Source organism: Arthrobacter sp. Bz4, from assembly GCF_003075455.1.
GTDB lineage: Bacteria > Actinomycetota > Actinomycetes > Actinomycetales > Micrococcaceae > Arthrobacter_D.
In genome coordinates this window covers 1-57,056 of sequence record NZ_QDAE01000009.1, presented here as the reverse complement: position 1 = coordinate 57,056, position 57,056 = coordinate 1, and the positions used below count along the sequence as shown (strand labels likewise).

Genomic DNA, 57,056 nt, shown 5'->3' with positions numbered 1-57,056 from the left:
ACCGTCCACCGGGCGCAACTGCTGGATGGTGTTCCGATCAAGCAGGGCCGCGCCAAATGTTCCAGCCGGGCGCTCGCTGCACCCGTCTACGACGCCCGTGACCCCATGCACCACGGTGACGAAGAGCGGAAACAAGACATCCACGAGGGCTGGAAAGCCGCGGGATTCCAGCCGGGGCCACTCGATAATGCGGTGGTGCTGCGCACCGGCCCCTTCACCGCGGTGGTGTTGTATCTGCTGGTGCGCAGAGAGTTGCTGGAGGGCGGACTCGTGGTCTGTGCCTTTGACGCCGAGGAAAATGAACTTTCCAGGGACGTTGTCACCCCCGCCGTCACCACTCTCCCCGCCCGCTGGACCGACGCTGCCGGACCCTGGGGTGCGGACACGTTCCTGCTCAGCCAGCAAGCCACGGCCATGACCCGGCTGGGGTACTTCCCCGTCGTCGTTGAGGTTAAGGGCGGCGTGAAGGCTGACCACCTTCAGATTGGGATGCCACCCGAGGATTCAATCAACGAGCGCCTCGACGCCCGCGGCTACTATCTGGCCGGCACCGAACTGACCCGGACCGCCGAGTTCCTGCGCTTCGACTGGGACCAGACCGAACGCGACTCCCGCCAGGCCGCGGTCGCCAATGTCCTCGGCGGCGACACGGACGACCACGCGCTGCTCCACCCCGACACCGTCTACCGCGCAACAGTCGGGTACTCCGTGCAGGCTCGACCCGTCCTTCCCGACGGGACCGATGGAACGGCCGTCGACGTCGCCAGTTCCCCGCAGCAGTTCTTCTTCAGAACCGACAACCTGCCACCCCGGCGACTCGACCCCTGGATCCTCGGCAGCACCCCGCAGGAGGGTGAGCAGCACTTTCCCACCGGGGAACCCATCAAGATCATTTTCGGCACCACCAACGTGGTCAGGATGTTCGCGGCCTACGGCAAACGGCTTCAGGTGCGGTTGCGGTCCTCAGCCTTCCGCCCCATCCAGGCGAAACCCGGCTTCGTCCACCCGTTGGTGTTGCGGCCCTGGACCGCAGCCGGAGGCAACAACCCGGAGCTCGTCGCGGCGGCGGTCCTATCACCCTGGGAGCAGGCGCTGGCTGGGGTACTGACCGGCAGTTGCATCCCCGTGGATGAGGAACGCGTCAGGCACTCGGTGGAAACCGTGGGAGTGGAACTTGAGAGCTACACCGACTACATCATGGATGTGGAAACCGCCGATTTGACGGCGCCCGACGGCGCGCAGGGTGAGGTGATCTGGCGCCGCTCCTTCAGCACCGGCGCCTACGCCTCGGTCGAAGAGTTCAGTGGGTCGTTCGCCGACGCCAAGATTGTGCACCGGTACGCTGCGCCGGCGGCGCTGCAGACCGTTGCCGCATCCTTCGCGGCGCGCCCTCCGGAAGGCGCCGAACTTGACCAGGCGCTCACTGCGGCGGGGCTGGAGCCAATGGGCGTGCCTAAATCCGGTCAGATTGTGGTGTTCTGGGAAACTGCGGCGCCGGGCTCGGTCCCCCAACCGGCAGCTGTCCTCATCGATGCGTCAGAGCCAATGTGGCGTAGTCGTGGGGTGGCAGTCGAAGAGGTGGATTCGGCGGTAGCCGGCAACCGCCGCTACAAGATGGTGCAGCGCAGGTGGCTGGAGCTCGCTGAGAGGCCCAGCGCTGGCGCAGTCGTGGACCGGATGGTGATGGGGCCGGGCGGCCAGCGTGCCCTGGTCTCCCTCAAACCAGGGTCCCGCGGCAAGCGCCTGACCCTGGTCCTGGCCCGTCTCGCGCAACCCGAGACGTATCTCGACGGCCCGGCGGCCGCAGATAGTGCGTTTACCGTCGCCGACCTCCAACTCACCTCCGCGCCGTGGGAAGAGACTGACTGATCATGAGCTACGTATTCAATTCCCGCCGGTTCCAGGCCGAGGGCGTCGCCATCAATTGGGCGGTTCACGCCCGCACCCTTGGCGGATTGAAAGAGTATTCACGCACCCTCAAGGTCAGGCCGGCGAACGTGCAGCTACGGTGGCTGACCAACCAGGAGATCGGCATACCCAGCCGGCCGTTCAGCGTCTGGCGCCGGCCGGCCATGCGCGCCGAACGCACCGACTTCACCTTCCGTGCGGTCGTCATCCCCTCGTTGGGCGGGCGTACCCTGGTGACCTGGCACGGGACCCGGCTGGTGACCGCCCACCTGTTCCTCAGCGGCGCTGCCGGCTACATCTACGCTTTTGCCGGCTGGCCCACCACCTCAGGCGCCGTGGCTGTCAGGCGTTTCGAGCCGGGGGCCGGAGCCGTCCAGATTGGTGCCGGGGCGATGGACGGCCTCCTGGTGGACCCCGGCATTGTGATCGAGTCGATTCTGGGCACCGACCTGGCCCAGTATGACGAGGGAATGGGGTGGGAGGAACTGGAGCATGTGGGTCTGCCCGTTGACAGTGCACGGTGGGCGGGGACCGCCTACGGCAGCCACCCGCAGGGCATGCTGGTGGACGCCTCTGGCCCTGCACCGGCACTCACCGACCCCGTCACGGCTGCCGGACAGCGGCTGGAACGCGGCGCGCCGTCGTCGGGCTGGGACCCGCACCTCACGGCAGGAATCACCGCGCCCGGCTGGCAGGAACCGGATTTTACGGCGGTCATCGATGACGCCAACGCCTCGCTGGTGCACCACCTGGCGGTCATCTCGAACTCCCACCCGCCGCAGGAGCACGCTGGGCGGACCATTGCCATCACCATGCCGCCACCGGCCAACTCCAGTGGCGGCTCGGCGCCCGGCAGTCCCACCACCTCGCTGGTCTCACCGTGGGGCATGACGCTGCTGGCGGCCGGAGCGGATCCCTATGCCGCGCTCACCCTCGGCATGGGCACAGCGTACGGGCCCGATGAGCTGCCCAAGGACGATCACGGCGAGCGCAGCGGCTACGACTACCTGGTCACAGCCACCTACGAGAAAGGTCTTGACGGGCAATCGGCAGAACGCACCTACGCGGCGGTGGTCCCGTCGCCGCAGCCCGGGATTGCACCGCTGGCGCCGGCCGGGGTTTTGGTGCGGACCATGGGCTATCTGCGCCCGATGGACAGGGACGCGCCGTGGCGGACGTCCCTCCGCACCGGGTGGGAGCGGCCGCTGGCAACCCCGTTGGCTCGTCCACGCAGCTTCGCTTTCGCCCGGGTGTCCCGCCCGGGGGACCTCGCGGCGTCGTCCTTGCTGCCCCCTCGGGTGGGCGGCGGCTGGCTGCCCGGCATCATCAATGACGCCCCGGTGGAGGGGGACCCGGCCCCGCACAGGATTTCGGCGGTCGACCGCGAAATTCCCATCCCGACCGATCCGGGAAGTATCTCTCCGAGCTACTCTGTCGCACATCAGGACCTCTACGGGCTGTGGAGCAAATGGCGCACCGCCGGAGTCACCGTTGATCAACCGGCCGTCGACGGCGTCAGGATTGTCAGTGCCGCCCTGACCGCGGTGGGCAGCCCGACGGCGGGGAGCCTCGTTGCCGCGCAACTGGAGGTCGAGTTCCTGTGGGACTGGTCCGCCAGGGGGCCGCTGGCCATCCGGTTTGCTGGCAGACTCTTCGCCGCACCGCTTCACGGTTCGCAACCCCCCGATACCTCGGTGCCAGGTGGGCTGCAGCGCAGCCTCGGTGGGGGAGGCGCGTTTGCCGACGTCGTCTTCGTTGGCGATGAAGGCTCCGGCGGGGGGATGACCCTGACGGGCCTGAATCTTGCGGGCGACGCGGTGGTGGAGATGGGCCCCGCGGGGCAGGGGGAGCGGGAACGGCGATACCGTCTGCGGATTCCCGGTTTCAGCCTGGACTTTGATGCATCGGGCCATATCGGGTTGGCGCTGTGGGCTATCGGGAGGGAACGGGTCCTGCCTCAACGGTGGGGCGCCTGGCCAGCGGATCCCAGCGTCGTGACGACCTCGGATCCACGCCCACCAGCAGTTGTCATGAACACCCTGCCAACGGTGGCCCTGGGTAGCCTCCCCGACGCAAACGGGGAATCTCATGCACGCCTGTCCTGGTCGTCCGCTGGGTCGGTGGCCGGCTACGCCATCTACGAATCCACCGAGACCAAGTTACTGCAGAACGCCGGGTTGCCACCGGCTGATCTGGAGGCCCCGCTGTCCCAACGGCTCGAGGCGATGAAGGACGTCTTCAACAACGATCCCTCCAGACGCGCCTTCACCCGCCGCAACGCCACCCTGGTCTCCGGGACATCCGCCGATGTAACGCTGCCCCGCGGTACCACCGACATTCACGCCTTTGTGATCATCGGAGTCAGCGCCGGCCAGGTCGAGGCGCCCTGGCCGTCCGGGCCTGACGCGGCTGACCAATGGTTTGCCTACGCGGTTCCGCGCCGGTCCCAGCCTGCCCCGCCGACCCTTGAGCTCCATGCGGTGGAGGATGCGGGTGTTTATAAGGCCCGGGTGCTGGTCGGTGCGCGCGACGGCGCAGCGGTGACCCGGGTGGAACTGCACCGGGTCCGGGTGGACGAGGCTGTCGCATCACTGGGCACCATGGGACCGCCCGTGGCAGCCGTGTCCGCAAGCACACCCGGGTGGACCATCGGTGCGGGCCCGGCGCCCGGCGGGATCCGGACCCTGGACGGGTTCGACGTTCCTGACGGTTCCTGGAAACGGCTCTGGTACCGGGCCACCGTCTGGAGCAGCGACGACCCCTCCCGCGGCATCCTCGGCGACCGCTCGGATGCGAGTTCAGCCGCCTGGGTGGTGGTACCCCCAGCAGGGCCCCCCGACCTCTCTGCGCTGACCGTCGCACCCGGTGCGGGCGGTCCCGGGGAGGTGCTGGTCAGGTGGACCAGCCGGGCCCCGGCCGTGCGCAGCCCGCTGGGCACCCACCGGATTTCCGTCGCCGCAACCGTCCCCCTCGGGGCCGCGTTAATCGACTCCTCCGAACAACTCGGGTTGGTGACCGAGGTGGAACCCACCACCGGATCGGGATTCTGGCGAATTGAAGCCCTCGCCGGAGCGCCGACCGGCTATCGGGCACTCCTCCGCCGGGCCGACCCCGGGGACATCATCGAGGTGAGGGTGATCATCACCGATCCGCTGGGCCGGACCAGCACCGAAACCGTGACAGTCCCACCCGGATCGCTGCTGCCGGCGCCGGAAATCAACGGACTCGCCCTCGCTCGTCGGCAGCCCCTGACCGGGGTGCTCGCTGAGTGGCAGAGCAGTACGCCTCCTGCGGCCACTCCTGCTGGCTCGTTCCGGTTGCGGGTGACCCTGCGGCCCCGTGCCAGTGGGCCTTTCCCGGGGCGGCCTTTCCCGGGGCGGCCACCCAGGCCGGTGGTCATTGACGGCAATCTTGAGGAGGTGCCGGTGGCGACCCCCGAGGCGGCCTCCACCCGGACCCAGGTGGGGCGGTATCCCTCACGGGCGGGGGAGTACTGGGTGTACAGCCCGGCGGCACCGGATCGGATCACCGTCCGGCTGACCGGCCCCGATGGCCGGAGTGCGGAGCAAAGCATCCAGCTCCGGTTACGGCCACCGTTTCGCCTTTAGGAAGAGGTAAACGCCGGGGCCCCACAGGTCTAGAATTAGCGCTATGAAGGTCGATAAGACGCCGCTGCCCGGCATTGGCATGCGCAAAGACATTGTGACGTCCTCGGGGCGCCGCATCGGAACTGTCACCCAGCGTGATGGTGAAACCGCCCTGATCATCTCCAGGCAGGACGACCCGGACGCCTGCCTGGTATCCATTCCACTGACGGCCGACGAAGCCGCAACCCTGGGTAACCTGCTCGGCGCCCACCAACTGGTGGCCCAGCTGACCGAAGAGCACCGGGATCTTCCCGGTGTGAACACCCGCCAGTTCCTGATTATCAGCGGGTCGCCGTTCGACGGCTACCGGCTCGGCGAAACCAGGATGCGAACCCGCACCGGTGCCTCAGTGGTGGCTGCCCTGCGCGAGGGCAGGGTCGAGCCATCGCCAGCACCCGATTTCACCCTGCACGCCGGAGACCTCCTCGTTGCCGTCGGGACCGCCGAAGGTCTGGACGCTGCCGCCGATATCCTCAGCGGCGGCTGAGGCTGGTTTGGAGGCCAGCAGCGCACTGACATTAATCGAACTGGGGGCGGTGTTCTTCTGCCTCGGTGTCCTTGGACGGCTTGCCGGTCGAATTGGTCTCTCTCCCATACCGCTCTACCTCCTGGGCGGGCTGTTTTTCGGCAACGGTGGATTGATCGAGCTGGAGGGGCTCAACGAATTCAGTGAGATCGCCAGTGAAATTGGTGTGATCCTGCTGCTGCTCATGCTGGGCCTCGAATACACGGCCAAAGAACTGGTGACCGGGCTTCGGCAGTCCTGGCTCTCCGGCGTCCTGGATATCGTCCTGAATTTCACGCCCGGAGCCGTGGTCGCCCTGCTGCTGGGCTGGGGCCCGGTGGGGGCGATGGTGATGGGTGGCGTGACCTACATTTCGTCGTCCGGCATTGTGGCGAAGGTGCTCACCGACCTGGGCCGGCTGGGTAACCGGGAAACCCCGGTGATCCTGTCACTGCTCGTGTTCGAAGACCTGGCGATGGCCGTGTACCTGCCCATTCTGACCACCGTCCTGGCCGGCGCGAGTTTCGCCGGTGGCATGCAGTCGGTGGGAATCTCCCTCGTCGTCGTAACCGTGGTGCTCATCATTGCCCTGCGGTTCGGGAACGTGGTCTCAGCGGTGGTGGACAGCAAGGATCGTGAGGTTTTCCTCCTGACCGTGCTCGGTGCGGCTCTTCTGGTGGCTGGCGTTGCCGCGGCAATGCAGGTGTCCGCCGCAGTCGGCGCGTTCCTGCTCGGCATCGCGATTTCGGGAGCGACAGCCACCAACGCCACCCGTCTGCTCGAACCCCTGCGGGACCTTTTTGCAGCAATCTTTTTCGTCGTGTTCGGTCTGAACACCGACCCTGCGACGATTCCTCCGGTGCTCGGCGTCGCGGTCCTCCTGGCCTTCATCACCGCCCTGACGAAGATCGGGACGGGGTGGTGGGCCGCACGGCGGCAGGGGGTAGGTCGGCTGGGCCGTGCGCGGGCCGGCGTGGCGCTGATTGCCCGCGGTGAGTTTTCGATTGTGATCGCCGGGCTGGCTGTCGCGTCGGGCGCGTGACCGGGGAACTGGCTGCCCTGGCCACCGCATATGTGCTGCTGACCGCGATTATCGGTCCGGTTGCGGCCCGCCTGGTCGAGCCGGCGATGGGCTTGCTGCAGCGCAAACCCCGTCCCGAGCCGCTTCCCGCGGGCTAGCGACCCCGACACGAGCCCTTCGTGCACTCCGGCACGGATACGGCTCAGTCGAGGATCTTGCCGACCGGTTCCCGCTTTTCAGCCTGGAACCGGTCCTCGGTCCGTCCCAGCGCCCAATAGCCCGACAGTGATACCTGGCTGCGGTTCAGGCCGTGCTCCACGAAGAAGACATCGCGGAGCTGCTTCATGGCCTCCCGCTCCCCATGTGCAAAAACCTGCACCCGGCCGGTGCGCCACCGTGCCTGCCGCACAGCCGCTGCCAGCAGGGCGCCCGCGGTGGTCCCGCGGCGGTACAACCAGACGAGGTCAACACCCGGAGGAGCGGTGAGGTCCTGGTGGTCGGCGTCGTCTTCCACCTCGATGAAGGCCAGCCCGACGGCGTCGGCCGGGAGTGTTTCCAGCGCCGCGGCCACAGCGGGCATGGCAGTTTCATCGGCGGCGAAGAGGTGCCAGTCGGCGGTGGTATCGGGAGCGTACCCGCCGCCGGGACCGGTCACCACCAGGGTGTCTCCCGGCTGGGCCGCGGCCGCCCACGGTCCGGCAAGCCCCTCGTCGCCATGCACCACGAAGTCGATGGCCAGACGCTGCGCGGCGTAGTCCACCCAGCGCAGAGTGTAGGTCCGGGTGGCGGGAAGGTCGGCGGGGTCGAGTGTCTCCCGGAGTGCCTGATGATCGTACGGGGGCACCAGACCGAGTTCGGGCCTGGCGAAATGGATCTTCACGTACCTGTCGGTGAACTCATTGCGCCCGAACGCGGTGAACCCCTCGCCCCCCGCCACCACCCGCACCATGGCTGGGGTCAACCACTCGGTGCTCTGGACAGTCAGAACAGTCTGCGGCTTGGGTTTGCGCACCGGGGCAACGCTCATGGGGTCGAACTCCTTTAGCTCGTAGGGAACCGGGTTCCGGGCCCGAAAACAGGTAGTTTGACCCTACCCCGACCCGTAAAAACGCCCGACCAGCTATGTACTAATTAACTGCATCCAAGGGGTGCATGATGGTTGACCTACGTGCAGAGGCACTTTAACGTTGGGGCGTGAGCGACGCCGACATCAACTTTTATTTCGACCCCGTCTGCCCCTTCGCCTGGATGACCAGTAAATGGGTCCGCCAGGTGATGGGTCAGCGGGACTACGCGGTTGAGTGGCGATTCATTTCGCTACGGTTGATCAACTCGCACCTCGACTATGCCTCGCACTTCCCGCCGGAATACGAGGCCGGGCACACAGCAGGGCTCCGGCTGCTCAGGGTGGCGGCACGTGCTCGCGTTGAGCAGGGGCCAGAGGCGGTGGGAGCCTTCTACGCCGCCTGCGGCAAGCACATTTTCGAGTCGGACCCGGTTCCCGACGACGGCGATCCGGCCGTGGACCGTCGTGGCACCCGTGCGTTCGCTGAACAGATCCTGGCCAGTGCCGGGCTGCCTGCCGACCTGGCTGCTGCGCTCGACGACGCAGGGTTCGACAGCCTGATCCAGTCCGAAGGTGATGAAGCGCTGGCCCTCACCGGCAAGGATGTGGGCACCCCGATCATCCACTTCAAGCCGCCCACGGGGGTGGCGTTTTTCGGCCCGGTCATCAGCCGTCTGCCCAGCGATGACGAGGCAGTCCAGCTGTGGGACCACGTCGTCGGGTTGGCTGGCTTCGCCGGGTTCGCAGAGCTGAAGCGCAGCCTCAGAGAGCGTCCACAACTCCCCGCACTGGGCGTTCCAGCTGGGGACACCGGTGTTCAGGAGGACTGGCACGGCGGTAGCCGCCGGACCAAAAAGTAGGTGGCCTAGGCCAGCGCGTCGCCCAGCGTATCCTGCACCGCGGTGAGCAAAGATCCGTTGTCCACCAGGACACGAACCGCCTCAATCTCCGGCGCCAGGTACCGGTCGGTGCCAGGTCCTTCGACCACCTGACGGACGGCCGCGCGCACCGCGTGCGGCCCGACTGCACTGCGCGAGGTGGCCAGACCGCCGTCGCGCATGTCCAGGGCACGCGCCGAGGTGAGGATCTCGATGGCCAGCACCCGCGTCAGCCCGTCCAGTGCGCGGCGGAGTTTGAGACCGGCTGACCAGCCCATCGACACGTGGTCTTCCTGCATCGCCGAGGAGGGGATGGAATCCACTGAGGCGGGGTTTGCGAGCCGCTTCAGTTCGGACACAATCCCGGCCTGCGTGTACTGGGCAATCATGTGGCCCGAGTCGACACCCGGATCATGCGCAAGGAACGGGTTCAGACCGTGGTTGCGGGCCTTGTCCAGGAAACGGTCGGTGCGGCGTTCGCTCATGGAAGCCACATCGGCGACGGCGATCGCCAGGAAATCGAGTGCGTACCCTACGGGGGCGCCATGGAAATTGCCGTTGGACTCCACCCGACCGTCAACGGTCACCACCGGGTTGTCGATGGCCGATCCCAGTTCGATGGCAGCCACCGATTCGACGTAGGCAAGCGTTGACCGCGCGGCGCCATGGACCTGCGGGGCGCAGCGCAGCGAATAGGCGTCCTGCACCCGGGTGCTGCGGTGTTCGCTGAGTTCACTGGCCGAATGCTGCTGGATCAGCGGCGACCCCGCCAGGAGCCGTCGGATGTTCGCGGCCGAGGATATCTGGCCCGGGTGGGGGCGGAGCGCGTGGATATCGGCGGCAAACACGCTGTCCGTTCCGAGGAGTCCCTCAACGCTCATGGCCGCGGCGAGATCGGCGGTTTTCAGGAGCCGGTGGAGGTCCGCCGAGGCCATGATCAGCATGCCGAGCATCCCGTCAGTGCCGTTGATCAGGGCGAGCCCTTCCTTTTCGCGTAGCTCCACCGGGGTGATCCCCGCGGCGGCCAACGCCTGCGCGGCGGGCAGCAGGACGCCGTCGTTGTCCCGCACGTCCCCCTCACCCATCAGGGCGAGCGCTATGTGCGAGAGCGGGGCCAGATCGCCGGAACAGCCCAGCGACCCGTACTCGCCAACCACCGGAGTGATTCCCGCGTTGAGGAGTGCGGCGTAAGTCCGGGCCACCAGCGGGCGGACCCCGGTGCGTCCGGTAGCCATCGTCGACAGCCGCCCGAGCATCAGGCCGCGCACCACCTCGCGGTCCACCTCGGCGCCGGAGGACGCGGCATGGCTGCGGATCAGGCTTCGCTGCAACTGGGTGCGCTGCGCCACCGGGATATGCGTGGTGGCCAGGGCGCCGAAACCGGTGGACACGCCGTAATGAGGAATGGGGTCGTTGACCAGCTCCTCGATCACCTGCCGGGACGCTTTCATCGCGAGGATGGACTCCTCAAGGATGCTGACCTTGGCGCCATGCCGCGCCACCGCGACGACGTCGTCCGGCCGAAGGGCGCCGACGCCCACGTTGACGGTCTGGGTACTGCCCACCTGGGACCCGCTTTCACAATAAGTCTTGCCAATGAATGAAAAGAGCGTTTCAATAAGTGAAATGCATTATGACCAGCAATGCAAGACCCAGCTTCAAAAGGAGGCACCAGATGGCCGACGCATCGACCCGCACCGTTGAACGCGCGTTACTCCTCCTCGGCACCGTGTGTGACCGGGGTGTGGTCAGCCTGGCCGACGCGGCCCGGGACGCCACGCTCTCAGCCTCCACAGCATTGCGACTGCTTCGCACCCTCGAGTCCACCGGCTTCGTCCGGAAGGACGACGACGGGTACCGGCCGGGGATGCGCATCGTCCAGCTCGGCGCCCAGGCGCTCAGCCACGAGTCCCTGGTCTCGCTGGCGGGGGCAGCCCTGGACCGGCTGGTCGGCGGGACGGGGGAGTCCGCCTACCTGAACGTCCCCGCCGATGACGGCCACGGCATCTACATTGCCGTGCGCGAAGGAACCCACTCGGTCCGACACACCAGCTGGGTGGGTCGTCGCATTCCCCTGACCGGGACCGCCGCCGGCAAGGTCCTCGCCGGGGAGGCTCCGTCATGCGGCTACGTCGTGGTCCGCAACGGTATTGAACCCGACGTCACCGCTGTCGCCGCCCCGGTGATGATCGGTGACCGGATCGCCGCCTCGCTCAGCGTGGTGGTTCCCAGTTACCGCATCAGCGAGCAACAGGCCGACACGCTCGGCGAACTGGTCGCAGCCGAAGCCCGCAGCATCCTCAACACGTCCACCGCCACCCCCGCTCCCGGCGGCACCCACCCGGGAGACACCGAAATTCAGGGAGAATCCGCATGAGCAAGTCGTTCACCCAGCACGACCCAACCCGTTCCATCCGCGCGCGCGGGGCACCACCCTCACCGCCAAGAGCTGGCAGACCGAGGCGCCCCTGCGCATGCTCATGAACAACCTGGACCCCGAAGTCGCCGAACGCCCCGAGGACCTGGTGGTCTACGGCGGCACCGGCCGTGCCGCACGCAGCTGGGAAGCCTACGACGCCATCGTCCGATCCCTCGAGGACCTCGAAGACGACGAGACACTCCTGGTGCAGTCCGGCAAGCCCGTCGGTATCTTCCGCACCAACACGTGGGCCCCACGCGTCCTGCTGGCCAACTCCAACCTGGTGGGGGACTGGGCCACCTGGCCCGAATTCCGGAAGCTCGAAGCCGAGGGCCTGATGATGTACGGACAGATGACCGCCGGATCGTGGATCTACATCGGTACCCAGGGCATCCTGCAGGGCACCTACGAGACCTTCGCCGCAGTCGCCCGCAAACTGGGCAAGTCCCCGACCGCCACCCTCGCCGGCACGCTGACCCTGACCGCCGGTTGCGGTGGCATGGGCGGCGCCCAGCCGCTCGCGGTCACCTTGAACGGCGGAGCGGTGCTGATTGTTGACGTCGACCGGGCCCGCCTTGAGCGCCGCGCCGCCAAACGCTACCTCGACGTCGTCGCCACCGACCTGGAAGACGGCCTGCGCCAAGTGCTGGCAGCCAAAGAGGAGAAACGCGCACTGTCGGTCGGGGTCGTCGGGAATGCCGCCGAAGTCTTCCCCGAACTGCTGCGCCGCCACCTGGCCGGGAAGCTCACCATCGACATTGTCACCGACCAGACGTCGGCGCACGATCCGCTGAGCTACCTGCCGGAGGGCATGTCAACCGAAGAGTGGGACCGGGAGGCGAAGGGCGATCCCGACGGGTTCACCAAAAAGGCGCAGACCTCAATGGCTCACCATGTCGAGGCGATGGTCGGCTTCCAGGACGCCGGCGCCGAAGTCTTCGATTACGGCAACTCCATCCGCGACGAGGCCCGCCAGGGCGGCTACGCGCGGGCCTTCGAGTTTCCCGGCTTTGTCCCCGCCTACATCCGGCCCTTGTTCTGCGAGGGAATGGGGCCGTTCCGCTGGGTGGCGCTCTCCGGCGATCCCACCGATATTGCCGTTTCCGATGCCGCGCTGAAGGAGCTGTTCCCCGGGAACGAGCACCTGCACCGCTGGCTCGACGCCGCCGGGGACCTGGTCGAGTTCGAAGGCCTGCCGGCACGGATCTGCTGGCTCGGCTACGGCGACCGCGCCAAAGCCGGGCTGCTGTTCAACCAGCTGGTCGCCGACGGCAGGGTATCCGCGCCCATCGTGATCGGGCGCGACCACCTCGACTCCGGGTCCGTGGCGTCCCCCTACCGGGAGACCGAGGCCATGGCCGACGGGTCCGACGCCGTCGCCGACTGGCCGCTCCTCAACGCGCTCCTGAACACGTCCTCGGGAGCCACCTGGGTCTCCATCCACCACGGCGGCGGGGTCGGCATCGGGCGTTCCATTCACGCCGGGCAGGTATCGGTGGCGGACGGTACCCCACTGGCTGCGGAGAAGCTGGAACGGCTGCTGACCAACGATCCCGGCATGGGCGTCATCCGCCACGTCGACGCCGGCTATCAGCGCGCGTCCGACGTCGCAGCGGAACGTGGGGTCCGTATCCCCATGGCAGACTGACAATCAACCGGCCCGGCACTTCTGCCCGCAGGCCCTGGAGAGGTTTTTATGACTACCGTAAGTGACATGCTCGGAGCCATTTCCGACGTCGGACGCGACTCCGTTCGGGGCGGGTATTCACGGCCGGTGTTCTCCATGGCCGAACTGGAGTTGCGCGAATGGTTCACCGCCGAAGCCACGAAACTCGGTCTTGAGGTCAGCACCGACCGCAATGGGATCCTGTGGGGCTGGTGGGACGCCGAATCGGGGGACCGCACCGGCGCGCTGGTCACCGGCAGCCATCTGGACTCGGTACCCGGGGGTGGAGCGTTCGACGGGCCACTCGGCGTCGCCGCAGCCCTCGCCGCCGTTGACGTACTAAAGGAACGCGGCGTCGAACCCCGGCGCGGCCTCGCCGTGACCGTTTTTCCCGAAGAGGAAGGCTCCCGGTTCGGCGTAGCGTGTCTGGGGTCGCGCCTGCTCACCGGTGCCATCGACGCCGACCGGGTGCGGAACCTCAAGGACCCGGCAGGCAACACTTTCGCCGACGTCAGCCGCGCCCATGGGCTGGACCCGAAACACCTCGGGCGCGATGAGGAAGCGCTGCGGACCATCGGCGACTTCATTGAACTCCATGTCGAACAGGGCAGGGCCTTGATCGACCTGGACTCCCCGGTTGGCGTCGGCTCGTCCATCCTCGGCCACGGGCGCTGGCGGCTCACCGTCCAGGGTCAGGGCAACCACGCCGGCACCACCCTGATGGCCGACCGCGCCGATCCGATGGTCGTCGCCGCGCAGATCGTGCTCGCTATCCGCCGGACCGCCGCCAGCCAGGACGACGCCCGTGCCACGGTCGGGCGCCTGCAGCCGGTGCCGGGCGGGACCAACGTCATCGCCTCCCGCGTCGACCTCTGGCTCGACGTCCGCCACCCCGACGACTCGGTGACCGCGGCGCTGGTGGAATCCATCCATGGCCAGGCTCAGAAGGCCGCAGCCTTCGAAGGCTGCTCGGTCACCCTCACCGAGGAATCCTTCAGCAGCACCGTCCACTTCGACGCGCCCCTGCAACGCCAGCTCCAGAACTCCCTCCGCCGCACCACCTCCGAGCACCAGGTGCCCGCCCTGCCGACCGGCGCGGGCCACGACGCCGGCGTCCTGGCCGGCTACGTACCCTCCGGCATGGTCTACATCCGAAACCCGACGGGCATCAGCCACTCGCCGGAAGAGTTCGTTGAGGACACCGATGCAAACCTTGCCGCCAGCGCGCTCGCCGACGTACTGGAGGACCTGCTGTGATCACCTTCTGGTGCGAGCAGGCCTGGGTCGCTGGCCGCGGAATCCAGCCGCGCGTCCGCATCGAGGCCGACGACGGCGGCACCATCACCGCGGTGACGGCCGGCGTCGACGCCGCGCCGGCGGACCGCCGCGACCTCGCCGGGGTGGTTTTCCCCGCCGCCGCCAACGCCCACTCGCATGCCTTCCACCGGCTGCTTCGGGGACGGACCCACGACGACGGCGGCGACTTCTGGGGCTGGCGGGAAGAAATGTACCGCGCGGCGCGGCAACTGACTCCCGCCAGCTATGAACGGCTCGCCACGGCAGTCTTCACCGAGATGGTGGTCACCGGCTGGACCAGCGTCGCCGAATTCCACTATGTTCACCACCAGCCGGGCGGTGAACCCTACGGGCCCAACGGCGGTGAGAAGCACGCCATGGAACTCGCCCTGTGCCGCGCGGCGGTCACCGCGGGAATCCGGCTGACCCTGCTGGACACCTGCTACCTCGCCGGGGGCATCGGAGCGCCACTGAACCCTGACCAGGAGCGGTTTGGCGACGCCGACGCCGACGCCTGGCTTCGCCGGTTCACCGACCTCCGCCGGAGCGTCGCCGAACAGTTCGAGCCAGCCTTCGTTACCGTCGGTGCTGCGCTGCACTCGGTTCGCGCGGTCCCCGAACAGGCACTCCGGACCCTCGCTGCAGGCCTTCCCGCCGATGTCCCCCTTCACATTCACCTGTCGGAACAACCGGCAGAAAATGCCGACTGCCTGAAGCATTACGGCACCACACCCACCGGACTGCTGCACCGGCACGGGCTGCTCACCGACCGACTCAGCGCGGTCCACGCCACCCATCTCACCCCCGAGGACATCACCCTGTTGGGAGCTGCGGGCACCACCGCAGTGATCTGCCCGACCACCGAGGCGGACCTCGCCGACGGCATCGGGCCAGCCCGCGCCCTTCGCGACGCCGGCGCCCGGATCGCCCTAGGCACTGACCAGCATGCGGTGATCGACCCGTGGCTGGAAATGCGGGCGCTCGAACACGGGGAACGGCTGGCCTCCGGGCACCGTGGACGGTTTGCCCCCGCCGACCTGCTGAACGCCGCAACCACCGGTGCGTCCCGCTCCATGGCTACCCCCGTGGCAGCCATCAGGGTAGGAAGTCCGTGCGACCTGGTCAGCATCGACCAAGCATCGCTGCGCACCGCCGGATCCGATCCCGCCCAGCTGCCGCTCACCGCCACGGCCGCCGACGTGACGGCCGTCGTCGTCGCCGGCCGGGTCATCGCCCTCGACGGGCAACACCTTGACCTTGGCGATCCGGCCGCCCTGCTGGCCGCCACCCTGAAGGGACACGGATGAGTACGCTGATCACCAACATCGGTGAACTGCTGACGCAGGACCGCGAGCAGGCCGTCCTGAAAGATGCTGCGGTGGTGTTTGAGGGGGAGCGGATCAGCTGGATCGGGGCCGCATCGGATGCGCCGGCCGCAGACGAAAGGGTCGACGCGGGCGGACGCGCCGGGCTCCCCGGCTGGGTGGACAGCCACACGCACCTCGTCTTCGCGGGAGACCGCACCGCCGAGTTCGAGGCCCGGATGGCGGGTGAAGTCTATGCGGCGGGCGGGATTGCCGTCACCACCAATGCCACCCGGGCAGCCTCGGACTACGACCTCACCCGGCTCCTGCTCGGTCGGGTCGCCGAAGCAAATGCGGGCGGCACCACTTACCTGGAGACCAAGACCGGGTACGGGCTCGACGTCGGCCACGAAGCCCGCAGCGCCCGCATCGCAGCCGGCGTCGTCGACGAGGTGACATACCTGGGTGCGCATCTGGTCCCGGCCGGGGTCGATCCGGAGGACTATGTCCGCCTGGTCTGCGGGCCGATGCTCGACGCCGTCCGCCCCTTTGTGACCTGGGCCGACGTGTTCTGCGAACGGGGCGCCTTCACCGCCGAGCAATCCCGGGAAATCCTTCGCACCTGCCGGGACAGCGGCCTGGGACTTCGCGTCCACGGAAACCAGCTGGGCCACGGCGAGGGAGTGCAACTCGCCGTCGAGTTCGGTGCCGCCAGCGTGGACCACGTAAACCACCTGACCGGGGCGGACCTCGACGCGCTCGCCGGCACCTGGTCCGGCTGGGACCCGGGCTCGGGCTCCGGCGTTCGCGGCACGGTGGCCACGTGCCTGCCGGCCTGCGACCTGTCCACCCGCCAGCCGTTGGCCCCAGGCCGCGAATTGCTGGACGCCGGGGTCGAGATTGCGCTGGCCTCCAACTGCAACCCCGGCACCTCGTACACCACCTCGATGGCCTACTGCGTGACCACGGCCGTCCTGCAGATGCGGCTGAGTGTTCACGAAGCCGTCCGGGCGGCTACCTTCGGCGGCGCGCTGGCGCTGCACCGGGAGACAGGGGTCGACGACGACGGCCTCCGCGCGGTTGGGTCCCTCGCCGTCGGGCACCGGGCAGACCTGCAACTGCTGAACGCACCGGCTGCCACCCACCTGGCCTACCGGCCGGGGGTGCCGCTGACCCACGCCGTCTGGAAGCAGGGCGCCAGGATCGTCTGACCCCAGACCAACGACCATCTGCCCACCGGGACAAAACCTGGTGGGCAGATGATCGAGACAGGAAGGGAACGCGGAAGTACGCCGCTACTTCACGGCCCCCGCTGTGAGGCCACCGATCAGACGCTTCTCGATCAGCGCGAACAGGATGATCACCGGAATGATCGCGACAATTGAGATACCAAACACGTACTGCCACGAGGTGGCATACTGACCGATGAACTTTGTCAGTGCCACCGATAGCGGCTGATTCTCCGCGGTCGACATGATCACCAGGGAAGCCGCGAACTCGTTCCAGGAAGACACAAAGGTGAAGATGACGGCGGTGACAATGCCCGGCCAGACCAGGGGCAGATTGACCCTGAACATCACCGTCAGCTTCCCGGCGCCATCCAGCTGGGCAGCCTCGTCAATTTCTTTGGGAATCGCCGCGAAGAAGCTGTGCATGATCCACAGCGCGAAGGAGAGGTTGAACGCCGCGTTGATCAGAATCATGGCCAGCCAGGTGTCGTTGATCCCCAGCAGCAACATTTCACGAAACAGGCCGGCGGTCAGCACCGCTGGCTGCAGCATCTGGGTGACGATGACCAGGAACAAGAACACAGTCTTGCCCGGGAACCGGAACCTGGCCGTGTAGTACGCCGCGGGGGTGGCCACCAGAAGGACGAGGAGAGTCGCAAACACCGCAATGATGATCGTGGAGATCAGGTTGTAGGGCAACGGCGTTTCCGGGGTGCCCCACATGGTTGCATAGTTGCTCCACTGCAGGCCCTCGGTGGGGAAGTACGCGGGTGGCACAGAGAGGATTTCTGACCGGGTCTTCAGCGAGCCCACCAGCATGATGCCGTAGGGCAGCAGGAACACGAGTGCGACGATGGCGCCGATCACCATCCGGAGACCCATTTTGCGGCCGGAGACCTGATCGGCGCCGTACCGCTTCTGCCGTGCTTTCACTGGGGGCAGTGCTGAGCGTTCCGATTCGTTGAGCGTGGTCGTCGACATGCCTAGATCTCCTTCATCGGCTTGACGATTTTCACGTAAGCCGCAACGATCACGATGACGATGGCGAAGTTGACCACGCTGAGGGCACTGGCAATGTCCACTCGCCGATCAAACTGCAACACCTTGAAGATGTAGGTCATGAGGGTATCCGCCTGATACCCGGGGATCGATCCAGTGATAATCCTGAGGATCGGGAGGTTGTTGAACACGTTGATGATGTTGATCAGGACCGCCACGGCAAGAGCCCCCCGAAGCTGAGGCAGCACAATGCTGAAGTAGGTGCGGAAAGGCCCGGCCCCGTCCATCTTGGCTGCCTCGAGGGCGTCCTCCGGAACTGACTGCAAGCCAGCGAGCAACGTATAGGCAGTGAACGGGATTGACACGAACACCGCCACAATGATCGCCACTCCGAGAGCCGGCAGGACATTTTTGGTGAATCCATACGGCGAGTCGAGGATCCCGATGTCCACCATGAAGGTGTTCATAATCCCGTAGTTGCTGTCGAGGCCGTAATAGAACACGGTGGTGGTCATCACCACGCTGGCCGCCCAGGGAACAACTACTGCCATCCTGACAAAGGTACGGCCGGGAAAGGGCTTGTTCAGGAACTGGGCCAGGATCAGTGAGAGGAGCACTGTCAGCGATACCACCACCACCACCCAGACCACTGTGTTCAGCAGCACGCGCGGCAGGTTTGGATCAGAGAACACATCAGCGAAATTGGCGAACCCTGCGGAGCCTGATCGATACCGCTCTGGCTGATTTCCCGTGTGGAGTTGTAGATCATGAACCCCGCGGGGAAGATCACGATCGCGAAGATCAGAAGGAGGACGGGCCCAATCCAGGGGAGGGCGGCAGGCAGACCGTCGGAATTTTGTTTGCGGCGTTTGCGTCCAGGTGATGTGGACTGGCCAGCCAACACGGGCTGTGCGCTCATCGTAAATAGCTCATATCTCTACCGCCAATGGTTATGGGCCGCGCCGGTGCGGGCCGTGATGGACCGCACCGGCGCCGGCTGCTGGCTACTCGGCTGCTGCGTCAGCTTCCGCTTGAATCTGCTCGAGCACTTCTGCTGGTTCCATCCCTTGTCCAAGCTGGCCAAACAGGCTCTTGAACGCGCCATCGGTGGCGTTCCAGGCCGGGTTGGAGGTCGGGTAGAACACTGCACTCGGCAGCATGTCCAGGAACGGCGCCAGGGTTTCATCGCCGGACATCTGATCGGCACCGGAAATGGTGGTCGGCAGGAACCCTTCGGCGCTGACCCATTCGACGTAGTTGTCCTCGGCGAAGAAGAAGTCCATGAACGCGGTCACGGCCTCGGCCTTGTCGCCGTCGTTCTTGAACGACATCAGCCGGTCTGCGACACCCAGTGTCGCGGGCTCACCTGTCGCGGTGGGGATGTTCGCCAAACCGTAGTTCAGGTCAGGGTTTTCGGCTTCGATCTGGCCGACGGTCTGTGGCAGACCGTAAACCATTCCAATCTGGCCCTGGATGAACACGTTGATCATCGGGGTGCGTTGGGTGGCTCCCGGATCGGACTGGGTCAGTCCGTCGTCAATCATGCGTTTCATGAACTCGACTGCCTCGAGGTTTTCAGGCGTATCAACGGTGATTTCGTTTTCATCGCCGAATCCACCGCCATTGCCAGCCATCCAGATCAGTGCTTCACCCTGGGCTTCTTCGGAGCCGAGTGGCATGCCGTAACCGGGGGTTCCGGTCTCGGTGATAGCGTCAGCGGCATCGTAGAGCTCGTCCCAGGTGGTGGGTGCACCGTCAACGCCGGCTTCTTCGAACAGGTCCTCGTTGTAGAACATGGCCCGTGCGGACGCCAGCAACGGCAGGGCGTACTGGGTCCCGTCAAACTCCTCGTTGACCGCGAAGGACTCCTGGAAGTCTTCGAGAGTTTCGGGTGAGGCGATTTCCTCGGCCGGGTACAGCAGCCCTTCCTCGGCGAAGGCCGCAAAAGCGCCACCGTTGTAGATGTCCGGTGCCTCGCCGGCCTGGATCTGGGTGTTCAGGACCGACTCAAGGTTCTCCCACGATTCGACCTGAAGGTTGACCGAGATGTCCTCGTTGGCGGCCTCGAACTCCTCGATGACGCCTTCCCATAGAGCCCTGCTGTTGTCGGAATAGCTGGGTACCAGCAGGTCCAGGGAGGTGCTGCCTTCTGCGTCTCCGCCGGAATCCTCACCGCCAAAGCCGCAAGAGGTGAGCAAGAGACCGGCAGCCGCAACGCTTGCGACAACTCCGGTACGGATGGATTTCTTCATGGTTTCCTCGTTTTTCCAAAGGTGGTGCAGCTGCTAGAGCTGTCACAGGAATACTTGCAACAAGTTGACGGTATTGAGCTCAGAATGAGCATTACTGTTCATCCATTGTGGAACGATACTCGCGTGATCCACGTCTCACGTCAAGCTGATGCGGGAATTGAAATCTGAGCGTTACAAGACGCGCACTGCCCAAAACGTTCCAGGGATGGTTAGATTGGTACTGATTGCTTTACCTCTTGAAACGTCACACCTAATCACTCGCGGACCTAGCCGCGGCCACCGTGAAGGAGCGCCAGATGTCCCATCCCACCCCCGAGGCACCCGGTGCCCCAGCCCCCGCCGGGGCACACATGGACCGGGAGCTTCACTCCCAGCCAGCGGTCTGGCGACAGGCGATCGATCAGGCGATGGCCGAGGATCTCCTCCCGAAAGACGGCGACCGGGTGGCCGTCGTCGGCTGTGGCACGTCCTGGTTCATGGCGCAAAGCTACGCCGCTGCACGCGAAGGCGCCGGCAAAGGACTGACCGATGCGTTCGCTGCTTCCGAAGCGTCGGTCGTGGCAGGCCGCGGCTACGACGCGGTGGTCGCCATCTCCCGCTCAGGCACCACCACCGAGGTGCTGGAATTGATGAGGTCCTTGCAGGGCACGCTGCGGATGATCGCCGTGATCGGCGATGTCGATTCGCCCGCCATCGGGCTCGCCGACGCCGTCGTCGCCCTGCCCTACGCCGACGAGCAGTCGGTGGTGCAGACCCGGTTCGCCACTGCGGCGCTCGTCTATCTGCTCACCTCAGTGGGGATCGACCTGGAGCCAGCGTTGACCGACGCTGCGGCCGCCCTGGCAGCAGAGGTCAGTCCCCGGCTGCTCGACGCCGAACAGTTCACCTTCCTCGGCACGAACTGGACGGTGGGCCTTGCCCACGAGGCCGGACTGAAAATGCGCGAGGGCGTCCAGGGTTGGACCGAGTCCTACCCGGCGATGGAATACCGCCACGGTCCCATCTCGATCGCCGCACCGGGGCGGGTCGTGTGGCTCTTCGGTGCGGACATCCCTGGCCTCGCCGACGACGTCGCCCCCACCGGAGCCGACTATGTCTACACCGGGCGCCACCCCTTGGCTGATCTCGCCCTGATCCACAAAATCACCCTGGAGCGGGCGAGGGCACGGGGCCTGGATCCTGACCTGCCGCGCAACCTGACCCGCTCGGTCATTCTCGACTCCGCAGCCACCCACGATTCGTAGTCCCGGCGTGAGCACCATCGACCCAACGTCGACGCCGGAGCCAGCCACCGGTCCCGGCCAGGACCTGGTGCTGGCCATCGACGTGGGTGGCACCGATCTGAAGTCGGCACTCGCAGATCCTGCGGGGACCCTGACCGATATCCGACGCACCGCCACCCCGGCCATCTCCGGGGTGCCGGGCGAAAGCATCGTTGAGCGGTCGGCCGGGTTGCTCGCCGAGTATCGGGCGGCCTGGCCGGCGAAGACCATCGGAGCCATCGGATTGATCGCGCCGGGCCTGGTCGATGAGGTCAACGGCGTCGGCATCTATCTGCGAACCTGGGGTGGCGGGACTTTCCCTTCGCTGACCGGCTGCGGCGCGCCACTGGTCTGCCGGTCAGCTACGCTCACGACGTCGGCGCCGCCGGAGACGCAGAAATGCGCTTTGGGGCGGCCCGCGGGCTGGACGACGTCGTGGTGATCATTGTTGGCACCGGTATTGCCGGTGCCGTGTTCTGCGACGGTAAGCGGGTCCTCGGGGGCGGCTATGCCGGCGAACTGGGCCATGCCCAGGTGCCGGGCGGCCTGGACTGTACCTGCGGACTCCGGGGCTGCCTGGAAACCATCGGGTCGGCCGGTGCAATCGCCCGCCGCTACTCCGAACTCACCGGGCAGACCGTGCCCGGCGCCCGGGAGGTGTTCGCCGCAGCGGCTGCTGGGGACCCGGCAGGCCGCCGGGTAATCGATGACGCCATCACCGCTTTGGCGTTCAGCATTGCCCAATTGGTGGCGATCCTCGGCACCGAGGCGGTTGTCATTGGCGGCGGTCTGGCCCAGGCCGGTGCTGCGTTGCTTGATCCGCTGCGCCTGCGGGTCAAGCAGAACCTTTCCTTCCATCGCCACCCCGTCCTGCTCGCGGCCCAGATGGGTCAGGATGCAGGACTCATCGGGGCAGCGTTGCGTGCCCGCGGCCTGCTGGACGCGCCATGACACTGCACCTCCGCGGCCACGTCCTCACGGTGACCGCGAACCCGGCCATCGACCTGACCTATGCGGTCCCGCGGCTCATTCCCGGAGCCTCCCACCGCGTCTCGGCGCCGCTGCAGCGGGCTGGCGGTAAGGGACTGAACGTGGCAAGAGTGGTGCATCAGACCGGGTACCCGGCTCTCGCCGTGGCGCCCGTCGGGGGGACAGCCGGCGCCGAATTCAGCTCCGAACTCTCGGCCAGCGGCGTGCCTTACGCCCTGACCGAGGTGGCGGCGGCCACCCGGCGGAGCATGGCCTTTGTCGACAGGGAGGCAGGGCAGACCAGCATCTTCAATGAAGCAGGACGACCGCTGGCCGCCACCGAGTGGAATGCCCTGAGTGTGCTGGTGGAAGAAAACCTCACTGGCGCCGGGGTGCTCGTGGGAGCCGGCAGCCTGCCAGAGGGAGCGCCAGCCGATTTTTATCCAGCGCTGGTCCGCCAGGCACAAGCGCACGGAATTCCGTGCATCATCGACACCTCCGGCATTGCCTCCTGACCGCGGCTGACGCTGGTGCCGATGTGCTGAAACCCAACCACCATGAACTTCTGGAAGCGACCGGAGCGGCAACCATTGCCGACGGCGCCCAGATGTTGCTGGACCGCGGCGCGGGAACCGTAGTGGTCAGCTGCGCCGAGGCCGGCATGTACCTGTACCGGACGGGACAACCACCCCAGCAGGCGTCGCTACCCCGGGTGGACGGCAACCCGACGGGGGCCGGGGATGCGGCGGTAGCGGCGCTCGCCGTCGTACTCGCTGCCGGCATCACCTCCGCGGAAACCCTGCTGCGGCTCGCCGTTGCGTGGTCGGCCGCCGCGGTCCTGATGCCAGCCGCCGGCGAGTTGCACCCCAGCTACCCGGACCTGGAACCGGCAGTCACCGTCACCCAGCATCACCTACCCGAGCAGGAGTCCCGCGCATGACCCTCACACCGACAGGCGAACTGATGGCTGCGGCTACAGCCGCGGGAACCGGGATTGGCGCGTTCAACGTCATCCAGCTGGAAACCGCCGAGGCGCTGGTAGCCGGGGCCGAAGCGGCGGGGCTGCCCGTGATTCTCCAAATTTCCGAGAACTGCGTCAACTACCACCGCAGGCTGGAACCGATCGCTCTCGCCACCCTTGCCATCGCCCGCGCCGCCCTGGTGCCGGTCGCAGTGCATCTGGATCACGCTGAAGATCCTGAGCTGGCGTTCGCCGCGGTGGACCTGGGCTTCGGATCGGTGATGTACGACGGCGCCGCCCTGGACTTCGACGAGAATGTTGCCACCACCACCCGCGTGGCCACCTACGCCCGGGAACGCGGCGTGTATGTGGAAGCCGAACTCGGCAAGGTCGGCGGAAAGGACGGCGCTCACGCGCCGGGCGTCAGGACGGACCCGGGGGAGGCCGCCGCCTTTGTGGCCGCCACGGGTGTCGACGCGCTCGCCGTCGCCGTCGGCTCCTCCCACGCGATGACTCAGCGCAGCGCCGAACTGGACCTGGTCCTGATCGCGGCCCTGAACTCAGTGCTCGATGTGCCGCTGGTCCTGCACGGGTCGTCTGGGGTTTCTGACGACGTTATCGCTGCAGCGATCCGGGCCGGGATGACCAAAATCAATGTCTCCACGCACCTGAACAGTCTCTCCACCCGGGCCGTTCGCCTGTACCTGGACCACAATCCGACAATCGTCGACCCGCGGAAGTATATCGGGGCCGGGCGTGCTGCCATCGAATCGGAAACCGCACGCCTGCTCACCCTCTTCGCTACTGCCGGCCCGGTCGCTGCGGCAGCCACCATCAACGGGAACGGGCCAGCGGGATGAAACGCGCGGAACGGCTCAGCGCCATCCTTGACCTACTCTCCGAAGCCACCCAGGTGGAAGTCGACGAAATAGTCAGCAAGCTCAAAGTCTCACCGGCCACCGCCCGGCGGGACCTGGACAGCCTCGCGGAGCAGCGGTTGCTGACCCGCACACACGGTGGGGCCACCATCGAAACCGTCGCCTACGATCTGCCCGGGCGCTACAACAAGGACGTCCACGCCGAGGAGAAGCGTGCGATCGCGCAGGCCGCAAGCGACCTCATCCCCAAGGGAGCGGTGATCGGGCTCTGCGGCGGGACCACCAGCACGGCAATCGCCTCGGCGCTCAGCAAACGCAGCGACCTGATGGAACCGTCAAACAAGCCAACGCTCACCGTCGTCACCAACGCCATCAACATTGCAGCCCAGCTCGCTGTCCGGCCCAACTTCAAAATCATGGTCACCGGTGGCATCGTCAACCCCCGCTCCTATGAACTGGTGGGTTCGTATGCTGACGCGGTGCTGCAGCGGGTGGCCCTCGACCTGGCGTTTGTCGGAGTCAACGGGCTGGACCCGGTCGTCGGGCCCACCATCAGCGACGAGGGTGAAGCCGCGGTCAACGCAATGGTCGCCAAACGCGCCGCCAAGGCCTACGTTGTCGCGGACTCGTCGAAGATCGGCACCCGATGCTTCGCGACCATGACCGGCTACACCTTCAGCAATCTGATCACCGACTCAGGAATCACCGCCGCTCAGCGGCGGTCGTTCGAAGAGCATGGGACCACCGTTATCGTCGCCCCGAAGCTGGGTGCCGACTAGCCCCAAGGATCGCCCACTAGGATGGCTGGCATGTCCACCGAGATACCCAAGGCGTCCACGACGTCGACGCCGGACGATGTCAACCGGTCGGCCCCCGTCCAACGTCGGCGGATCACCGCCGAGATAGCGATTGTGCTCGGACTTTCCCTCGGGCAATCGGCTGTCTACGCGGTGGTCAACCTGCTCGACAAGCTCAGCCAGGCGCCGCTCGCTGCGCAGACCACCCGGCTGAATCCGGTCCTGAATGACCGCCAGTACTTCGACCTCACCTACCAGCTGCTCGGCATCTTCTTCGCGCTGGTTCCGGTGTTCCTGGTGCTATTCCTCCTGACGGAACCGGGAAAGTCGGCGTTCCGCACCCTGGGATTCACTTTCAGCCGGCCACGGGTCGATTTCGGCCTGGGGTTCGGCCTGGCGATGGTCATCGGGGTCGGCACGCTCGGCGTCTACGCGGCGGGGCGTGCGCTGGGGATCACGACGGCAATCGAGCCCGCTGCGCTCGACGCCTACTGGTGGACCGTGCCCGTCCTGATTCTCTCGGCGCTGCGTCACGCAGTGGTCGAAGAGGTCATTGTGGTGGGATACCTGTTTCACCGGCTGAAGCAGCTGGGCTGGTCAATGCCGGTCATTATCATCACCAGTGCCCTGCTCCGGGGCAGCTACCACCTGTATCAGGGCTTCGGGCCGTTTATCGGCAATGTCCTGATGGGTCTGATCTTTGGATATGCCTACACCCGGACCAAACGGGTGATGCCCCTGGTCATCGCCCACGCCCTGCTCGATATCGCCGGGTTTGTAGGCTTCGCCCTCTTTGGATCGGCGATTGGTATCGGCGACTAGTCGCGTGGCGACTTGTCGGCCGGTCACACGAAAGGGTGCAGTTAGATTTCCACCAGGCCGTTGGCAGTCTGGAAAGTCACGGACATGATGCCGGGAGTGCCATTGGGTGCCACCCACTGCACAACAACCTCATCGAGCGGCTCGGTCGCCGGCGTGCCCAGCCATTCAGCAATCCGGTCGGGGGACCCTGCAATGGTCAGCGAATCGAGGCGCACTGTAGCGGGTCGGGCCTGTGAGGGGTGCAGGGCCTCAGTACCGTCGTCCCACCGCAACATATAGGGGACCTGGGGATCAGCGATCAGCCCCTTGATGCCAATCTGCTGCCAGGTGAGCTCCTGACCGTCAGGAAATTTGCGGTTGCCCGGGACGGCGCTACGACCGAGGCGTTCCTCGAAGGGGGCCAGATCATCCACAGCAACACACCAACCCATCCAGCCGCCGCCAGCCTCGGACCGGGCGCGAACCGCCTGGCCGAAGGGAGCTTTGTCGGAAGCCGGGTGGTTCAGCACCTCAACAACTTCGAGATATTGACCGTTCAACATCGGGAAAATCATGTTCCTGGTGCCGAAGCGGGGATGCACACCACCCTTCACCGGGTCGACGCCGAGGGCATCGGCGATCCTCCCCGCAGTTGCTACGAGGCCGTCGGGTTCACAAGCATATGAGACATGGTCCAAGCGCATGGCCCTAGTTTGGCACTTTGTGATCTGTGTCTCGACTTAGGGGACCCTTACCGACGAAAAAGCGTCTCACGCCACCCCGGGCAGCCATCAGAACGATGATCAGCGCCGTGACCTGGAAGAAGCCACCCAGGTACACCGCATCGCCGAAGAGGAACGCCACCAGCTGGAGCACCAGGAGTTTGCTTCCGGGAAGCACCAGCAGCAGGGCCCCACCATTGATCACCCGGGGGAGAACCCGCTCAGCCGTACGGACGCGGGTCAACAGGGCCTTCTTCACCCGCATCACCAGTTCGAGCACCAGCTTCAGCAGCGCAGCGGTCAGCAACGCCAGGGTGAACGTCTCGGAAATCACCGCGGGAAACAGTTGAATGAACAGACCCAGGACGACGAGGTAGACAAATACATCGACGAGATCGATTGGGCGGATCCGCATGGCGCAAGCTTATCGGGCTGCTGGGGGTAGATCAGGGTCTTTCTTGCCACGGACGTTCAGATACACGGACGTTCACATATTTGCGTCGAAGCTGCGTTTTCGGGTTATCTAGGAACAGGTCACGAGTGCCAGCACGGAGCGGAACACCCCGCTCCACCAAGCCCCGGCTTGCTGGACGGCAACCCTCCTTCGCGGTGGGGTGCCCCGGGTGACGACCAGGCGGCGGACAGGGTGTCCGGCGCAAGCGCGGATTCCGAGGTGGGCGATACCAGTGACAACTATTCACACCGCACAACAGGACCGGGCCCAGGTGACACCTGACGGCGTCGTCCGCTCACTCGGTCTGGGCCCCTTCACCTGTGAAACCGGGGGGCACCTGCCCGAGGTTACGCTCGCCTATGAAACCTGGGGCACCCTCAACGACGATGGGTCCAATGCCGTCCTGATTCAGCATGCACTGACCGGCAGCTCCCATGTTGCCCGCGGCGATTCGACCGAAGACGGTTGGTGGGACCAGCTGGTGGGCCCCGGCAAAACCATCGACACCACCAGGTATTTTGTCGTATCCATCAATATGCTCGGCGGCTGCTATGGCTCCACCGGACCTGCGTCAGCGGACCCCGACGGCGTCCCCTGGGGCTCCCGATTTCCCTACCTCACGGTCAGGGATTCGGTCCGGGCCGAGGCCCTCCTGGCTGATGCGCTCGGAATCGATCGGTGGCACTCGGTGATCGGGGGGTCGCTCGGCGGCGCGAGGGCCCTGGAGTGGGCTCTGGTGTGCCCGGAGCGGGTCGAACGGTGCGCAGTCATCGCCTGCACTGCCGCAAGCTCGGCAGAGCAGATTGCCTTCGCCCAGGCGCAGCTGCAGGCTATCCGGTTGGACCCGGGATTCGCCGCGGGGGACTACTACCCGGGCACAGGCCCGGTTGCCGGGCTCGGGCTGGCCCGGCGCATCGCCCACATCACCTACCGGTCCGAGCCGGAGCTGGAGCACCGCTTCGGTCGGGCGGCACAGGGTGCTGAGACACCCTTCGGCTCGTCGGACCCGGCAGCCCGGGGCAGATTTCAGGTGGAAAGCTACCTTGACCATCAAGCCAGCAAGCTGGTGGAACGGTTCGACGCCAACAGCTATCTGGTGCTGACCGAAGCACTCATGGGGCATGATGCCGGCCGGGACCGCGGTCCCCTGCACCTGGCCTTGCGGGATGCCACCGCCGAGTTCTTCATCGCAGCGGTTGACTCGGACCGGTTGTATTTCCCCAGCCAGTCCCACACCCTGGCACAGGCCTTGCCGGGGGAGGTGCCCGTCCACACGATCGTCTCACCGATCGGCCACGACGCCTTCCTGACCGAGATCCACCAGCTCGATCAACGCCTGCGGGAAGCCTTCTACACCGATCACTAGTGAGTGACCAGGGCTTAGCCGCCGACGCCGGGGGGCATCCCGGGGCCAAAGATCGGAGCGGCATCGGGCCTTTTCGCCAGCACCCCGTCGCCCGAGGACTGGCGGCGGAGCCGGCGCAGCACCCAGGGGACGAAATACACCTTCGCCCACACCAGGTCCTCCGTCCGCGCGGCGCGCCAGCTCTGATGGGGCAGCGGTTGCGGTTCGAGCGGTGTCAGGGAATGGGGTACCGCGAGGGTTTCCAGCACCATCATGGCAATGGTGTGATGACCCAGCGGGGAAAAGTGCAACCGGTCTCCATCCCACATCTGCGGGTTCACCAGCTGCCGGAGCGCCCACATGTCTGCGATCAGCGCGTCATGCCGGGCGGCGATGATCCTCAGGTTTTCGTTGAAAATTGCGGTCCTGGACCTGAAGTTGCCCAGCACCGAATCTCGCGCGTCGGGGCCAGCGAACAAGACCACCGTCGCCTGATCCGCGCTGAGCGCCTCAACGGCACCGTCCAGCCGGGCCGCCAGCTGGTCCGGGTCGCCACCCGGCCGGATCAGGTCGTTGCCGCCGGCCGAGATGGTGATCAGGTCCGGCTTCAAGGCCAAAGCCGGTGCAACCTGCTGGTCCACGATCTGGTGCAGCAGCCGGCCACGAACGGCGAGGTTGGCATACGCGAAATCCTCCCGGCTCCTGCTGAGTTCTTCGGCGACCCGGTCGGCCCACCCCCTGTTGCCGCCCACGCTCTCGGGATTCGGGTCACCAATGCCCTCGGTGAATGAGTCACCGAGGGCAACATAGCGGGTCCACGGATGCGGGATACTGTTCGCCACGCTGCTCTCTGGCATGCTGTCGTGAGGATCGGCCGGGGTGTCGGGCGTCGGGTACAGGTTCCGGTTCATCCTTCTATCCTGTTACAGACCGATACTGAACGCGACCCTCCGCGCGTGAAAGACTAGGTCAATGACTCTTTCGGAATCACCCCACCTGCCAGCCGCCGATCACGCCACCGCGCCTGCCTGGGATCCCGTGGTCCTGTGGTCGCGCCCCGCGGCGGAACGCGAGGGCACCGCCCTGCTCGTCATGTTCCACGGACATCTTGCCAATGAGGAAGACCTCATGGGCTTAGTCGACCATCTGCCGCCCAACCTCACGGTCGCCTCCGTGCGGGCCCCCCACGCGATGGGGCCAGGGTTCACCTGGTTCCCCCTCACCCAGGACACCGGATACTCGGTGGATCTGGTGACCGACACCGTCGCCAACGTAGCCGGCTGGCTCGACTCGGTGAAAGCCGGGCATACCAGCGTGTCCCTGCTCGGCTTCTCCATGGGAATGGCCGTCGCCACCACCCTGCTGCGTCACCGCCCCCGCGACTTCACCGCCGTCGTCGGGCTCTCAGGGTTTGTGGTGCCAGCCGAGGGCAGCCAGTTCTTCAATGACGACGACGCCGCAGCGCACCCGGTGCCGCTCTTCTGGGGGCGCGATCAGGAGGATCCGGTGATTACTCCCGACCGGATTGAATTCACTCACCGCTGGGCTGTCGCACACACGAACCTCACCAAGGTGCTGTATGCGGGCATCGCCCACAGCATCAGCATGCGTGAGCTTGCCCACGTCAAGGAATTCCTCGAGCTGACAGTTTTCGGGATTGAACCGCAGCCTAACCGCCGTTAGCGGTCTCACGGGTGATAGTGACCGAGGCGCCATTCACGGTTACCACGTCGCCTGGATGGAGCTGCGCGCCGCGGCGCTCCTCGATGGCCCCGTTGACTTTCACTAGGCCGTTATCCACCAGCACCTTGGCCTGCGCGCCGTCCTCAGCGAGATTGGATAGCTTCAGCAGCTGACCCAGCCGGATCATGTCATCAGTAATGGGGATGGTGTGGCCGACGGTCGGGTCGCTTTCTGGGGATTGGTTCATGGCTCCATTCTGCCCGACCCTGCCGGTCTCAGCGGCATGGCTCCGAATCTCTTCATCCGTTCGACTGGTCCCAGGGCGCGGGCCAGCCTGCCATAGGATCAATGGGTGTCACACCACCCCCGGCTTCCCCTGTTCCTCGGCCTGCTGCTCGCCGTCTCAGCCGGCGTGGCAATTCCCCTGCAGGGGAGAATCAACGGCGCCCTCGGCACACACCTCAACGATGGGGTTGCCGCAGCGCTGGTCAGCTTCAGCACCGGCCTCGTCCTGATGGTGATCATCACCCTCGTGCTGCCGCGGGGGCGGGCCGGTTTCCGGCAGATACTTCCCTCGGTGCGGGAGCGGCGGTTCCCGCCCATCTATCTTGCCGCTGGCACCATCGGCGCGTTCTTTGTTTTCTCCCAGTCCCTGACCATCGGTGTTCTGGGGGTGGCGCTCTTCACGGTAGCGGCAGTGATGGGCCAGACCCTCAGCGGCCTGCTCGCCGACCGTGCAGGCATCGGGCCGGCAGGGAAACGACCGCTGACCGTGATGCGATTGATTGGCACGGCGCTCGCCGTCGCTGCCGTGGTCTGGGCGGTGTCACCCCGGTTCGGTGCCACCGGCGACCTCAGCAGCTGGCTGATACCGGTGCTGCTGCCAATCCTGGCCGGATTCCTCATCAGCTTCCAACAGGCCATGAATGGCACCGCGTCGGTTCACTATGGGACCCCAATCATCGCCACCCTGATCAATTTCATCTCCGGGGCGTCGGTCCTGCTGCTCGCCTGGCTGATCAAAATTCTCATCGCCGGGCCGGGCGCGGCCCTGCCCACCGAGTGGTGGTATTACCTCGGCGGCCCGCTGGGATGCGTCTTCATCGGGCTGGGAGCGGTGCTGGTCCGGAGCCTCGGCGTCCTGCTCACCGGTCTGGGGATGATCGCAGGCCAGCTGGTCGGTTCCCTGGCCCTCGACCTGGTCTTCCCGACCCCGGGCACCGTGGTGGAACTCGCCACCGTGGCGGGCCCCATCCTCACCCTCATCGCCATTGTGCTGACCACCTTGCCCTGGCCGAGACGGGCGCTCCGGGTACGCTGATCAGCCGACCCCAGATGCCTTGACCTGGGCAGTTGACCCGGGTAGTTGACCGGAGCAGCCGATACACCCCGGCAGCCGATACGCCTCGGTAGGCTAAGGTTGTACCTTCGATTCGAGCAGGCACCCAGCCCCTGTTTTGGAACCCCTCACCGGGACCATTCACCGGAACCAGGAGCTGAACCTCAGCCCTGCCGGACACCACCACGGACCGCACCCAGCGGCCTGTAGAAATGGAGAACCACCTTGGCCAAGAACCAGTCCGCACTCGACCCCATCATTTCCCTCGCGAAGCGCCGCGGGTTTGTCTTCCAGGCGGGGGAAATCTACGGCGGATCACGGTCAGCCTGGGACTATGGTCCCCTCGGCGCCGAGTTGAAGGAAAACATCAAACGCCAGTGGTGGCAGTCAGTGGTTCGCGGGCGCGACGACGTCGTCGGCCTGGATTCCTCCGTAATCCTCCCGCGCAAGGTCTGGGAGGCATCCGGCCACGTCGAGGTGTTCAGCGACCCCCTGGTGGAATGCCTCAGCTGCCACAAGCGGTACCGGGCCGACCACCTCGAGGAAGAATATGAGGAAAAGAAGGGCCGCGCCGCCGAAAACGGGCTCAAGGACATTGCCTGCGCCAACTGTGGCACCCGCGGGGAATGGACGGAACCGCAGGAGTTCTCGGGACTGCTGAAAACCTTCCTGGGCCCCGTCGCCAACGAGGAAGGCATGCACTACCTGCGGCCGGAAACCGCCCAAGGCATTTTCGTGAACTTCAACAACGTCCTCAACACCTCCCGCAAGAAGCCGCCCTTCGGCATCGGCCAGATCGGCAAGAGCTTCCGCAACGAAATCACCCCGGGCAACTTCATCTTCCGCACCCGCGAGTTCGAGCAGATGGAGATGGAATTCTTCGTCGAGCCCGGCACTGATGACGAGTGGCACGAGTACTGGATCAAGAACCGCCTCGACTGGTACACGGACCTGGGCATCAAGCCGGACAACCTGCGGCTGTTCGTGCACCCGCTGGAGAAGCTCAGCCACTACTCCAAGGGCACCACCGACATTGAGTACCGGTTCGGGTTCCAGGGTTCGGAGTGGGGCGAGCTGGAGGGCATTGCGAACCGCACCGACTTTGACCTGTCCACCCACTCGAAGCACTCCGGTACCGACCTGAGCTACTTCAACCAGGGCACCAACGAGCGGTACACACCGTATGTGATCGAACCCGCTGCTGGCCTGACCCGGTCCTTCATGGCCTTCCTGGTGGATTCCTACACCGAGGACGAGGCCCCCAACTCCAAGGGTGGCGTCGACAAGCGCACCGTCCTGAAGCTTGACCCACGCCTCGCGCCGGTCAAGGCTGCCGTGCTGCCCTTGAGCCGCAACGAGGATCTGTCGCCGAAGGCGAAGGATCTTGCCGCGCAGTTGCGCCGGAACTGGAACATCGACTTCGACGACGCCGGCGCCATCGGCCGTCGCTACCGTCGCCAGGATGAGATCGGCACCCCGTTCTGCATCACCGTGGATTTCGAGACCCTGGACGACCAGGCCGTCACCATCCGGGAACGCGACACCATGGCCCAGGAACGCGTTTCCCTCGACAAGGTTGAGGGTTACCTGGCCGCCCGACTGATCGGCTCCTGATGGTGCTGAACTACCGTGAATGGCGCGACGGCGACGACCTTGAGCTGATCCAGCTCTGGGGCGGACCCGAGAACGCGCAGGTCGAGCAGGCCAGGGCACTGTTCCGTCCGTCATCGAACACCCCGTGGCTGCGCTGCATTGTGGCCGAAGACGTGGTGGGAACCGGTACAGCGGGAGACGGTACGGGCGTTCCGGTCGCCGCAGCGTATGTCTTTGAACCGAGGCTCCACAACCAGCGGCTGTGGGCCTACATTGAGGTCGCGGCGGACCACCGCCGCACCGGTGTGGGGTCCACGCTGCTGGCGATGCTGCGTCATGAGGCGGGCGGGTCGCCGTCGGGCGCCACCCAGTTGCGGGCGAAGGTGATTCCCGGCAGCACTGGCGCGGATTTCGCCACGGCCTCAGGGTTCGGTCAGATCCAGCGGTCGCGGATCGTCAAGGTGGAGCCCGGTGCGCTGTCGCTGCCGGTCTTCGACGACGCTGGTGGCCCGCAGCTGGACGAAGCAGCGACCGGATCGGTCGAACTGACCACCGCCGTCGCCGCCTGGTACAACTCGGTGCACGCGTGGGATCCGGCGGACATGACCCTGGGCCAGGCCCAGCAGTATCTTCTTGCCGACTCCACCGGGGCCGGGGGAGCAGTGGTGCTCAGGGACAAGCCGCAGGCCGACGGCGGGAAGATCGCCGCGTTCGCTGTCAGCTACACCCAGACCCGAACCAATGATCCAGCCGACGTACTGGTTGGCTACGACCCCGACCTCGCTCCGGCGGAGCAGGAGGCCGCGGTAGCGTCCCTGCTGGCGATGCTGGTGCACCAGTTCCCGGTACTGCTTGAGGTGGATGATTCGATGACCGCCCTCGTCAACGTGGTCGAGCCGCTCCTGGCGATGGGATCAGCATCGGTCAGCGCACCGGAAACCCAGGTGATCAGCGACTAGCGACTGGACCTGAACAGTGACATAAGGCGGGCCCACGACTTGAACTGGTGGGCCCGCCTTATCTCATTCGGCTACTGACGCTCGTGCCGCCCGGTGGCCTTGTCGTGGGCGTCGGCCGCGATGCGTTCCTCCTCGGTCATGGCGCCGCCGCCCAGGGGAGCGGGATGCCACCACGCGCCGGGTTCGGGGACCAGCGGGAAGTTGGCGATACCGCGGTCAATGCCGTCCTGCAGTTCGGCCCGCAACTGCTCGGTCTCCTTGACGACGTCGGCATCCGCGCCGTGCCAGATCGGCGGACTGATGTGGACCCGCACGGGTGCCCTGAAGATTGCTTTGAGGGACAGCTTGTGGCCGCGGCTCATGAACCGGTGAGACCCCCACACGGACATCGGAAGGATCGGCACACCAGCCTCTGCTGCCAGGCGGACCGCACCGGTTTTCAGTTCACGGACGGTGTAGCTGCGGCTCACTCCGGCCTCGGGCAGGATTGCCACATACTCGCCGGCCTTCAGCTTCTCCAACGCACCCTGATAGGCGGCGCTGCCCGCGCTGCGGTCAACGACCACGTGCCCTGCCGCTCTGATCGCCGGTCCGGCGAACCAGTGTGCCGCCGCACCCTTGGTGACGAGGAACCGCATCTGGGCGCGGGCATGCCGCCACAGCACCAGTTCGGCGAATGCAAAATCGAGGTACCCGAAATGGGTGATCGCCACCACCGCTCCCTGGCCCGGGACTGGACGCCGTGACCGGCCGTTCAGTGGACCCGCAGGCAGGAGGTTCTCCTGACCGGACACAATGACCCGAATGCGGAACACAAACCGGAGCGCCTGTCCGGTGTGCACGATCATGCGATAGAAACGGTCATTGGGCTGGGGCTGCCAGCGCCCGATTTTCTCAGTGAGTCGACTCATGATGATGCACCTCGTCCAGGTTTGGGTGGCAGCGGGAAGAATCCGCTGGTGTTTTCGATGTATTCGCGGTAGCCGGGGCGGGTGCTGAGCCGCTTCTCCGTCAGGGGCTTGCCTGTCTTGTTGGAAAGGGTCCAGATCATCAGGGCGGGGGAGAGGATGGTGAGCACTCCGGGCCAGGAATCAGCCGATACCAGGAACAGGCCCACCCAGACGGCTGCGTCACCGAAATAGTTGGGGTGCCTGGTGTAGCGCCACAGGCCCCGGTCCATCACCTTGCCCTTGTTCGCCGGATTGTTCCGGAATGCGGCCATCTGGTAGTCCCCGCTTGATTCGAAGTAGAACCCGACCAGCCAGATCACAGCGCCGACCCAGGCCAGCCAGCCCAGGGGGCCGGTGGCGTACATTCCTACCTGAAGGGGCAGCGACACGAAGAGCATCACCACACCCTGCGTCAGGTAAATCTTTCGCAGGGCATAAACGTTGCGGGAGCCCGGCGCCTCGCTGAGCATGTCCTCGTACCGTGGGTCTTCGGCGCCGTCGCGGGCCCGCCACCCGATGAATCCGGCCAGCCTCAGCCCCCACGCAGCGGTGAGGAGCAACAGCAGCCAGCGGCGGGCGTCGTCGCCGGCTGCGTCCACCGAAGTCTGGGCAGAGGTGACGAACGTGATCGCCGCGATCACCACAAACCCCAGCCCCCACGCCGTGTCGATCACCGAGTGGCGCTTCTGCACCTGGGCCATCGCGAAGGTGGCAGCGAGGAGCACGACGACGCCGAGCGCCGCCCAGCCGAAGCCGCCGAGGAAGCTGAGAAACGGGAATTCGGGCATCATTCACCTTCAGGGTGGTAGGGGGCAGTCCGTTAGACGGTGATGGAGAGGGGCTGGTCGCCGACCAATAGATCGCGGGCGGGCAGGGTGCCGTCCGGATGGATGGCGGCTCCGGTGTCCTCGGTGAAGGACTTCAGGACGAAGGAGGCAGTGAGTTCGTGCCAGAGCCGTGCTTTTTTGACCATGAAATGCCCAGCGCTGCGAACCGTGACGTAGTGCAGGTCCGTCGCCAGTGAACGGGCACGGTGCGCATAGCGGAGGGACTGCCGGTGGGATGTCCAGCGGTCCGAGTCGCCGTGCAGGATCAGGAGGCGCTTGCCGGCGACGGGATCGGCGGGGGTGGTCTCGCTCAGCCAGGGAGCCAGGGACGCGACCGCGCGGACCTCGGGGTCGTCGGCCACACACAGGGCAACCAGGCCACCCATCGAATGCCCGACCAGATAGACGGGGACTCCCGGATGCCGGTCACGGATCGCGGCCAGCGCCCAGCGGGCATCATGCAACGGCGACATTTCCTGACCGTTCCACCCCCTGACGCTATTGCGGAGGGACCACACTGCCAGGCCGTGATCCTTGCCGCGGCTGTGGACCAGCGCGGCGAAGGGAACCATCCGCACCGGACTCAGGTGTCGGGCACGGACCGGCTCGAAGCTGTTCGCCCGGCCGCCGTGGAGCACCAGGACCACACCCTTCACCGGGCCTGTCGCCTTTCGAACAGTCACCACTGGCGCATGCGCAACGGTTCCGGTGGGAACCTCATCCGATTCACTAAACCGTTCTTTCATCTGCCCTTTTCCCATTTGCCGCGGGGTGTTGTTCCAAACCTTGGGTCTAGCTTATGTCGCGGTCCGGGACCGTTTTGTCCCCGCGTAGAATTCCGTAGAGCACCGAACCAGTGCGTTGAACCTCATCAAGGACAGCTAGGAACCTCGTGGGCCACAGCCACACTCATGACACAGGCAATTCGGAGCCAAGCCCAGCAACGATTGGCGCACGGAAACGCGCAAATCTGTTGCTCGCCACCATCCTGGTTCCGATCGGTGTCCTGACAGTGATCGGCATGATGTTGCTGTGGCCCAGCGGCGACCGCAGCAGCGTCACCATCTCCAATCCCTATGCCACCGCCGACGGCGTTTCCATCGACGTCGGCCAGGTGGAACGGGTCTCGGAAGAAGACTGCCCCTCGTCCCAGCCCACCGTCGATGCGGGCGGGGAGGCGCTGCAGTGCCAGGTCGCCTACACGGCGCCCGACGCCGGTGGCGCCCTCGTTCCGGTGGAGGTCACGCCCGAGCTGGCCCGCGCTGGCGCGGTCGAGGCCGGGGACAAAATCCGATACCTGAACCTGGACGGAGTGATCCAGGGAGGCAGCGCCCCCTACATTTTCATGGACTTCGTCAGGACGGTGCCGATGATGTGGCTCGCCGTCCTCTACGCCGTGGTTGTCGTTGCGGTTGCGCGGTGGCGGGGGCTGCGGGCAATGATCGGCCTGGTCGGTGCCCTGGTGGTGTTGGGACAGTTCATCCTGCCGGGTCTGGTGGAGGGGAAGCCTCCGCTGCTGCTGGCGCTGGTGGGGTCGGTGGTGATCATGATCGGGGTGCTGTACTTCGCCCACGGCTTCTCCGCGAGAACGTCGACGGCGCTGCTTGGCACCCTGTTCGGGCTCTCTATCACTGCCCTGCTGGCGGCCTGGGCGACCGAATCCATCTACCTCTTCGGGGTGGGCGACGAAAATGCCTACGCCCTGGTCAACTCCTCGGGGGAGGTGTCGATCTCCGGAATCATTATGTGCGGCCTGATCATTTCCGGGCTGGGCGTTCTCAACGATGTGACCATCACGCAGTCGTCAGCGGTGTGGGAACTCTACGAACTGGCGCCCAACACGTCGTCCCGGAGGCTGTTCTCCGGCGCCATGCGGATTGGGCGCGACCACATCGCCTCCACGGTCTACACCATCGCCTTCGCCTATGCTGGTGCCGCACTGCCGCTGCTGATCCTGGTCTCGCTGTATGACCGCACGTTGCTGGAAAACCTCACCAGCGGAGAGCTCGCCGAGGAGGTGGTGCGCACCCTCGTGGGCTCGATCGGCCTGGTGCTGGCCATCCCCGCCACTACGCTGATCGCGGTGGTGGTGGTCAAGGCGGTGGGTATCCGTCAGCACACCGCGGCCGCCGGCGCCGGTCAGGGATCTGGCGGGCTGTCCGCCGGAAGCGCAGCCCGCCTGCCCGGCGGTGACCTCGTGAGTGTCGCTCCGGAGGGCGGCGACGTCGAGACCCGACGGTCGCGGCGGGACCGTGATGCACGCGGGGGTGAATAGCGAGGGGCTGTTGCGCTTCCCGATTTGCCTCAGCTTGCGACAATAGACACGTGACTGTTGTATCAACCCTGCCCGCCGACACCCGACTGGACCTGCCCCCGCTGCAGCTCGGCAACATTACCGTGAAGACCCCGGTGGTCCTCGCGCCGATGGCCGGTATCACCAATACCGCGTTCCGCCGCCTGTGCCGCGAATACGGCGGCGGCCTCTATGTCTCCGAGATGGTGACGTCCCGTGCCCTGGTGGAGCGCAACCCCGAGTCCCTGCGGATCATTTCGCACGACGACGACGAAGCGGTCCGCTCGGTCCAGCTCTACGGCGTCGACCCGGTCACGGTGGGCGCCGCCATCAGGATCCTCGTCGAGGAGGATCGCGCCGATCACATCGACCTCAACTTCGGCTGCCCGGTACCCAAGGTCACCCGGAAGGGTGGCGGCGCCGCACTGCCGTGGAAGCTTGACCTGTTTACCGGCATCGTGCAGACCGCGGTCCGTGAAGCGTCGAAGGGTGAGATCCCTCTCACCATCAAGATGCGCAAGGGGATCGACGAGGATCATCTGACCTTCCGCGAAGCAGGCAAAATTGCCCGCGACAGCGGAGTCGCCGCGGTTGCCCTGCACGGGCGCACCGCCTCCCAGTTCTACTCCGGCAAAGCCGATTGGGATGCCATCGCCGAGCTCCGCGAAGCCCTGCCGGACATTCCGGTGCTGGGCAACGGCGACATCTGGTCGGCCGAGGACGCCATCCGCATGGTCCGCCAGACCGGCGTCGACGGCGTCGTCATCGGGCGTGGTTGCCAGGGCAGGCCCTGGCTGTTCGGCGACCTGATGAACGCCTTCGAGGGTGACAGCACCCGGCATCAGCCCGGCCTCGGCCAGGTGGCCGACACCGTCTACCGCCACGCCGAGCTCCTGGTCGACACCTTCGGCAACGAGATGATGGCGCTGCGGGACATCCGCAAGCACATGGCCTGGTACTTCAAGGGCTACGTGGTCGGCGGAGAACTGCGCGCCAAACTGGCCGCCGTCCCCACCCTTGAGGTGCTGCGTGGGCTGCTGGCCGAGCTCGACGCCGAGTCACCGTACCCGGGCGCCGACGCCGAGGGTCCGCGCGGGCGTGCCGGCAGCCCCAAGAAGACCTCCCTACCCCAGGACTGGCTGAATTCCCGCGCCCTCAACGATGCACAGCAGGCGGACATTTCCGCCGCGGAAGTGGATGTTTCAGGTGGCTGAACCGAGTTTCCCGCATGCGCCAGTCACGGCCGGGTACACCGACGCGACATGCAGCGGTGGGTGGACGAGCCCGCCAAGAGCACCCACCGGTCCCATTTCGAGCGGGACCGTGCCCGGGTCCTGCACTCCTCGGCGTTGCGGCGCCTTGGCGCCAAAACCCAGGTGGTCGCCCCGGACACCGACGACTTCGTGCGCACCCGCCTCACCCACAGCCTCGAAGTGGCGCAGGTGGGCCGCGAGCTGGGCCGGGCGCTCGGCTGCGACCCGGACATCGTCGACGCCGCCTGCCTGGCCCACGACCTCGGCCACCCGCCGTTCGGCCACAACGGCGAATCGACGCTGAACGACCTCGCCCACTCGGTCGGCGGATTCGAAGGTAACGCCCAGACCCTGCGGCTGCTGACCCGGCTGGAACCGAAGGTCATCCGGGCGGACGGCACCCCAGCTGGCCTTAACCTCACCCGCGCCAGCCTCGACGCGGCGTCGAAGTATCCGTGGACCGCTGCCAACGCGCCGGTACTCCAGGGGCAGCGCACCTCAAAGTTCGGCGCATACGAGGACGACCTGCCGGTCTTCACCTGGCTTCGCGACGGTGCGCCCGCCGGCCAGTCCTGCCTGGAAGCGCAGGTCATGGACCTTGCCGACGATATTTCCTATTCGGTGCACGACGTCGAAGACGCGATCGTTGCCGGCCATTTCCAGCTCAAACAGCTGGACAGCTCGGACACGCGCGCCCGGGTGGTCGGCTACACCCAGCAGTGGTACCTCCCGCACAGCGACCCGGCTGCCATCGACGCCGCCCTGACACGGCTTGAAGCCACCGATGTGTGGGTCCGTGACGCGGACGGCAGCAGACGCTCGATGGCGGCGCTGAAAAACATGACCAGCCAGCTCATCGGCCGGTTCTGCCTCAGCGCGCTGGCCGCCACGCGGGCCATCTACGGCCACGCCCCCCTCACCCGGTACCACGCGAAAATGGTGGTACCCGAGGAGACCGAACTCGAAATCGCGGTCATGAAGGGCCTAGCCACCACTTTCGTCATGACCTCTGAACGGCGCCAACCCGTCTACGAACGGCAGCGCGAGGTGCTCAGTTCCCTGGTGGCGCAGATGGCTGCGGCGGGGGACAGGTTCCTCGAACCCACCTTTGCCGCCGACTGGCAGGACGCGCCCGACGACGACGCGCGGCTTCGGGTGGTGATCGACCAGGTGGCCTCACTCACCGATGCGTCGGCGCTGTCCCTCCACCGACGGGTCGTCGGACCGGTCCCGTCCCTCTGGTAGACGCGAGGGCTGACTCCTCCTGCACAGCTGAGCCCCGCGGAACCTCACAGCACCGGTGACGCATAGACTGTTTTCATGGCCGGACTCATCAAACGCGAAGACATCGATGAGGTACGCCAACGCACTGACATCAAGGAGATCGTCGACGGCTACGTCACGCTCAAGTCTGCCGGTGTTGGATCCTACAAAGGCCTCTGCCCGTTCCACGACGAGCGATCGCCGTCGTTCCACGTCCGCCCCCAGATGGGCTCCTACCACTGCTTCGGCTGTGGTGAGGGCGGGGATGTCATCTCCTTCGTCCAGAAGATGGACCACACCTCGTTCTCCGAGACCGTCGAAAAGCTAGCCTCGCGGATTGGTTTCGAACTTCGCTATGAGGACGGTGGAACCGGGCCCCGCCGCGAGGACATTGGCAGGCGCCAGCGCATGCTCGACGCCCACAAGATCGCCGCCGAGTTCTACCGCGAACAACTCCTCACCCAGGGCGCGGCCGCAGGACGGCGGTTCCTGCAGGAACGCGGGTTCGACCGGGCCGCCGCCGAACAATTCGGGGTGGGCTACGCGCCGCAGGGCTGGGACGGCCTTCTGACCCATCTCACCGGCAAAGGCTTCACCCAGGACGAGCTCAAGCTCACCGGCATGTTCAGCGTCTCCGCCAACAACGCCCAACGGATCTATGACCGGTTCCGCGGCCGGCTGATCTGGCCCATCCGCGACATCACCGGAGACACCGTCGGGTTCGGCGCCCGGAAACTGTACGAGGAGGACCAGGGGCCCAAATACCTCAACACCCCCGAGACCTCGCTCTACCGCAAATCCCAGGTGCTCTACGGCATCGACCTCGCCAAACGGGAGATCGCCAAATCGCGTCAGCTCGTGGTCGTCGAGGGCTACACCGATGTGATGGCGTGCCACCTCGCCGGGGTCGGCACCGCCGTCGCCACCTGCGGCACCGCCTTCGGCGCCGATCACATCAAGATTGCCCGCCGGCTTCTCTCCGACGATGGATCCGGTGGCGAAGTGGTCTTCACCTTCGACGGTGACGCGGCCGGCCAGAAGGCGGCCCTCCGCGCCTTTGAGGAGGATCAGCGGTTCGTCGCGCAGACCTATGTGGCGGTGGAGGCCAGCGGCGCCGATCCATGTGAGCTCCGCCAGACCAAGGGCGACGACGCCGTCCGCGGCCTGATCTCCTCCCGCAGGCCACTCTTCGAATTCGCCATCAAGGCCTCCTTCGGCAACTACGATCTGTCCACCGGTGAAGGCCAAGTCAACGCGCTGCGGCACGCGGCGCCGATCGTCGCCAGGATCCGGGATGTGTCGCTGCGGTCCATTTACACCCGGGAGCTGTCCCGCTGGCTGGGAATGCAGTTCGTGGGAGAGGACCAGGTGGCCCGGGCGGTGGCGACCGCAGCGAGGAAGGGTACCGGGGTAGCGGGCGGTACCGGCAGCGGATCCGGGAGCGCATCGCGGGAGCACGCTGCGTCGTCGTCGGCTCAGGGTGCAGCCGACGGGTCGGCTGGCGCAGAGTCAGGTGGCGACATCGAGCAGTTCCCCCGGCCGGATCCGAAGGACCCGATTGGCAGGATGGAACGCGAGGTCCTCGAGGTGGTCCTGCAGTACCCGAACCTTCTCGAGCCGACGCACTGGGAGCGGTTCGCCGAGTCGGGGTTCTCAGTGCCCGTCTACGCGGCACTGAAGGACGCTGTGCAGGCCGCGGGTGCCGCTGGGGTGGAGCCTGCGCAATGGGTGGAACGGGTCCGGCAGGAGGTCCCTGAGGTGCTGCGCGGCCTGGTCACGGAGCTGGCCGTCACGCCGCTGCCGTCGAAGGCCGAGGATGCCCTCGCCCTCTACAGCAGGGATATCGTGAACCGGCTCTACGAGCTGCGCATCACCCGGCTCAAAGCCGAGATGCAGGGAAAGCTGCAGCGGGTCGACGCCGCCGCCGACCCCGAACAGTACGTCCAGCTGCAGCGGGACCTGCTGGAACTGGAAATGCGCCGTCGCCAGCTTCGCTCCGACTGAGGTTCCACCGGGATCCGTTGGGTGAAACAAGCCAATTTCACTTACCCGCACTTGGTATGTAAAGTTGTATCTGCTGCTTTCCTCCGTAGCTCAATTGGCAGAGCATTCGACTGTTAATCGAAGGGTTACTGGTTCAAGTCCAGTCGGAGGAGCCACCAAACCCCTTCCCACCAGCTTCGTGCTGGCGGGAAGGGGTTTTCTTTTTGTCACGCACAACGTCGCGCGAAGCGTATTCTGAAGCAATGGAACAAGACAGCAAACTGATCTTAGTCACCGGCGCTACCGGCTACATCGGCGGCCGTCTGGTGTCCCGTCTCGTCGCCGAAGGACACACGGTCCGTGTGCTGGTCCGGTCACCACAGAAACTCAAGGACGTCCCCTGGAGTTCCTCGGTGGAGGTAGTGGAGGGCGACCTCGAAGATGAGGGGTCACTCAGGGAAGCCTGCGCTGGAGTCGACACCCTGTACTACCTGGTGCACTCGATGGGAATGGGCAAGGGCTTCGAGACCAAGGAGTCGAAGATCGCCTCGATGGTCTCGAGCGCGGCGACCGCGGCCGGCGTCGTGCGGATGGTCTATCTGGGTGGACTGCACCCGGCGGATGTCGAACTATCCACCCACATGCGCTCCCGTGAGGAGGTGGGCCGCATCCTCCTGGAATCCGGAACGCCAACCATCGCGTACCAGGCAGGTGTGGTGATCGGATCCGGCTCGGCGTCGTTCGAAATGATCAGGCACCTCTCCGATGTCCTGCCGGTGATGCCCGCCCCCAAGTGGGTGCTGAACCGGATTGAGCCCATCGCCGTTCGCGACGTCCTTCACTACCTGATCGGTGCGCTGACGCTGCCCCCTGATCTGAACCGGACCTTCGACATCGGGTCCCGGAACGTGCTCTCCTACGCCGAGATGATGAACCAGTATGCAGTCGAGGCAGGTCTGCGGCGTCGCGAGATTCTGGCGCTGCCGGTGCTGACCCCCCGGTTGGCTGGCCACTGGGTTAATTTGGTCACTCCCATTCCGCGCGTGATGGCGATGCCACTCATCGAGTCGCTCCAGCATGATGCGATCACCGCGGAACACGACATCGACAACTACATTCCGGTGCCCGACGGCGGCTTGACTGACTACCGCACGGCCGTCGATCTGGCGCTGGGCAAGGAACGGGGCGGAGAGGTGGAGACCAGCTGGGCGGGAGCCTCCCGGGTCGACAGTGCGGCCGATCCGCTGCCCACCGACCCGGAATGGGCTGGGCACACCGTCTTCACCGATGTGCAGGTCTACAAGTCCAAAGCCTCCCCGGAGCGGCTCTGGAAGGTCATTGAGGGAATCGGCGGGGACAACGGCTGGTATTCGCTTCCCGTCGCGTGGGCCGCGCGAGGGTGGATGGACAAGCTGGTGGGCGGCGTGGGACTCCGCCGGGGCCGCCGCCACACCGACCAGCTGCTCACCGGCGACGCACTGGACTTCTGGCGGGTCGAGGAAATCGTCCGCGGCGAGCGCCTGCGCTTGCGCGCCGAAATGAAACTACCCGGCCGCGCCTGGCTGGAATTGTCTGTGCGCCCCGACGGCACCGGCAGCGAGTACACCCAGCGTGCGGTGTTCTTCCCGAAGGGGCTCCCCGGTCGGTTGTACTGGTTGGGCGTGCTGCCCTTCCACGGGACCATCTTCAAGTCGATGGCCCGCAACATTTCCAGCAAAGCTGAGCGCAGCTAAACCCGACCGGAACTCTTATCCCGGCCCGCCCCTGCCTAGCCCAGGGGCGGGACGGTCCGCGGCCTGACGACAGTCCACAGGAACACCACTCCGGCGCCGATGCAGACAGCCATCACGCCGCCCATACTGGTAGCGGAAACCCCGAGAAGTCCGACGACCGGTGAAATCGCCCCGGCCAGACCGAAGGTGACAGCGCCCAGCAGCGACGCCGCAGTGCCAGCCTGGGCGCCGTGGTTGGCCAACGCCAGCACCTGGACACAGGGGAACGTGAACCCGGCCGACATGATGTAGAACCAGAGCGGCACCATGATCCCCCACAATCCGAGCCCCAGCTGTGCGAACAGGATGATGAGCAGGGACATCAGCAGCATCGACGCGGTGGAATAAACCATCACCCACTGGGGGCCGATCCGGCGGATCACCCGTGCACTGATCTGCACCCCCGCCACAATGCCCAGCGAATTCACCGCAAACAGCAGCCCATACTGTTGCTCGCTGAAGTTGTAGGTGCCCTGGAAGAGGAAGGGAGACGCTGAAAGGTAGGAAAACAGGCCGGAGAAGTTCATCCCGCCCACCAGCAGAACGCCGATGAAAATCCGGTCGGTAAGAACCGCCCGGTAGCGTTGCAGGGCGGTGGCCCCTGAGCTGCCGCGCCGATCCGCGGGGAGGGTTTCAACCAGGAACACCGACACCGCAAGGATAACCAGCAGCCCGTAGCCGGCCAGGAACCAGAAGATGCCCGGCCACGGCATGACGAGCAGCAGTTGCGATCCGATAACCGGCGCGAAAATGGGAGCGAGCCCATTGACCAATGCCATGTAGGAGAGCATCCTGACCAACGGATACCCGCTGAACAGGTCCCTGAGCATTGCCATTGCCACCACGCCACCGCCAGCAGCACCCACGCCCTGCAGGACACGAAACACCATCAACGTGGTGATGTCGGTAGCCATGGCCGCTCCAAGCGAGGCCAGGATGTGGACGCTGGTGGCGAGAATCAGGGGAAGCCGGCGTCCCACCTTGTCGCTGAGCGGGCCGACGATCAACTGGCCGACGGCGAATCCAACGATGGTGCCGGTGAGCGTCAACTGGACCGCAGCTTCGGTGACGCCGAGGTCGCTCTGCAACGACGGGAACGCCGGAAGATAAAGGTCGATGGTGAAGGGGCCCAGCGCGGTCAGGGACCCGAGGATCACTACGTACATCAGCTTTTGCCGTCGGGAAAGTGAAGCGCCGGGGTGGATTACTGTGCTCACTGGTGCCTATCCGACCAAGGGTTTACCCTTGCGTCACGGGTGGCCCGTGGGCCTCGAATAGATGTTTGTGCGAGGGCGCGCTGATTCTCGTCTGAAAAGGGGGAGGGACAACGCACCACGCTGTCGTCAGTTCCATCTTAGGTTGCCTTGGCAAACGGAAGGCACTAAGTCTGCTTGCTATTGAAGTAGGCTTACACAGATTCGGCTTTAGCCACTCAATGGTAATTTTAGGAAAAGGTTTACGCAGCTTGCAGGTACGCTCACGCGACCTGTTAGACGAGGGATGGAGGCAGAGCTATGGATAGTTCCGCTAGCACACGTGGCACAGGGACTTCGAGCAAGCCGTCAGTCTTCGGACTGATCAAGCTATTGGGAAGGCTCACACCGCGCCAGTTCGGTGACGAAGTCACCATGGCGCTGGAGCAGATGAAGCAGAAAGGCATCAAGGCGGGGATCGCAGCAGCGTTCCTCGTGGTGGCGGTCGTCTTCCTGGCCTTCCTCGCCGTCGCGCTCATCGCCGCAGCGATCCTCGGACTGGCCACCATCATGGATGGCTGGCTGGCGGCGTTGCTGGTTGCCGGTGTATTCCTCATCATCATCGCTATCACCGCGCTGATCGGTGTGTCCCGGTTCAAGAAGGCGCTGCCCCTGCTGCCGGAGGAAGCCATCCGCGGCATCCGCTACGACATCGGTGTCCTTCGCGAGGGTCGCAGCTTCGATCCGGCAACCCTTGATGTCAAGAAGCCCAAGGAAGAAAAGCCCAAGGACGAGGCCGACGACGCCAAGCCCAAGGAGCCGACGCCGTCGTACGGCGAATTGCGCCGCCGCTCAGGTACCCGACGCGACCACCTTGCCGACCTCCGCGACGATCTGGGCCGCGAACTCGACTTCAAATCACGCTGGAACCAGGCCAAAACATCGGCGAAGACCGGCGCCAACCGGCTCGCCGAGCAAGCCAGGTCCGTGGTGCCCCCGCGCACGCCTGCCGCACCCCGCGAGCACCCCCACAACGTCACCCTGGCCGATCGGTGGAAGCCCCTCTCCGTGGTCGCAGGCTCGGTGACCGCCATTATCGTCATGGTGCGGAAACTGGTTTCCCGCTAGCAGACCCTCGCCCGATCCGGGGCACAGGTCCGGGCGGGCCCGCTCTCCCTGCATAATGGTGGGGGGAGGGAATAGTGATCAGACTCATTGGGGCCGGTGCCAGACCAGGACGCGAAAACGACGTTCTGGCGACCTTCTGGACGCTGCCCAATATCATCACGGTCATTCGGTTCCTCGGGGTTCCGTTGTTCGTGTTCCTCATTGTGCAAAACGAGGACGCCCTGGCCGTCATCACCCTCGTGGTCCTTGGCTCCACCGACTGGATCGACGGGTATATCGCTCGCCGGTTCAACCAGGTGTCGGTCGTCGGCAAATGGCTGGATCCGATCGCGGACCGGACGGCTCTGATCGTCATTGCGGTGGTCTTTGTGGTGGATGGTATTGCCCCCGCATGGCTGGTGTGGGCCATCGTCATTCCGGACGCCATCCTCATCGTCAACGCGCTCATCCTCTTCCGCGGTCCGCTGCACCTACCGGTCACCAATATTGGGAAGATCCGCACCGCCCTGTTGCTGATCGGCTCGCCGATGCTCCTGCTGCACCGTGTGCCGGGCTTTGATCAGCCGTGGCTGTTCGTCACCGCGCACGTCCTGCTGCTGCTGGGCTGTATCGGCCACCTTCTTGCGTTCTACGGGTACTTCACTGCTGCGCACCGGAAGTACCGTTCGGACGGCAGGCCCAACGGATCGGCCCAGCCCGGGGCCGTTGATGCTCCCTAGCCGTCCCCTTTCCCATCACCGCCCCCGGTGCCCGAAGGGCGGCGCATGGTCTGGTTAGCCATTCTCCTGGCTCTCATCGGTGCCTGCTTCCTCGCCGTTGGCGCGCAACGCCAAGGCAGCGCCGTCAGGTCCAATACCGGCGGCCTGTCCCTGAACTCCAAGGGGTTCGTACGGCTCCTCCGCAACCCGCGCTGGGTACTTGGCCTGATCCTCCTGGGTATCGGGATGGCACTGAACGTGGTCGCCCTCAGCCTGGCAAGCCTCACAGTGGTGCAACCGATCGGTGCCATCGCGCTGGTGATCACCACGGTCGTCAATTCGAAGGATCAGGGCATCCGGATCAACCGGGCCACCGTCGTCGCCATTGCTGCCTGCGTGAGCGGAAGCGCGCTGTTCGTCCTGCTCGCCGTCAACGTGACCCGCAAAGACCATGAGGTGTTGCCGGAGCAGGAACTCGTCACGGTGCTCCTGTTGGCAGTCGCGGTTTCGGTGTTCGGTTCCCTCGCGGTCATGTTCCGTCGCCGGCTGGGCGCCTTCGCCTACATTCTGGGGGCGGGGGTGTTGTTTGGTTTCGTCGCGGTACTCACCAAAATTATCGCTACCCACCTTTTGGACTCCAATGGGCGGTTCCTGCTGAATGTGCCGCCCTACACCCTGGTGGCGATTGCTGTCGCTGCCGGCCTTGGTTCGTGGTTCGTGCAGAGCGCCTATGCCACGGGTCCGCCGGACCTCGTGATCGCCGGCTTGACAGTGATTGACCCGATCGTTGGTATCGCCATCGGCATCGTCATCCTGGGCGAGCTGGAACCCGACGTGGAATCGGTCATCGCAATTGCCATGGGAATGGCCGCGTTGGTTGCTATTGTGGGGGTCATCGCGTTGTCCCGGCATCACCCAGATGTGGTGCAACGCCAGAAGGAAGTACGACGACGGCGTTAGCTGAGGCCCATTCTGTCCAGCCGCCGGATCCGCCAGTTACCCACAGAGGAAACCCACAGTGAGCCACCCGGCCGAGAAATTGCCATTGACCATTCTGATCGCAGCAGAAACCTACCCGCCCAACATCAATGGGGCGGCGCAGTTCGGCTACCGGCTGGCAAAGGGAATGCACTCCCGCGGGCATGAGGTTCACGTCCTGGCTCCCAGCACCCAGAATGGCAAGAGCTTCACCGAAGCCGACGGCGAATGGCCCGTGCACCGGCTGAAATCCCATGCGGTTCCCACCCATGACTACTGGCGAATCTGCCTTCCCTGGGAGATCAAACGCGACATCAGCATGCTTTTTGATCGGGTACAGCCTGACGTCGTGCACATTCAGTGCCACTACATGGTGGGGGAGTACACCCTGTATGAGGCAGTGAAGCGCGGAATCCGCGTGGTTGCCACTAACCACTTCATGCCTGAAAATCTCAACCCGTTCCTGCCCTTCCCGGAGTGGTTCAAGAAAATTGTTGCCAAGAACTCCTGGCGTGACATGGGCAAGGTCATGGGCAAGGCCGCTGTGGTGACCACGCCGACCCCGTTGGCTGCCAAGGCCATGCATGAGCATGCGTTCCTTCGGAAGGTGGTCCCCCTCTCCAATGGCATTGACTCAGCCGCCTACGAATTGCAGCCCGGGGAGACGCTGGAACCCCGGGACCACCCGACGGTGCTCTTTGTTGGTCGACTCGCCGAAGAGAAACACGTTGATGTCCTGATTGACGCCGTCGCCAAGACTCCTCCAGCGCTCAACGTCCACCTTGAGATTGTGGGTGGCGGCGAGGTGAAAGCCGCACTCCAGGCACAGGTCGCCCGGCTAGGTCTTGGTGGGCGGGTCAGCTTCCGCGGACTGATCACCGATGAGGAGCTGCGGCAGGCTTATCTCCGTGCGGCGCTGTTCTGCCAGCCCGGAACGGCCGAGCTGCAGTCGCTGGTGACGCTGGAGGCGATGTCCGCTTCCACCCCCGTGCTGCTCGCCAATGCCATGGCTCTTCCCCACCTCGTGGACCACGGGGTCAACGGCTACTTGTTCACGCCGCACGACAGTACCGAGCTTGCCGATCGGATCACCCAAATCCTCAGCCTGCCACCCGCTGACCAGGACCGGATGGGCAAGGCTAGCCGTTCGATGGTCGATGTTCACTCGCTCACGGCCACACTTGCGACGTTTGAGGGCCTGTACTACGGCGAGTTGCTGGAATCCGAGGCGGTCTGACAGGCCACCGGCCGGGTGCCGCCAGGGGCAAGTTCGGCAAATGCTGCGGGGTCGTTAGAATACTTCGGTGTCGTTAGACTTACATAGTCGCTTCGGCGATCACTTCGCGGGGCTGTAGCTCAGCTGGTTAGAGCAGCGGACTCATAATCCGTTTGTCCTGGGTTCAAGCCCCAGCAGCCCTACCGAAAAAAGCCCTTGACCTGCGAAAACGCGGATCAGGGGCTTTTTGCTTTGGGAGTCTGAGGTAGGCATCCACCGGAAACCCACCGAATTCAATCCATGCGCTGACCAAACGCTGCGAGCAGAACGGTGTTGTCAGGCCGGTACAGGGCAGCCGAGGAGACACCGAAGTCCTTAGCGATCGTGGACAAGGGTGCTTCGTCCTTACGGGCGATCGCGACCACGTCTCGGCGGAACTCTTCGGGAAAGGCTTTAAGCATGAACCATGGGGCACGTCAAGGAGTCAGCCAAACCTTCAGCAGTCCCTGCACCTCCATCAGCAGACTGGCAGTTCGTTGATCGACCGGCTTGTGGAACAGCGATATGCAACAATCTCGGCCTCTTGGTTGTTGTATTACGCTAAATCGAATCCAGGGGTACTCCCTCCCCTGTGTTCCAGGTTACATAGTGAGATCTTTTGTTGCGCCTAGTGTGGTGTGTATTCGGTCTAGCTATTTTCGGGACCGAGTCCCGGATCGTTGAACTGATATGAAGTTGTCCGTGATTTAGTCAGGAGCACCCCTTAAATGACCGATAGCGTGAAGTCCATGGGTAGTGACGATGAGTTCGCTGGTCTGAGGGCACTGTTCCTCAATTGCACCTTGAAGCGTAGCCCCGAACTGAGCCACACCTCCGGGCTGGTCCGTCTGAGCGCTGACTTGATGCGAACGAAGGGTGTCCACGTTGATATTGTGCGACCAATTGATCTTCCGGTAGCGACGGGTGTGTACCCGGATATGAGGGAACACGGCTGGGAAGAGGACGCCTGGCCCTCCATTTTCGAGAAAATTGAACAGGCAGACATTTTGGTGCTGGCTGGACCGATCTGGCTTGGAGACAACAGTTCGGTGATGAAACAGATCATTGAACGTCTCTATGCGATGTCAGGGATGACGAACACCCGCGGGCAGTACGTCTATTACGGGAAGGTAGGTGGCGCTTTGCTGACGGGGAACGAGGACGGCGTCAAGCACTGCGCGATGAATATTCTTTACAGCCTTCAGCACATTGGGGTGACCATTCCTCCGGCCGCGGATGCGGGTTGGATTGGAGAGGCAGGACCGGGCCCAAGCTATTTGGATGAAGGTTCAGGTGGCCCGGAGAATGACTTCACCAACCGCAACACCACCTTTATGACCTGGAACCTGCTTCATATGGCTCGAATCCTGAAACTGGCCGGAGGTATCCCTGCCCAGGGAAACCTACCTGACGCTTGGAAAAAGGGCGACAGGTTCGGTCTGGAAGCGAATCCGGAATACAGGTAGCGTCAGCGATTGTTTTTGAACGCTGCCGGCGCAACAAATTTTGTGCGGCTAGACGAGCGAGGCCAAATCTGATCCTACTGAGGGGTAGGTGGCTGTGGTTGATTTCAGTTGGCGGGTGGTGAGGCCGTGTTTCATGGCCAGGCTGATGGTGTTGGCTAGTTCGGCGTAGTCTGTGCCGAAGAGATGCGCGCCGACGATCTGATCCGTTGATTTGTCGATCAGGATTTTCGATGCGCCGCTGGTTTCCCCTGTTCGGTAATTCGTGTACCAGGCGCTGGTATCGGTGTAGCGGACGTCGACGTCCAGCCCGCTGTCCGCAGCTTCGTGTTCGAGCATGCCCAGGCGCACTAGTTCAGGAATTGTGAAGACTGTCGTTGGTATGGCGGTGTAGTCAGGGGCCGTGGTACCCGATTTGAGCATGTTTGATGCAGCTACTTTGGCCTCGAACACTGCCACCGGGGTCAGCGGCATGCCCGGGGTGTCAGCGGCATCACCGGCTGCGTAGACGGCGGGATTGGTGGTGCTTTGGAGATGGTCGGCGACCTGTATTCCTTTAGGCCCGTATGCGACCTTGGCGGCTTCGAGGTTCAGTCGGGATAGGTCCGGGATCCGGCCCGCACCGTGGACGACGAGGTCCGCGTCAATTGTCGATGTCTCGCCAGCTTGAGTGAGGTGGAGGCGGAATCCGTTGCCTGACTTGTCGATACGGGTGAGGCTTGTGCCGCGTTGGACGATGATGCCTGAATCTGTGCCGCGGGCGATCAGTAAGTCAACGAGGTCTGGGTCGAAGTTCTTCAGTGGGCGGGTCCCGCGATCAAGGATGAGGGTGGAGCTTCCGGCTCGGGCGGCGATATGGGCGAATTCGAAGGAGATGAAACCTCCGCCGAGGAAAACGATTCGGGGTGGCAGCCGCTGAAGGTTGAGGAAGTCGGTGCTATCGATGAGATGCTCGGCTCCGGGGAAGGCCAGAGGCCGGGGTGTGGCCCCGGTGGCGACGAGGATTTTCGGAGCTTCGTATGATGCTCCGGCGATGTTGACCGTTGTTGGACTGGTGAAGGTCGCCGCCCCGTGGAGGGTCTGTACCCCGTGTGAATGCAGGTCTTCTTCCATGGTCGTTGGGATCGGTTCGGTGAATCCGTGTTTGTGTTCCATCAGTTCCTGCCAGTTGATGGACATGGTGCCCGGGTTTACGCCTTTACCGCTCATGAGCTGGGCGGCTTCGATCACTTCGGCGCCACGCCTGAGGATCTTCTTTGGATCGCACCCGCGCAAGGCGCAGGTTCCGCCGTAGGGTAGGGAGTCCACGATCGCAACATTCCACCCATTCGACGCGCATTTCGTCGCGGCGGCGATCCCAGCCATCCCGGCACCAATGACCAAAAGGTCGACATCGGTAGTCATCTCATACCTTTTTCTTGTCTGAAAGCGGAGACGTAGCCGTGGCTGTAGCGGGTGGTAGTGCTGCTTTGAGCTGGTCGAGGGTCGGAGCCCCGGCTGGCCCCTCCGGGGTGAGGTATCGGCGGCACGCTAAACCGACTGGGGCGCCAGGACCCGCGAAAGGGTCGATGTCATCGATCAGGATGCTCGGGGAACCGTGAAACCCAGTTCGTTCGGCTTCCTCAGCGGTGTCGATTATTTGTCGGGTGAGGACGATGTCGGGCCGGTCCCCGGCTAAAGCGATGAGTCGTTCGTAGGCGAGGGTCCAGTTGGGGCAGCCCTCGAAATACTGCAGGGTGATTTTCATCTTCTGACTGTAAACCTTATAGCCGACTACAAGGTCAAGTGTTAGACTGTGGGATGCGTATTGGGGAACTTGGGGCGCTTGCGGGCGTTGATAGTCAGACCATCCGGTTCTATGAGCGTGAAGGTCTTCTGCCGGATCCTCTGCGCACGTCGAATGGCTACCGCAGTTATGACCCTGAGATAGTGGGCCGGTTGCGGTTCATCCGGTCGGCCCAGGCGGCCGGTCTGACGTTGGCCGAAATTTCGAGCACGCTACGTCTCCGCGACGCGGGTGAGGCCCCATGTGCCCATGTTTCGGCACTCCTGGAACGAAAGCTCGCCGATGTCCAGGTGCGCCAACGTGAACTTGACGCCTTATCGACCGAGCTTAAAGGGCTGATCGATTCGAGTCGGGCTCTTGATCCTGCTGATTGTTCCGACACGGAGATTTGCCACATCATCACACCGTTGATGAACATGTAGGCCCTGCCGCGAACGGACGGCAGGGCTACATGGGTTTGTGGTGGTTTAAAGACTTGGTGCAGCTGGGATGTCCAGGTCGGTGTCGACGAGGTGGTTGAAGTAGTTGGTGAACAGGTTCAGGGCCACGTGGGTGGAGAGTTCCGTGAGTTCGGTGTCTGACCATCCTGCGTCCAGGGCGGTTTGCCAGTCGGCGTCCTTCACGGACCCCTTGTTCGATGTGGCCTGCCGGGTCAGTTCCAGCAGTGTTGCCAGTTTGTCGTCGAAGTCGATGTCGCCCCTGCGGATCGCGATGGTCTGATCCTCGGCGAGCCCGGCGGCCTTAGCGCCCATCGTATGCGCGGACTGGCAGTAGGTGCACTCGTCGACGTTGCCGACTACCAAGGCAATGGCCTCTCTCGTGCGTGCGTCGAAGGTGCCGTAGTCGCCGATGGCCTGCTGAAGGGCAACGTATGACTGCAGGACAACGGGGGAGTGGGCCATGGCACCGTGGATATTGAGGACTTTCCCGAACTGTTTACCGAGGGCACCGAGTTCGTTGCGGCTGTCTTCGGGAGCGGTCTCGGGGGTGTGGACGGTAACGCGGGTCATGGGTGTTCCTTCATTTGTTGAGACTAAAGGGGAAATGTGTGGGGGGTGTCCCTATGCTTTTGGTCAAGCGGCTTTCGGGGTTTTGGCCTCGTAGAGTGTTTTGGTTTTGAGCATGGCGTAGATGACGTCGCAGCGGCGGCGCGCGAGGCAGATGATGGCGGCGTTGTGCTTCTTGCCCTGACCGCGTTTCTTCTCGTAGTAGGCCTTCGATAGCGGGTCATGACAACTGGCGATCCAGGCGGATCTGAAAAGCGCATTCTTGAGTTGTTTGTTCCCGGAGCGTGCGGGAAACTCGCCACGGATCGAGGTTCCGGATCGGCGGGTGACGGGCGCGATGCCCGCGTAGGCGGCTAAGTGGCCGGCCGTGGTGAAGGTGCTGGCATCGCCGATGGTCAGGAGTATCGTCGCTGCCGTCTTGATGCCGACTCCTGGCATGGACATCAAGACGATGGAAAGAGGGAAGTCGTCCAGGAGTTTCTCGACCTCAGCGGCGACGATGGCCCGCTGGTGTTTGAGCTCTTTGATCTGCGCAGCGACCCGCGGGATGACCAGTTCCACCGCGTCGGTGCCGATCACGGTAACCGTCTGTTCCTCGAGGGCGGCGAAGATTTCATTAATGAGTTTGGTGGGGTCTTTGCGGCTGTGGTTCCTCGCCCAACGCAGCACGTTGCCGCGCCCGGCCGCGCGCAGACCGGTCGGTCCGGCGTATTTGATCAAGAGGTCGAGCACGAGGGTGCGGGTGAGGATCGTGCCGACGAAGACCCGTTCCAGGGACGGAAAGATCTGCAGCAGCAACGACCGGAGCCGGTTGATCGACCTGGTGCATTCATGGGTCAGGTCCGTGTCGAAACCGGAGAGGACTTTCAACGCGGCGAGCACTTCACTGTCTCGGTCTACCGCCCGCAACGTGTGCGGCATGGTCCGTGCCGTGTCAGCGATGATGAACGCGTCCCGGGCATCGGTCTTCGACCGTCCCGGGTAGAGGTCCGCGGCTTTCCGCATGGCCAGGCCCGGCAGGTACGCCACCTCGCATCCGCAATCCCGGGCTACCGCGACCGGCAGCGCCCCGATGGTGTTGGGCTGGTCCACGATCATCAACACCGGGCCATGCTGGCCAAGAGCAGTGAACAGTTCTCGGAGTCGTGTCTCGTCCTGCGGCAATGGCTTATCAATGAGCCGTTCTCCGGCCGGGGTGAGAGCTGTGGCGTGATGTTCGGACTTGCCGACATCGAGCCCGCAATACACATCAAATTGTTCGGTCATGATGGCGCTCCTTTGCACCACTAGATGGCCGCAGTCATGACACCTGTTCCTGGCACCCACGTTACGAAGAGACCTGAACCCAAACGGGTCCGGCCGCGTCCCTATCAGCAGTCAACAAGCGCCTCCGAACCTGGCGACAGCACCCCCCGGATCATCAATGACAGGGGCAGAAAGTCATACCAGGCCCAGCGACCAAGTCCCCGACCTTCGAGGACTCAAATAAATGTAACGGGGCAGGCTTTCGCGGGCACGGCAACAGTGCGCACGTTGAGGCGGCTGACGCGGGGTTAAAAGGTGGTGCGGGAGACCCGGCGCAGTCCTACAGCGTCCTCGATGATGATCCGGCCGCGGCCTTGCTTGATCAGCTTTTTGGCGGCGAAGTCAGACATGGTCTTACTGGTCGCCTCGCGAGTTGCTCCGAGCAACCCAGCGAGCTGTTCATGAGTGAGTTTCACGGCCACGGAGTGCGTGAACCTGCTACGGGGAGCCGCATCCGCAAGTGTGAGTAAGGTCGCGGCGGTGCGGGCTGAGAGGGGACGCAGGGCCATGTCGGTGAGACGTTCTTCCAACCTGGCGACTTGTTCGCCGAGCAGGCGGGAGATCTTGACCGCCATTTTCGGGTTGGAGAGGAAATGGTTTTCGACGTCCGCAGCGCTGAGCTGACACACGGTTGATGCTTCCAGCGCTTCGGCATAGTTGTCGTACATTTGCAGGCCCACGAGCAGCATCTCACCGAACACCGCGCCGGGTTCAAGGATTGCAATGGTGAGGGTTTTCCCATCCTCGGCAACCCTGAAAATCCGGATCCGCCCTGCTTTGAGGATGAATAGGGCCTTGATGGGCTGACTTTGGCTGAAGACAAGTTCACCGCTGTGAAAGAGCCGGGGCGGGGCCATCCTGTCGAGAGTGTCCATGTCCTCAGCTGTGAGGTCAGCGAAAAGCTCCACAGCGTAGAGGCAGCTGAAGGGCTCGCCGGTTTCGGCCAAAGGTTCTCCCTCCCGTTCATGTGGTGCCCAAAGCGTCGTAGGTTTGCTCGCGGCGGACACGATGGTGGTGGAGCAGGCGGCGTTCAGACCCGGCGTGGTCACCGGCCACGTCGGATGATGAGGCTTGCCACCAGTCCCACAATAAGGCCATACACCGCGTGCCCCATCAGTGAGGCACCGGATCCTGCGTCGAAAGTGAAAAGGGGCATGCCCATCATGGTGGGCATGATCAGCAGTGGACCAAGAACCCACCACAGCATGCCATAGACAAGACCCACGACGGCGCTGATGATCAGGCCCTTTCTCAGCACTCCAGCACCGGGTATCGTCAGCGCGAGGCCGATCAGAACCGAAATCACCAGGTGTACCAGGAAGCCGACAATCGCCGAGCTTGAGCCAACCAGTGAGGCAATCATGCCCAGCATGCCCATCATGGCCATCAGGCCCCCGAAAACGACCCCGCCGGCAAGACCGCCTACGGCCCCGGCCATTATTCGGACTCCCATGGACGTGCCTGGGTCAGTCGCGGCTCTCTTCGTCCTCGTCTCGCTATGTGCTGAACTCATGTCCTTGCCTTCCTATCGTTGGTACTTACCGACGATAAACAGGGCGGCACAGGAGTTCTGCAATCTAGGACACAGTGGGCCCGGGCAACGGAATTCTGTGCCCAACTGCTACTGGGTGACTGCCCACCCGGTGGTGTTGACGAGTTGTAATCCGACCTCCTGACCGATCCCGATGTCGTGGTCGCCCGGAACTTCAATGGTGAGCGCTGCTGAGGGCTCGTTGGGTTGGTTTGGTACGTGGCCGGAGACGTGGACCAACGTGTGGGCGCCCAACGATTTCAACCCGGTCACTGATCCCTTTGCTGGTCCGGACTCCAATAAATGTAACGGGGGCAGGGAACTCGTGGGCCGGGTTAGACGGTAAATCCAGTTCCGCCTCCGTGAGCATCACCGGCTCCTCGCGCATCACCAGTTCTTCAATCCACCCATCCAATAA

General features: G+C 64.8%; 52 protein-coding genes, 2 tRNA genes, 3 pseudogenes and 1 riboswitch (1 of these 58 running past the window's edge). Of the genes and pseudogenes, 35 read left to right on the top strand and 22 right to left on the bottom strand.

The annotated features are described in order from the left end of the window. From DDA93_RS09030 to DDA93_RS09015, 4 genes and pseudogenes are all read left to right on the top strand, one after another. Window positions 1-1,869, top strand: the 3' end of a protein-coding gene (locus DDA93_RS09030; protein WP_116778568.1) for a hypothetical protein. Its footprint begins 4,944 nt before the window's first position; the window shows 1,869 of its 6,813 coding nt (coding positions 4,945-6,813); the start codon falls outside the window, past its left edge; its stop codon occupies window positions 1,867-1,869. A gap of 2 nt (window positions 1,870-1,871) precedes the next feature. After that, window positions 1,872-5,516: a hypothetical protein gene (locus tag DDA93_RS09025; protein ID WP_116778567.1), complete on the top strand. Its 3,645-nt coding sequence runs from the start codon at window positions 1,872-1,874 to the stop codon at window positions 5,514-5,516. Window positions 5,517-5,559: 43 nt separating this feature from the next. After that, a complete protein-coding gene (locus DDA93_RS09020; protein ID WP_019483564.1) occupies window positions 5,560-6,042 on the top strand; it encodes a TrkA C-terminal domain-containing protein in 483 nt (160 codons plus the stop codon). Window positions 6,043-6,049: 7 nt separating this feature from the next. Beyond that, a pseudogene (locus DDA93_RS09015) lies at window positions 6,050-7,239 on the top strand (cation:proton antiporter). A gap of 44 nt (window positions 7,240-7,283) precedes the next feature. On the opposite strand, the gene DDA93_RS09010 reads toward DDA93_RS09015, so the two are convergent. Further along, window positions 7,284-8,108 carry a siderophore-interacting protein gene (locus DDA93_RS09010; RefSeq protein ID WP_116778566.1) on the bottom strand — a complete coding sequence of 275 codons (825 nt, stop codon included), beginning with the start codon at window positions 8,106-8,108 and terminating at the stop codon, window positions 7,284-7,286. Window positions 8,109-8,275: 167 nt separating this feature from the next. On the opposite strand from DDA93_RS09010, the gene DDA93_RS09005 reads away from it, so the two are divergent. After that, window positions 8,276-9,007: a DsbA family protein gene (locus DDA93_RS09005; RefSeq protein ID WP_024476929.1), complete on the top strand. Its 732-nt coding sequence runs from the start codon at window positions 8,276-8,278 to the stop codon at window positions 9,005-9,007. Window positions 9,008-9,012: 5 nt separating this feature from the next. Here DDA93_RS09005 and hutH read toward each other — a convergent pair whose 3' ends face one another. Next, complete coding sequence (hutH, locus tag DDA93_RS09000) at window positions 9,013-10,590, bottom strand: histidine ammonia-lyase (RefSeq protein WP_019483560.1); 1,578 nt, start codon at window positions 10,588-10,590, stop codon at window positions 9,013-9,015. Window positions 10,591-10,700: 110 nt separating this feature from the next. On the opposite strand from hutH, the gene DDA93_RS08995 reads away from it, so the two are divergent. The 5 genes from DDA93_RS08995 (at window position 10,701) to DDA93_RS08975 (ending at window position 16,921) form a co-directional block, all read left to right on the top strand. After that, window positions 10,701-11,402 carry an IclR family transcriptional regulator gene (locus DDA93_RS08995; protein WP_116778565.1) on the top strand — a complete coding sequence of 234 codons (702 nt, stop codon included), beginning with the start codon at window positions 10,701-10,703 and terminating at the stop codon, window positions 11,400-11,402. A gap of 97 nt (window positions 11,403-11,499) precedes the next feature. After that, the gene (gene hutU / locus DDA93_RS08990) at window positions 11,500-13,092 is read left to right on the top strand and encodes a urocanate hydratase (protein WP_243400570.1); all 1,593 of its coding nucleotides are present in this window, start codon (window positions 11,500-11,502) and stop codon (window positions 13,090-13,092) included. Window positions 13,093-13,140: 48 nt separating this feature from the next. After that, window positions 13,141-14,367, top strand: a complete 1,227-nt coding sequence (locus tag DDA93_RS08985) for an allantoate amidohydrolase (protein WP_116778564.1) — start codon at window positions 13,141-13,143, stop codon at window positions 14,365-14,367. Further along, window positions 14,364-15,713: a formimidoylglutamate deiminase gene (locus tag DDA93_RS08980; protein ID WP_116778563.1), complete on the top strand. Its 1,350-nt coding sequence runs from the start codon at window positions 14,364-14,366 to the stop codon at window positions 15,711-15,713. Before DDA93_RS08985 ends, DDA93_RS08980 begins: the two co-directional genes overlap by 4 nt. Beyond that, window positions 15,710-16,921: an amidohydrolase family protein gene (locus DDA93_RS08975; RefSeq protein ID WP_116778562.1), complete on the top strand. Its 1,212-nt coding sequence runs from the start codon at window positions 15,710-15,712 to the stop codon at window positions 16,919-16,921. The genes DDA93_RS08980 and DDA93_RS08975 overlap by 4 nt, the downstream gene beginning before the upstream one ends. Before the next feature lie 84 nt (window positions 16,922-17,005). On the opposite strand, the gene DDA93_RS08970 is transcribed toward DDA93_RS08975, so the two are convergent. From DDA93_RS08970 to DDA93_RS08960, 4 genes are all read right to left on the bottom strand, one after another. After that, window positions 17,006-17,920 (bottom strand): carbohydrate ABC transporter permease, encoded by a 915-nt coding sequence (locus DDA93_RS08970; protein ID WP_196867292.1) that lies wholly within the window; start codon window positions 17,918-17,920, stop codon window positions 17,006-17,008. A 2-nt stretch (window positions 17,921-17,922) separates the two neighbouring features. Next, the gene (locus DDA93_RS08965) at window positions 17,923-18,603 is read right to left on the bottom strand and encodes a sugar ABC transporter permease (RefSeq protein ID WP_243400569.1); all 681 of its coding nucleotides are present in this window, start codon (window positions 18,601-18,603) and stop codon (window positions 17,923-17,925) included. Further along, window positions 18,594-18,857: a hypothetical protein gene (locus DDA93_RS16770; RefSeq protein ID WP_243400568.1), complete on the bottom strand. Its 264-nt coding sequence runs from the start codon at window positions 18,855-18,857 to the stop codon at window positions 18,594-18,596. The genes DDA93_RS08965 and DDA93_RS16770 overlap by 10 nt, the downstream gene beginning before the upstream one ends. An 85-nt stretch (window positions 18,858-18,942) precedes the next feature. Further along, a complete protein-coding gene (locus DDA93_RS08960; RefSeq protein ID WP_116778561.1) occupies window positions 18,943-20,190 on the bottom strand; it encodes an extracellular solute-binding protein in 1,248 nt (415 codons plus the stop codon). Between the two features lie 296 nt (window positions 20,191-20,486). On the opposite strand from DDA93_RS08960, the gene DDA93_RS08955 reads away from it, so the two are divergent. The 7 genes and pseudogenes from DDA93_RS08955 (at window position 20,487) to DDA93_RS08930 (ending at window position 25,879) form a co-directional block, all read left to right on the top strand. Continuing rightward, window positions 20,487-21,434 (top strand): SIS domain-containing protein, encoded by a 948-nt coding sequence (locus tag DDA93_RS08955; RefSeq protein WP_116778560.1) that lies wholly within the window; start codon window positions 20,487-20,489, stop codon window positions 21,432-21,434. A gap of 7 nt (window positions 21,435-21,441) precedes the next feature. Then, window positions 21,442-21,894 carry a hypothetical protein gene (locus DDA93_RS17110; RefSeq protein WP_347693333.1) on the top strand — a complete coding sequence of 151 codons (453 nt, stop codon included), beginning with the start codon at window positions 21,442-21,444 and terminating at the stop codon, window positions 21,892-21,894. Beyond that, complete coding sequence (locus tag DDA93_RS17105) at window positions 21,786-22,403, top strand: ROK family protein (protein WP_347693362.1); 618 nt, start codon at window positions 21,786-21,788, stop codon at window positions 22,401-22,403. The genes DDA93_RS17110 and DDA93_RS17105 overlap by 109 nt, the downstream gene beginning before the upstream one ends. Beyond that, window positions 22,400-23,361 (top strand): annotated as a pseudogene (locus tag DDA93_RS08945) (PfkB family carbohydrate kinase). The gene DDA93_RS17105 and the pseudogene DDA93_RS08945 overlap by 4 nt, the downstream one beginning before the upstream one ends. Next, window positions 23,358-24,242 (top strand): class II fructose-bisphosphate aldolase, encoded by an 885-nt coding sequence (locus DDA93_RS08940; protein ID WP_116778559.1) that lies wholly within the window; start codon window positions 23,358-23,360, stop codon window positions 24,240-24,242. Before DDA93_RS08945 ends, DDA93_RS08940 begins: the two are co-directional and overlap by 4 nt. Continuing rightward, window positions 24,239-25,039 (top strand): DeoR/GlpR family DNA-binding transcription regulator, encoded by an 801-nt coding sequence (locus DDA93_RS08935; protein WP_116778558.1) that lies wholly within the window; start codon window positions 24,239-24,241, stop codon window positions 25,037-25,039. Before DDA93_RS08940 ends, DDA93_RS08935 begins: the two co-directional genes overlap by 4 nt. Window positions 25,040-25,069: 30 nt before the next feature. Beyond that, a complete protein-coding gene (locus DDA93_RS08930) occupies window positions 25,070-25,879 on the top strand; it encodes a CPBP family intramembrane glutamic endopeptidase (protein ID WP_243400567.1) in 810 nt (269 codons plus the stop codon). Between the two features lie 41 nt (window positions 25,880-25,920). Here DDA93_RS08930 and DDA93_RS08925 read toward each other — a convergent pair whose 3' ends face one another. Together DDA93_RS08925 and DDA93_RS08920 are read right to left on the bottom strand one after the other, a co-directional pair. Beyond that, entirely contained in the window at window positions 25,921-26,562 is a 642-nt protein-coding gene (locus DDA93_RS08925) for a VOC family protein (RefSeq protein ID WP_019483543.1), read from the bottom strand. Window positions 26,563-26,566: 4 nt separating this feature from the next. Then, a complete protein-coding gene (locus tag DDA93_RS08920) occupies window positions 26,567-26,995 on the bottom strand; it encodes a hypothetical protein (protein WP_116778557.1) in 429 nt (142 codons plus the stop codon). Window positions 26,996-27,112: 117 nt separating this feature from the next. After that, a riboswitch (SAM riboswitch) is annotated at window positions 27,113-27,248 on the top strand. Between the two features lie 18 nt (window positions 27,249-27,266). Here DDA93_RS08920 and DDA93_RS08915 point away from each other — a divergent pair. Beyond that, entirely contained in the window at window positions 27,267-28,400 is a 1,134-nt protein-coding gene (locus DDA93_RS08915) for a homoserine O-acetyltransferase (RefSeq protein WP_116778556.1), read from the top strand. 14 nt (window positions 28,401-28,414) lie between these two features. On the opposite strand, the gene DDA93_RS08910 is transcribed toward DDA93_RS08915, so the two are convergent. Beyond that, the gene (locus tag DDA93_RS08910) at window positions 28,415-29,236 is read right to left on the bottom strand and encodes an SGNH/GDSL hydrolase family protein (RefSeq protein WP_116778601.1); all 822 of its coding nucleotides are present in this window, start codon (window positions 29,234-29,236) and stop codon (window positions 28,415-28,417) included. 115 nt (window positions 29,237-29,351) lie between these two features. On the opposite strand from DDA93_RS08910, the gene DDA93_RS08905 reads away from it, so the two are divergent. Continuing rightward, window positions 29,352-30,062 (top strand): alpha/beta fold hydrolase, encoded by a 711-nt coding sequence (locus tag DDA93_RS08905; RefSeq protein WP_207771330.1) that lies wholly within the window; start codon window positions 29,352-29,354, stop codon window positions 30,060-30,062. Here the strand turns inward: DDA93_RS08905 and DDA93_RS08900 are convergent. Next, on the bottom strand, window positions 30,049-30,309 hold the full coding sequence (locus DDA93_RS08900; RefSeq protein WP_116778555.1) for an RNA-binding S4 domain-containing protein: 261 nt from the start codon (window positions 30,307-30,309) through the stop codon (window positions 30,049-30,051). The genes DDA93_RS08905 and DDA93_RS08900 overlap by 14 nt on opposite strands. Before the next feature lie 105 nt (window positions 30,310-30,414). Here DDA93_RS08900 and DDA93_RS08895 point away from each other — a divergent pair, with 105 nt between their 5' ends. From DDA93_RS08895 to DDA93_RS08885, 3 genes are all read left to right on the top strand, one after another. Next, the gene (locus tag DDA93_RS08895; RefSeq protein ID WP_116778554.1) at window positions 30,415-31,383 is read left to right on the top strand and encodes a DMT family transporter; all 969 of its coding nucleotides are present in this window, start codon (window positions 30,415-30,417) and stop codon (window positions 31,381-31,383) included. A gap of 243 nt (window positions 31,384-31,626) precedes the next feature. Next, entirely contained in the window at window positions 31,627-33,015 is a 1,389-nt protein-coding gene (locus tag DDA93_RS08890; RefSeq protein WP_019483536.1) for a glycine--tRNA ligase, read from the top strand. Then, window positions 33,015-33,953, top strand: a complete 939-nt coding sequence (locus DDA93_RS08885; RefSeq protein WP_116778553.1) for a GNAT family N-acetyltransferase — start codon at window positions 33,015-33,017, stop codon at window positions 33,951-33,953. The genes DDA93_RS08890 and DDA93_RS08885 overlap by 1 nt, the downstream gene beginning before the upstream one ends. Window positions 33,954-34,024: 71 nt before the next feature. Here the strand turns inward: DDA93_RS08885 and DDA93_RS08880 are convergent, their stop codons facing one another. Genes DDA93_RS08880 through DDA93_RS08870 form a run of 3 tightly spaced genes read right to left on the bottom strand, consistent with a single transcriptional unit; the run spans window position 34,025 to window position 36,476 of the window. Further along, a complete protein-coding gene (locus DDA93_RS08880) occupies window positions 34,025-34,864 on the bottom strand; it encodes a lysophospholipid acyltransferase family protein (RefSeq protein ID WP_116778552.1) in 840 nt (279 codons plus the stop codon). After that, on the bottom strand, window positions 34,861-35,691 hold the full coding sequence (locus tag DDA93_RS08875) for a DUF1295 domain-containing protein (protein WP_116778551.1): 831 nt from the start codon (window positions 35,689-35,691) through the stop codon (window positions 34,861-34,863). Before DDA93_RS08875 ends, DDA93_RS08880 begins: the two co-directional genes overlap by 4 nt. Window positions 35,692-35,723: 32 nt before the next feature. Then, complete coding sequence (locus tag DDA93_RS08870; RefSeq protein ID WP_116778550.1) at window positions 35,724-36,476, bottom strand: alpha/beta fold hydrolase; 753 nt, start codon at window positions 36,474-36,476, stop codon at window positions 35,724-35,726. Between the two features lie 146 nt (window positions 36,477-36,622). Between DDA93_RS08870 and DDA93_RS08865 the strand changes: the two genes are divergently transcribed. The 6 genes from DDA93_RS08865 to DDA93_RS08840 all read left to right on the top strand — a co-directional run bounded on the left by DDA93_RS08865 (window position 36,623) and on the right by DDA93_RS08840 (window position 44,255). After that, complete coding sequence (locus DDA93_RS08865) at window positions 36,623-38,005, top strand: YibE/F family protein (RefSeq protein WP_165802603.1); 1,383 nt, start codon at window positions 36,623-36,625, stop codon at window positions 38,003-38,005. A 50-nt stretch (window positions 38,006-38,055) separates the two neighbouring features. Beyond that, window positions 38,056-39,237, top strand: coding sequence for a tRNA dihydrouridine synthase DusB (gene dusB, locus DDA93_RS08860; RefSeq protein WP_116778548.1), 1,182 nt, complete (start codon window positions 38,056-38,058; stop codon window positions 39,235-39,237). Window positions 39,238-39,285: 48 nt separating this feature from the next. Next, a complete protein-coding gene (locus DDA93_RS08855; protein ID WP_116778547.1) occupies window positions 39,286-40,521 on the top strand; it encodes a deoxyguanosinetriphosphate triphosphohydrolase in 1,236 nt (411 codons plus the stop codon). Between the two features lie 75 nt (window positions 40,522-40,596). Then, the gene (gene dnaG, locus DDA93_RS08850) at window positions 40,597-42,543 is read left to right on the top strand and encodes a DNA primase (protein WP_116778546.1); all 1,947 of its coding nucleotides are present in this window, start codon (window positions 40,597-40,599) and stop codon (window positions 42,541-42,543) included. A 79-nt stretch (window positions 42,544-42,622) separates the two neighbouring features. Beyond that, window positions 42,623-42,698 (top strand) — tRNA-Asn (locus tag DDA93_RS08845). Window positions 42,699-42,785: 87 nt separating this feature from the next. Beyond that, complete coding sequence (locus DDA93_RS08840) at window positions 42,786-44,255, top strand: SDR family oxidoreductase (protein WP_116778545.1); 1,470 nt, start codon at window positions 42,786-42,788, stop codon at window positions 44,253-44,255. A gap of 35 nt (window positions 44,256-44,290) precedes the next feature. On the opposite strand, the gene DDA93_RS08835 is transcribed toward DDA93_RS08840, so the two are convergent. Further along, the gene (locus tag DDA93_RS08835) at window positions 44,291-45,511 is read right to left on the bottom strand and encodes a multidrug effflux MFS transporter (protein WP_024476583.1); all 1,221 of its coding nucleotides are present in this window, start codon (window positions 45,509-45,511) and stop codon (window positions 44,291-44,293) included. Between the two features lie 297 nt (window positions 45,512-45,808). Here DDA93_RS08835 and DDA93_RS08830 point away from each other — a divergent pair, with 297 nt between their 5' ends. From DDA93_RS08830 to DDA93_RS08810, 5 genes are all read left to right on the top strand, one after another. Beyond that, the gene (locus tag DDA93_RS08830; RefSeq protein ID WP_116778544.1) at window positions 45,809-46,615 is read left to right on the top strand and encodes a phage holin family protein; all 807 of its coding nucleotides are present in this window, start codon (window positions 45,809-45,811) and stop codon (window positions 46,613-46,615) included. Between the two features lie 74 nt (window positions 46,616-46,689). Next, a complete protein-coding gene (locus DDA93_RS08825) occupies window positions 46,690-47,334 on the top strand; it encodes a CDP-alcohol phosphatidyltransferase family protein (protein WP_116778543.1) in 645 nt (214 codons plus the stop codon). Between the two features lie 45 nt (window positions 47,335-47,379). After that, the gene (locus DDA93_RS08820; RefSeq protein WP_019483523.1) at window positions 47,380-48,273 is read left to right on the top strand and encodes a DMT family transporter; all 894 of its coding nucleotides are present in this window, start codon (window positions 47,380-47,382) and stop codon (window positions 48,271-48,273) included. Window positions 48,274-48,331: 58 nt separating this feature from the next. After that, entirely contained in the window at window positions 48,332-49,528 is a 1,197-nt protein-coding gene (locus DDA93_RS08815) for a glycosyltransferase (protein ID WP_116778542.1), read from the top strand. A gap of 108 nt (window positions 49,529-49,636) precedes the next feature. Beyond that, window positions 49,637-49,710 (top strand) — tRNA-Ile (locus DDA93_RS08810). A gap of 138 nt (window positions 49,711-49,848) precedes the next feature. On the opposite strand, the pseudogene DDA93_RS08805 reads toward DDA93_RS08810, so the two are convergent. After that, window positions 49,849-49,968, bottom strand: a pseudogene (locus DDA93_RS08805) (IS3 family transposase); the annotation flags it as partial. Between the two features lie 306 nt (window positions 49,969-50,274). Between DDA93_RS08805 and DDA93_RS08800 the strand changes: the two are divergent. After that, window positions 50,275-51,012, top strand: a complete 738-nt coding sequence (locus DDA93_RS08800) for a flavodoxin family protein (RefSeq protein ID WP_207771329.1) — start codon at window positions 50,275-50,277, stop codon at window positions 51,010-51,012. 48 nt (window positions 51,013-51,060) lie between these two features. Here the strand turns inward: DDA93_RS08800 and DDA93_RS08795 are convergent, their stop codons facing one another. After that, a complete protein-coding gene (locus DDA93_RS08795) occupies window positions 51,061-52,413 on the bottom strand; it encodes an NAD(P)/FAD-dependent oxidoreductase (RefSeq protein ID WP_116778540.1) in 1,353 nt (450 codons plus the stop codon). 1 nt (window position 52,414) lies between these two features. Next, window positions 52,415-52,756, bottom strand: coding sequence for a thioredoxin family protein (locus DDA93_RS08790; RefSeq protein WP_116778539.1), 342 nt, complete (start codon window positions 52,754-52,756; stop codon window positions 52,415-52,417). A 53-nt stretch (window positions 52,757-52,809) separates the two neighbouring features. On the opposite strand from DDA93_RS08790, the gene DDA93_RS08785 reads away from it, so the two are divergent. Continuing rightward, a complete protein-coding gene (locus tag DDA93_RS08785; protein WP_116778538.1) occupies window positions 52,810-53,217 on the top strand; it encodes a heavy metal-responsive transcriptional regulator in 408 nt (135 codons plus the stop codon). A 45-nt stretch (window positions 53,218-53,262) separates the two neighbouring features. Here DDA93_RS08785 and DDA93_RS08780 read toward each other — a convergent pair whose 3' ends face one another. The 5 genes from DDA93_RS08780 to DDA93_RS08760 all read right to left on the bottom strand — a co-directional run bounded on the left by DDA93_RS08780 (window position 53,263) and on the right by DDA93_RS08760 (window position 56,911). Further along, complete coding sequence (locus tag DDA93_RS08780; protein ID WP_116778537.1) at window positions 53,263-53,805, bottom strand: carboxymuconolactone decarboxylase family protein; 543 nt, start codon at window positions 53,803-53,805, stop codon at window positions 53,263-53,265. 63 nt (window positions 53,806-53,868) lie between these two features. Further along, window positions 53,869-55,068, bottom strand: coding sequence for an IS110 family transposase (locus tag DDA93_RS08775; RefSeq protein WP_116778536.1), 1,200 nt, complete (start codon window positions 55,066-55,068; stop codon window positions 53,869-53,871). Between the two features lie 287 nt (window positions 55,069-55,355). Further along, window positions 55,356-56,054, bottom strand: coding sequence for a Crp/Fnr family transcriptional regulator (locus DDA93_RS08770; RefSeq protein ID WP_243400566.1), 699 nt, complete (start codon window positions 56,052-56,054; stop codon window positions 55,356-55,358). A gap of 98 nt (window positions 56,055-56,152) precedes the next feature. Beyond that, window positions 56,153-56,620: a hypothetical protein gene (locus DDA93_RS08765; protein WP_243400565.1), complete on the bottom strand. Its 468-nt coding sequence runs from the start codon at window positions 56,618-56,620 to the stop codon at window positions 56,153-56,155. Window positions 56,621-56,728: 108 nt separating this feature from the next. Then, the gene (locus DDA93_RS08760; RefSeq protein ID WP_116778533.1) at window positions 56,729-56,911 is read right to left on the bottom strand and encodes a hypothetical protein; all 183 of its coding nucleotides are present in this window, start codon (window positions 56,909-56,911) and stop codon (window positions 56,729-56,731) included. Between the last annotated feature and the right edge of the window lie 145 nt (window positions 56,912-57,056).

Excerpts from the sequence above, each read along its gene's own strand:
- DDA93_RS08870 (WP_116778550.1), bottom strand. The coding sequence starts at position 36,476 with ATGAAAGAACGGTTTAGTGAATCGGATGAGGTTCCCACCGGAACCGTT.
- DDA93_RS08880 (WP_116778552.1), bottom strand. The coding sequence starts at position 34,864 with ATGAGTCGACTCACTGAGAAAATCGGGCGCTGGCAGCCCCAGCCCAAT.
- DDA93_RS08765 (WP_243400565.1), bottom strand. The coding sequence starts at position 56,620 with ATGAGTTCAGCACATAGCGAGACGAGGACGAAGAGAGCCGCGACTGAC.
- DDA93_RS08910 (WP_116778601.1), bottom strand. The coding sequence starts at position 29,236 with ATGCCAGAGAGCAGCGTGGCGAACAGTATCCCGCATCCGTGGACCCGC.
- DDA93_RS08885 (WP_116778553.1), top strand. The coding sequence starts at position 33,015 with ATGGTGCTGAACTACCGTGAATGGCGCGACGGCGACGACCTTGAGCTG.
- DDA93_RS09010 (WP_116778566.1), bottom strand. The coding sequence starts at position 8,108 with ATGAGCGTTGCCCCGGTGCGCAAACCCAAGCCGCAGACTGTTCTGACT.
- DDA93_RS16770 (WP_243400568.1), bottom strand. The coding sequence starts at position 18,857 with ATGAGCGCACAGCCCGTGTTGGCTGGCCAGTCCACATCACCTGGACGC.
- DDA93_RS08785 (WP_116778538.1), top strand. The coding sequence starts at position 52,810 with ATGCGTATTGGGGAACTTGGGGCGCTTGCGGGCGTTGATAGTCAGACC.
- DDA93_RS08970 (WP_196867292.1), bottom strand. The coding sequence starts at position 17,920 with ATGTCGACGACCACGCTCAACGAATCGGAACGCTCAGCACTGCCCCCA.
- DDA93_RS08800 (WP_207771329.1), top strand. The coding sequence starts at position 50,275 with ATGACCGATAGCGTGAAGTCCATGGGTAGTGACGATGAGTTCGCTGGT.
- DDA93_RS08840 (WP_116778545.1), top strand. The coding sequence starts at position 42,786 with ATGGAACAAGACAGCAAACTGATCTTAGTCACCGGCGCTACCGGCTAC.
- DDA93_RS08940 (WP_116778559.1), top strand. The coding sequence starts at position 23,358 with ATGACCCTCACACCGACAGGCGAACTGATGGCTGCGGCTACAGCCGCG.
- DDA93_RS08920 (WP_116778557.1), bottom strand. The coding sequence starts at position 26,995 with ATGCGGATCCGCCCAATCGATCTCGTCGATGTATTTGTCTACCTCGTC.
- DDA93_RS08855 (WP_116778547.1), top strand. The coding sequence starts at position 39,286 with ATGCAGCGGTGGGTGGACGAGCCCGCCAAGAGCACCCACCGGTCCCAT.
- DDA93_RS08830 (WP_116778544.1), top strand. The coding sequence starts at position 45,809 with ATGGATAGTTCCGCTAGCACACGTGGCACAGGGACTTCGAGCAAGCCG.
- DDA93_RS08905 (WP_207771330.1), top strand. The coding sequence starts at position 29,352 with ATGACTCTTTCGGAATCACCCCACCTGCCAGCCGCCGATCACGCCACC.
- hutU (WP_243400570.1), top strand. The coding sequence starts at position 11,500 with ATGCTCATGAACAACCTGGACCCCGAAGTCGCCGAACGCCCCGAGGAC.
- DDA93_RS08930 (WP_243400567.1), top strand. The coding sequence starts at position 25,070 with ATGTCCACCGAGATACCCAAGGCGTCCACGACGTCGACGCCGGACGAT.
- DDA93_RS08935 (WP_116778558.1), top strand. The coding sequence starts at position 24,239 with ATGAAACGCGCGGAACGGCTCAGCGCCATCCTTGACCTACTCTCCGAA.
- DDA93_RS08780 (WP_116778537.1), bottom strand. The coding sequence starts at position 53,805 with ATGACCCGCGTTACCGTCCACACCCCCGAGACCGCTCCCGAAGACAGC.
- DDA93_RS08775 (WP_116778536.1), bottom strand. The coding sequence starts at position 55,068 with ATGACCGAACAATTTGATGTGTATTGCGGGCTCGATGTCGGCAAGTCC.
- dnaG (WP_116778546.1), top strand. The coding sequence starts at position 40,597 with ATGGCCGGACTCATCAAACGCGAAGACATCGATGAGGTACGCCAACGC.
- DDA93_RS08875 (WP_116778551.1), bottom strand. The coding sequence starts at position 35,691 with ATGCCCGAATTCCCGTTTCTCAGCTTCCTCGGCGGCTTCGGCTGGGCG.
- DDA93_RS08995 (WP_116778565.1), top strand. The coding sequence starts at position 10,701 with ATGGCCGACGCATCGACCCGCACCGTTGAACGCGCGTTACTCCTCCTC.
- DDA93_RS08795 (WP_116778540.1), bottom strand. The coding sequence starts at position 52,413 with ATGACTACCGATGTCGACCTTTTGGTCATTGGTGCCGGGATGGCTGGG.
- DDA93_RS08820 (WP_019483523.1), top strand. The coding sequence starts at position 47,380 with ATGGTCTGGTTAGCCATTCTCCTGGCTCTCATCGGTGCCTGCTTCCTC.
- DDA93_RS09020 (WP_019483564.1), top strand. The coding sequence starts at position 5,560 with ATGAAGGTCGATAAGACGCCGCTGCCCGGCATTGGCATGCGCAAAGAC.
- DDA93_RS08975 (WP_116778562.1), top strand. The coding sequence starts at position 15,710 with ATGAGTACGCTGATCACCAACATCGGTGAACTGCTGACGCAGGACCGC.
- DDA93_RS08925 (WP_019483543.1), bottom strand. The coding sequence starts at position 26,562 with ATGCGCTTGGACCATGTCTCATATGCTTGTGAACCCGACGGCCTCGTA.
- DDA93_RS08960 (WP_116778561.1), bottom strand. The coding sequence starts at position 20,190 with ATGAAGAAATCCATCCGTACCGGAGTTGTCGCAAGCGTTGCGGCTGCC.
- DDA93_RS08900 (WP_116778555.1), bottom strand. The coding sequence starts at position 30,309 with ATGAACCAATCCCCAGAAAGCGACCCGACCGTCGGCCACACCATCCCC.
- DDA93_RS08790 (WP_116778539.1), bottom strand. The coding sequence starts at position 52,756 with ATGAAAATCACCCTGCAGTATTTCGAGGGCTGCCCCAACTGGACCCTC.
- DDA93_RS08985 (WP_116778564.1), top strand. The coding sequence starts at position 13,141 with ATGACTACCGTAAGTGACATGCTCGGAGCCATTTCCGACGTCGGACGC.
- DDA93_RS09025 (WP_116778567.1), top strand. The coding sequence starts at position 1,872 with ATGAGCTACGTATTCAATTCCCGCCGGTTCCAGGCCGAGGGCGTCGCC.
- DDA93_RS08955 (WP_116778560.1), top strand. The coding sequence starts at position 20,487 with ATGTCCCATCCCACCCCCGAGGCACCCGGTGCCCCAGCCCCCGCCGGG.